Source organism: Halorientalis pallida (genome assembly GCF_049605515.1).
Lineage (GTDB): Archaea > Halobacteriota > Halobacteria > Halobacteriales > Haloarculaceae > Halorientalis > Halorientalis pallida_A.
Genome location: NZ_CP187158.1, coordinates 1,529,703 through 1,583,774, shown reverse-complemented (window position 1 = coordinate 1,583,774; position 54,072 = coordinate 1,529,703). Strand labels below are relative to the sequence as shown.

Genomic DNA, 54,072 nt, shown 5'->3' with positions numbered 1-54,072 from the left:
CCACTCCGTCGGCCTGCGCGACGTGCTCGACGACGTGATCCGCGACGTGCGAGCGAGCCACCCCGACGCCGAGGTCGACCTCGACGTTCGCGAGTCCCTGACACTCCATACCGATCCCGAGGTCCTGACGCTCGTGTTCACGAGCGTGCTGGAGAACGCCATCGAACACAACGACGGCGAACCGCAGGTCAGCGTCACCGCGGACGACAGCGACCCCGACTCGCTCCGGATCCGGGTCCGCGACGACGGCCCCGGCATCCCCGAACACGAGCGCCGCGTGATCGAGGACGGCGGCGAGACCGCACTCGACCACGGCAGCGGCGTCGGCCTGTGGCTCATCCACTGGGGCGTGACGCTGCTGGGCGGCGACGTGGCCTTCGACGTTGGCCAGTCCGGGACGACGGTCTCGATCCGACTGCCGACGACCGGTAGCACCGGGCTCGACTGAGATCGTTCACCGCGGGCCCGTCCGACCCGAAGCCGTCGCTCCCGGCCGGCGAAAACGAGGAGAACGGGCGGTCAACTGTGGATGCCCATCGCTTCGATCTGTTCCTGGTAGCGGTTCCTGATGGTGACCTCGGTGACCTGGGCCACGTCCGCGACCTCGCGCTGGGTCTTCTTCTCGTTACAGAGCAGGGAAGCGGCGTAGATGGCGGCGGCCGCGTAACCGGTCGGCGACTTCCCGGAAAGCAGTCCCTTCTCGGCGGTGGTCTCGATGATCTCGTTGGCCTTGGACTGGACTTCCTCGCTGAGATCGAGTTCGGAGCAAAAGCGCGGGACGTACTTTTTCGGGTCGACCGGTTCCATCTCCAGACCGAGTTCCTGGCTGATGTATCGGTAGGTTCGGCCGATCTCCTTTCGCTCGACCCGGGAGACCTCCGAAATTTCCTCCAGACTTCGCGGGATGCCTTCCTTCCGACAGGCCGCGTACAGCGCCGACGTGGCGACGCCCTCGATGGAGCGGCCACGGATGAGGTCTTCGCTCAGCGCTCGCCGATAGATGACCGAGGCGACCTCCCGGACCGACCGGGGCACGCCGAGTGCGGAGGCCATGCGGTCGATCTCGGACAGTGCGAACTGGAGGTTGCGCTCGCCGGCGTCTTTGGTTCGGATGCGTTCCTGCCACTTCCGCAGGCGGTGCATCTGGCTCCGCTTTTTCGAGGAGATCGAGCGCCCGTAGGCGTCCTTGTCCTTCCAGTCGATGGTGGTCGTCAGCCCCTTGTCGTGCATCGTCTTGGTCGTCGGGGCACCGACCCGGGATTTCTCCTGTCGCTCCTGGTGGTTGAACGCCCGCCACTCCGGCCCGGGGTCGATGTTCTCCTCCTCGACGACCAGCCCACAGTCGTCGCATATCAGTTCGCCACGGTCGGCGTCTTTGACCAGGTTGTCCGAGTTACACTCCGGACAGGCACGTACCCCCTCCTGATCTGTTGATTCGGTCTCGGCCTCGCGCTCGCGCTCCCGCTGACGGGTGGACCGTGTCATCGCACTTTTATAGTAGTAACACGGGGCGACTTAAACTCTTGGACAAATACTTTATGGTTCGTGCTGCGTGCGTCAGACACTCTCTCCGGGCCGCTACCGATTGATTTCGCCCATCTCTGCATCGGATGGATGCTTGCCGCCGCTCGGTGGCGACCACAAACGGTAAGCCCGGGCACTGGTGAGTGGACTTCAATGCCGGTCATCGAGTGTGACGTGGCCGAGGCCCGCGAGCGGCTGGCCGACGCCGGTGTCGACGTCGACGAGGGGAACACGGAACACGAACGCTGGCGGGCCACTCACGGGGGTGCCACGGCCGTCGCCTACGACGACAAGGTCGTCGTGCAGGGCGAGTCACCCGAGACCATCGAGTCGCTGCTCCGGGAGGGGAGTGGGCGCGCACACGTCTACTTCGACGGGGCCTGCCGCGGCAATCCCGGCCCGGCGGCGGTCGGCTGGGTGATCGTCACGGACGACGGCATCGTCACCGAGGGCGGCGAGCGGATCGGGCGGGCCACCAACAACCAGGCCGAGTACGAGGCGCTGACGAAGGCGCTGGAAGTCGCCCGGGACTTCGGGTTCGACACCGTCGAGGTGCGGGGCGATTCCGAGCTGATCGTCAAGCAGGTCCGCGGGGAGTACGACGCCAACGACCCGGAACTGCGCGAACATCGGGTGACGGTCCGGGAACTGCTGGCGGGGTTCGACGACTGGACGCTGACCCACGTACCGCGGGAGATAAACGAACGCGCCGACGAACTTGCAAACGACGCACTCGACGATGACTGACGAGACACCCGACCCCGAGGACGCGCCGGTCGCGCGACTGGACGAGGAGACTGCCGAGGCCGCCGAGGCGTCCACCGAGGTCCCACAGGACGTACTCGACGAAGTCGAACGGCTGACGCGGCTCGCACGGGAGGCCGTCGACGAGGGGGAAGCGGCGGCCTACCGGGAGCGACGGGCCGACCTGCTCGCCGAGTACGGGTTCACCGCCCGTGTCCGCGAGGACGACGCCCACGACACGCTGGTGCTTCACCCCGAGGAGTGGCTCGACGACGGCGTGGTCCAGATGGACGCCGTCGAGGACGTGGACCGGGGTATCGAACGACCGCTGGGCGGACCCGGTGACGGCGAGGACTGGGACGCCGTCGCGGAACGCAATCGCGCCATCGCCGACGCCGTCGCCGAGGAACACGGCGCGGTCCACGGCGAGAACGCCGCGGCGCTGGCCGAGTTCATGCACAACCACTACGCCAAGCCCATCGACTCAGCGACCGACGACGAAATAGAGGAGTTCGTGACCGAATACTTCCCGCGCAACGCGTGGCCAAGCGAGAAACAGCGTGACCGGATCGACCGCTCGGTCGCGCTTACGCTCGACGTCGCCGAATCCTTCTAGCGCTGTTCGTCGATGAGCGCTTCCAGTTCGTCGGCCCGACTGTCGTCCGTGACGAACCGGCCGAACATCCAGGAGAGCTGGTCGAGGAGTACGTCGTGCCCGGCCTCGGTCAGCGAGTACTGGTTGGTCCGCTTGTCGAGTTCGCTCTTCTCGACGAGCCCCATCTCGACGAGGTCGTCGAGGTTGGGGTAGAGCCGCCCGTGGTTGACCTCCGAGTCGTAGTAGGCCTCGAGTTCTCGCTTGATAGCGAGACCGTACCGGGGTTCCTCACTCAGAATGACCAGAATGTTCCGCTGAAACGCCGTGAGTTCGCGCGCGACCTCCAGGTCTGCCTCCACAGTTTGTGACTCTGACATGCTTAGCTAAATGTCACCAAGGCATTTAACGCTTGTTAACTCGAACGACGTTCCTTCGGATTTGAGGCCAGTGTAGTGTGATTTCTCCTTGCAGATTCGTGTCGGAATGAATATTGTTGTACGCTGGTGGGGTGTTTCAGACGTTCTTATGTCTGATTTCTTATTCGTACACGATACAAGCCAGTGATGACGGGGCGGCCCGGTCCACGCGGATTCGCTCGCGCGCGGCGGAGCGGTCGGTCGCCGACGGAGAACCGGCGCTCGTCTACCGTTCGACACGGATTACGAAAGTACTTTTTGGCCCGCTGTCGCACGGGCAGGTGATGACGAACCTCTGGGAAGACCTCGAAACCGGGCCGAACCCGCCCGAAGAGATCTACGCGGTCGTCGAGTGCCTGAAAGGCGAGCGCAACAAGTACGAGTACGACAAGGACGTTCCCGGCGTGGTGCTGGACCGGGTGCTCCACAGCAACGTCCACTACCCCTCCGACTACGGGTTCATCCCGCAGTCCTACTACGACGACGAGGACCCCTTCGACGTGCTCGTCCTCGTCGAGGATCAGACGTTCCCCGGCTGTATCATCGAAGCCCGGCCGGTCGCCCTGATGAAGATGGACGACGACGGCGAACAGGACGACAAGGTCATCGCCGTCCCCACCGAGGACCCGCGCTTCGATCACATCCAGAACCTCTCGGACATCCCCCAGCAGCAACTCGACGAGATCGACGAGTTCTTCGCGACCTACAAGAACCTCGAGGAAGGCAAAGAAGTCGAGACGCAGGGCTGGGAGGACAAGCAGGCCGCCAAGGACGCCATCGAACACGCGATGGACCTCTACGAGGAGAACTTCTAACCCGGTTCTCCCGCGTTCTTTCGTCCGTCACGGGCCGCCGAGCCACGCGTCCGGCGCTCGTCAGCCGCCTCGTCCGTGTCGACGGCCCCCGATCCCGCGCTCAGGAGTGTGCCCGGGACCTGCCCCAACGTCCACAGCGTCGGCAGCGGGTCCCGGAGCGAGACGAACGTGTGATCGGCACGCACGATGTCCGCGAGGAACGGGCCCAGCGCCCGGTAGTTGCGCTCGGCGAGCTGGTGGCCGAGCCACTCTAGATCCTGGCGCGTCCGCCGCTGGATCACGTCGGTCCGGTAGTCGCCGTCGTGGCGGACGGACTCGCCACGGAGCTGTCGGTAGTGGAGCCACGGGAAGTCGACGCCACAGTTGATCGCGAAGGGGAGCGACCCCCAGTAGCGACCGTTGACCTCGATGAGGACGTACTCGCCGTCGGGCCGTTCCATGAACTCGACCTGTGCGGGCCCGGTCCAGTCGAACGCCCCGATCACGCGCTCGGCGTACCGGTACATTCGTCGGTCGTCGACGACGCCCAACAGCGCGGAACTCCCGCCCGACGGCGGGACGGTCCGGAGTCGCCGTTCCTGAAAGTGTGCCCGCACCTCGCCGTCGTCGGCCAGCACGACCGTCGTCGTCGTCTCGCCGGGGACGTACTCCTGGACGATCGGGGGCCACTCCCGGAGCTTCGGCTCGGCGGCCAACAGCGACCGGTAGGTGTCGCGCAGTTCCGCCGGCGACCCCGCGTAGTTCCGGTCGTCGACGAGATACGTGGCGTACCGACCCTCGTCGTCCCAGTAGGTCTTGCTCCGCGGTTTGACCACCACGGGATAGGACAGGTCGGGCGCGATGGACGCCACGTCGTCGACGCTTTCGGGAGTGTGGGTCTCCGGACACGGCACGTCCACGTCGGCCAGGTGATCGAACAGCCGCCCCTTGTCGAACACCCGCTCGAAGGTCTCCCAGTCTTCGACCGCCGGACGGGTTCCGGTCGCCTCGACCTCCGCGCGGTGTTTGGCGAGCAGCGAGGTCATCCAGTCGGTCGGCCCGAACACGTAGTCGTGGTCCGCGTCGTCGAGATACGCGAGCAGGTCGTCGAGAAAGCGCTGTGCGCCCGCTTCCGGATCGGGGTGGACGTATCGGCCGTCGCTGAACCGGGAGAGCATCCCCAGCGTGGGTGCCGACGGGCCACCGGCGACGACCGGGACACCCCGACGGCCCAGCGACCGGACGATAGCGAGTCCGCTCTGTTTCTGGGTGGTCAACACCAGCGCGCTGCCTGTGGCCATACCCTCCCCCCGACAGCGACCCGGATTAGTATTGCTCCGTTTTGTCCGAGGTGTGGCCAGCCGCTCCGCCCGCTCCGGCGACAGGACGGTATTACGACCGTTCTACGGCTGAGTTGTCGGTCGAGCGACCACGACAGGGAACGGTGGCGTCGGGCCACTCCGGGACGACTGGCCGAAAGCCTGCGGTATCGGCCTCCACCGTGCAACCTACCCGAGCTTCCGGCAAGGGAAACCGGAAACAGACGCCAGCACCGGACAGCCACCTCGCCGCCGGACCGGTCGTCGGGCGCGGCCCGATCCGACGGACCCTCACCCACCACCGACTACTGGTTCCCACCATACCTCACAGTTATCCACGACCCGCCACCGGATGTATTATGATTATGGGTAATTATTTGGGTACAGCGGTCGTACGTCCGGGTGTGATGGCGACCGAACGACAGTCCGTCGGTATGTTTCACGTGACGGTGGTCCCCGAGAACTTCGAGTCCGGTGCGGAGCCGTCGGGCGACGACATCGAGCGGGAGTAAGGACAGGTTTTGCCGGTGTCCCGGACGGCCGCCGATATTCCACCGCGAAAAGAAGCTTCTTGTGCCCGCTCCCGGTAACGAGCGGTATGGGTCTGTTCGACCGGCTTCGTGGCGACGACGGTCCCCGTGTCGCCTTCTTCGGCATCGACGGGGTTCCGTACAGCATGCTCGCGGAGCATTTCGACGAGTTCGAGAACCTCGCCGCACTCGCGGAGGAGGGTAGCGCGGGGGCCATCGACAGTATCGTGCCCCCCGAATCGAGCGCCTGTTGGCCGTCGCTGACGACCGGCGTCAACCCCGGCGAAACCGGCGTCTACGGCTTCCAGGACCGGGAAGTGGGGTCCTACGACACGTACGTCCCGATGGGTCGGGACGTACAGGCCACCCGGATCTGGGACCGCGTCCACGACGCCGACCGGCAGGCGACGGTGATGAACGTCCCCGTCACGTTCCCGCCCCAGCGTGACGTGCAGCGGATGGTCTCGGGCTTTCTCTCGCCCGGCATCGACAAGGCGGCGTACCCCGACGACCTCCGGGACTACCTCGACGACATCGACTACCGCATCGACGTCAACGCGAAGCTCGGACACGACGACGACAAGTCCGACTTCATCGAGGACGCCCACGAGACCATCGACCGCAACCACGAGGCGTTCAAAAACTACATCGAGCAGGACGACTGGGACCTGTTTTTCGGCGTCTACATGACGACCGACCGTGTCAACCACTTCCTGTTCGAGGACTACGAGCAAGACGGCGAGTACAAAGAGGAGTTCCTCGAATTCTACCGGAAAGTCGACCGGTACCTCGGTGAGATGCGGGAACTCCTCCCCGACGACGTGACGATGGTCGTCGCCTCCGACCACGGCTTCACCACGCTGAACTACGAGGTCCACTGCAACGAGTGGCTCGCCCAGAACGGCTGGCTCAGCTACGAGGACGACGATCACGACGAGCTGGGCGACATCGCCGAGGACAGCAAGGCCTACTCGCTGATCCCCGGTCGCTTCTACATCAACCTCGAAGACCGCGAGCCTCGCGGGAGCGTCCCCGAGGACGAGTACGAGGCAGTCCGAGACGAACTCAAGGCCGAACTCGAGGCGCTGGAAGGCCCGGACGGCCGGAAGGTCGCCGACCGCGTGGTCACCCGGGAAGACGCCTTCCGGGGCGATCACGACGACATCGCGCCGGACCTCGTGGTCGTTCCGAACCACGGCTTCGACCTGAAGTCCGGGTTCAAGGGCGACGACGACGTGTTCGGGAAGGGACCGCGCAACGGCATGCACAGCTTCGACAACGCCTGCCTGTTCGTCGACGACCCCGACGCGCGCATCGAGGACGCCGACCTGCTGGACATCGCGCCGACGCTGATGGACCTGCTCGACATCGAGTACGACCGGACGGCCTTCGACGGCTCGACGCTGTTGTCCTGACGCGTCCGGGCTCCGTCGCCGTTCTCACCGGACGACCGTCACCGGCACCGACGCCCGGCGGAACACCGTCTCCGCGACGTTGCCGACCATCAGCCGGTCGGCCACCGATCCCCCGTGACTCCCGAGGACGATGGCGTCGAAGTCGGCGTCGGCGTCGAGGATCGCCCGTGCCGGATGGCCGGTCCGGATCGTCACGTCCACCTCGGTGTCGTGGTCGGCCGCGATTTCGCCAGCCCGGTCCGCGACCGCCTGACCGTGTTCCTCGGCCGCCGCCTCCATGTCGTCGGCCAGGGCTATCGACGCGGCCTCGCCCCACATGAACGAGGGTTCGCCGACGACGGTCAGGACGGTGATCTCGGCGTCGTCGTACACGTCGAGTGCGTATTCGAGCGCCCGTTCGGCCATCTCGGAGTCGTCCATGGGAACGAGAACGTGCATACTCGCCATACGACGGACGCCGACAAACGTGTTGGGTCACAGAACGAGCGCGAACAGGAGGTAGGAGCCGACGACCGACAGCACGGGCGAGAGGATCCACAGCGTGACGATTCTGGCCGTAGCCGCCGGATCGAACAGGCTCTCGGCGGTGACTTCCTCGGGTTCTTCTTTCCCGATCCCGGGAACCTCGACCTCCTCCGGGGGTTCCGTCGGCGCTTCGGCCTCACCGGTCGCGAGTTCCCCGACCGTCGGCCCGGCACCTTCCTCGGCGGCCGGTGACGCGGTCAGCGAGCCGGTCGCCAGTTCGGTCTCCCCTTCGCCCGGGGGCTTCGGGGTCGCCAGTTCCGCGAGCGTCGCGGTTCGGCTGGCCCGGCCCCAGCCCAGCCCGATGATACAGCAGGTGGTACTCACCGCGAGGCTCGCCGGGATGCCGAGTTGCGAGAGGACGGTGATGATCGTCGCGCCGACGAGCGAGACGATCAGCGCCGCCAGAATGGGCAGGTCGGTGATGTCGTCGCCGACGGTGGCCAGCGTGCGCCGGGCGATGGTGAACCCGCCGAGACCGATGGTTCCCACCGCCAGCAAGATCCCCTGCTCGATGGTGATCGAGCCGTTCCCCACGAGCGGCGCGACGGCGTTCGCGGCGTTCGAGGCCCCCGCGGAAAAGCCCATGTAGCAGGCGATCAGGAGGACGAGGACCGAGCCCACGAGGTCCCGCCGCGAGGCGTTGTCGTTGAGTCCGAGTCGCGGGACCGTCCCCGACCGGTCGAGCTGGATCAGCGGGTCGCGCATCCGCCCGAAGGAGAGTCTGGCGTCCAGGTGGGGATAGAGGTACCGGCCGATGACGCCGCCGATGGCGAACCCGATCAGGGGGGCGACGATCCACGCCGAGACGATGGTGAACATCAGCGCCGCGTTGAGCGTGTCCGTCGCCAGCCCCAGCCCGACGATGGCCCCGACGGCCGTCATCGACGTGGACGCGGGGACGCCGTAGATGTTCGAGATGAGCAGGGCGAGGCCGGCGAAAAAGAGGACGCCGACGCTGGCGGTGGCCGTGAACTGCGAGGCGGGGACGATCCCGTTGCTCATCGTGTCGATGACGTTGCGCCCGACGGTCCACGCGCCGGCGAAGGCAAACCCCGTGAACAGCGCCGCCGCCGTCGTCTTCCTGACGATCCGACTGCCGACCGCCGGGCCGAACGCCACCCCGGTCGACGAGCCGCCGATGTTGTAGCCGACGAACGCTGCGACGAGCAGGCCGACGACGAGAAGTGTCGAGACCATGCTGAAATTCGTCCTCAGTGACGTGGGGTTCCATCCCCCGGGCCTTCGGTCTGTCGACGGCCAGCGCTGGATCGAAAGCGGAGCAATAGACGGCCGTTCGCCGCGCGAACCGAGCAGATACCGAGTAACAGCCTTTTAGTCGCCGGATACGCCACCTTGGCCCGTGCGCTGGAACCTCAAGGAAGGGCTGGCATACGTCGGCGGACTACTGGTGCTCGCACTCGGCGCGCTCTCGCTGATCGGCGCACCGCCGGTCGGCGTCGGCATCCTGTTGCTGGGGCTGTACGTCTTCCCGCCGACGCGACGGCGACTGCGGATCGACGTTTCGGCGCGGCGGCTTGTGATCTGGATCGTGAGCGTCTTCTTGCTCCTGTTCGGCCTCGTCACCGCGCTCAAGTTACCGCTACCCGGCGCGCTCGCCGTCGGTGCGGGTCTGCTCGCGCTCCCGCCGCTTCGGGCGCAACTACGACGGCGCGGGGGCGTCGAACTCCGCGAGCCAGTCGTTGCAGTCGTCGTCCTCGTCGCGGCGGCGTCCTCGATGTGGCTGGTCGCCGCGGAGCTGGACGAGCCTGCCGAACGCGGGAACGTCACCCACGAGATGAACGAGTCGTTCGTCGTGAACGCACACGAAGACGGGAAGATCCGGGCCAACGTCACCGGCGCGCGGGCGCTTCTGGGTGCCGACCCCGTCGGCGACTCGACGCCCGTGACGCCCACCGACCAGGTGTTTCTCCTCGTGTCCGTGACCTTCGAGAACGTCGGCAACGATTCGGTCATGGTCGAGGGGCGGAGCGGGGGCGTCGTCGCACTCGTCACCGCAGACCACAACGACGTGTACTCTCCGAGCTTCCGGGCGGATATCGTCGGGTACGACCCGGGCGTCGACAACGACGTGTTTCACATCTACGAGAACGACATCCGTCTCGAACCCGGTGAAGAAGCCAGCGGCACGCTGGTGTACTCGGTCGATGCGGACCATCAATACCACCTCAGAGTCTCACCGGACGGCCCGAAGATAGAGGGCGACAACCACTACGTCCCGATCAAAGTCGAGACGCTCCGGGGATACTGACCGGGCCGTCTGCCGCGTGTCTGACGGGTTGTTTTGTGGACTGGTCACGTACCGCCCCGCATGGCAAACCTGACGGACGTCTACGACGGCGGTGTCGGCGGTGTCGCGGGCCGACGCCGGCGATTCCTCGGGCTGTCGCTGTTCGGTCTCGGGGCAGTGATGGTCGTCGCCGCCATCGTCGTCGCGACGACCGGGCTGGCCGACCAGTTCGGCCTCACGACCTTCGGCGCGCGGGAACTGGCCGGCGTCCTCGCGGGGCTGGGGTTGCCGGCGGCCTTCCTCGGGAGCTTCGCCGTCCTCCCCGCCTCACGGCGCGCCCGCGCGGCGGCCGTCATCGGCGCGAGCCTCTCGGTGTTCGGCGTCGTCCTCTTCCGGGAGGCCTACCCCTACCAGTGGGTCGGCTCCGGGAGCGGCCCGGGCCTCACCCTGCCCGTGGTCGTCGTCTACTTCCTCGGGACGATCACGCTGTTCTGGTGTCTGTTCGTCGCCGTCGCCAACTTCAAGACCCGCACCGACCCCGGCGGCACGGTCCGCATGGAAGTGACCGACGAAGGGACGACCCGCATCCTCGAAGTCTCCGGGTCCGTCCCCGGGCTGGGCGGGATCGGCCTGTTCGGTCAGAACCCCGACGGTGAGGTCCAGACCCAGACCAACCGGGACGAGGACGGTGACGTACTCTACGCCCGCGAGGAGACACACACTCCCACAGGCGGCCAGACCGCCGCGAGCGACGGCGGCGCGGCCGCTCAGCAGGGCGGGATGGACGACGCCGAACCGGTGCCCGACGAGGTGGTCGAGGCCGCCGAGACCCGCGGTCAACCCGACGCCTACTGTGGCAACTGCGAGCACTTCCAGTACGTCCGGGTCGACGGCGAGATCCGGCCCGCCTGCACCCTCCACACCGAGGTCATGAACGACATGGAAGCCTGCGACGACTGGCAGGCCAACAACTGACCGCCGACGCCCGCGGTCACGCCGTCTCTTTGGTCCACTTTTTCTCCACGTCACGGTTGGCCACCACGAGCCGGTCACCGCCGTCGAGTTCGAACCGACTCTTGCGGAGCCCGATCTCGACGACGACGCCGGACCCCGCGCTCATCGTCACGGTGTCGCCGGGGTTGAAGTCGGGGTCCCGGAGCAGGTAGACGCCGGCGACGGTATCCTCGATCATGTCCGAGAGGGCGTAGGAGACGCCGAGTGCGAGGAATCCGACGGCGGTCCCGAGACTCGCCGCGAGGTCGCCGAGCCCGACGATCTTCAGCAATGCGAGGCCGGCCCCGAACCACAGGAAGATGCCGACGACGAGGACGACCAGATCGACGACGAGTCCCTGTTCCGTCGGCGTCGTTCTCGTCAGGAGCGACCGGAGGACGGCCGTCACGATCCTGATGCCGACGTACGCGAGGCCGAAGAAGACGAGCCCCCCGAGCAACTGGGGGATCGCACCGACGAGACCGGCGACGAACTCCTCGAACGACCCGAGTACCAGTTCCGAGAGTTGGGCGCTCTGGCTCACGCCCCTGTCGAGCGACGGCACGGTGATAGTGGTTGTCCCGATGGCGCTCGACGCAGCGGGGTCAGTCCTGCGGGACCGCCTCGGCCGACCCACCGGCGTCCGGGAGCGTCTCCTCGACCTGTGTGTAGACCAGCCCCAGCGCCACCAGGCCGAGTGCGCCGCCGAACGCGAAGGGGACGACGAAGCCAAAGCGGACGAGGTAGCCCGACACGAGTGGCCCGAGCGCCGTCCCGAGACCGAACGCCATGGTCAGCAGGGAGAGCTGGGTCCCGGACTGGCCCTCGCCGGTGAGGTCGCCGGCCAGCGCCAGCCCCGGCGCGTACACCATCCCGACCGCGACGCCGTGGAGCGTCCGGGCGGCGAGCATGCCCACTGGCGTGGTCACGAGCCCCTGCGCGAGAACCGCGGGCGCGAGCAGGGCCGACCCGACCAGCAGGAAGGGGCGACGACCGTACCGGTCGCTGGCCCGGCCGATGGGGATCTGGAAGACGACGTTGGCGATGACGACCGCGGCGAACTGGAGGCCAAAGAGGACCGGTGCCTGCCCGAGCCGGGCGTTGATCCGGCCCTGGAGGGTGGCAAAGAGCGCGATCCCCACCGAGAGACACAGCGTCGCGACCGCGATGGCGAAGACCGGATCGAGCAGGTGTCGGCCGTTCGGGTCCCTGACGGCGAGGCCGAGTTCCTCGCCAGCGGTCGCGTTCGTCTCCTCGGGGTCCGAGACCAGGAGACTCACCAGCCCGAAACTCACCAGCGCACCGACGACGGCGACGAGGAAGGCCGCGTCGAACCCCGAGAGCCCGCCGACGACCGGGAACCGGTAGGGACCCGCCTCGACGACCGTCCCGGCGACGACCGGGCCGAACCCGAACCCGAGCAGGCGGAAGGTGTTGAACACGCCGAAGTTCCCGCCGCGGCTGGTCTCGGTCGCGAGTTCGTTCACCAGCGCGATGGTACAGGGGATCGTGAAGGCCGCACCGACGCCCTGCAACATCCGGAGGCCGACGATGACGGTGTAGTCGTCGGTGTAGAGGTACCCGAGCGACGCGACCGCCAGCAACGCCAGCCCCAGCAGGACGTACAGTTTCCGCTTGCCGGTCCGGTCGGAGAGCCGGCCGGTGAACGGTTGCCCGAAGCTGTTGAGCAGGCCAAAGAGCGAGAGGACGACGCCGATCAGGAGTTCCTCGGTGACGAGGAGGCCGACGACCGGCACCGTCGAGCCGACCAGTCCCGTGATGTCGACGCCGCCGCTGGCGATGAACAGCGGCAGGACGACGATCAGAAAGGAGTTGGCCACCGCGTCGGCCATCCGCGCCAGCGCGAGCACCAGCACCCGACGATCCGTCCCGAACATCTGTCCACACACGAGGGCGCTCCTCGTATGATCGTTGTGATCCGGGTTCGCGGTCCCGCACCCGTCCGGACACCTGTGTGATCCGAGGGGGTTTTAGGGGGGCATCCTGTAACTGGTAGCTAACATGGAGTTCTGTGACGAGTGCGGCTCGATGATGAAAACCGACGACGGAATGTGGATCTGCGGGAGCTGTGGGTACGAGACGCCTCGCGACGCCGAGAAGGAAGCGGCGATGACCTCCACTCAGTCCCAGGAGGAGAGCGAGGTCATCGACACCTCGGAGGTCGACGCCGAGGACATGGGTCCGACCACCGGCGCGCAGTGCCCCGAGTGTGGCAACGACCGCGCGTTCTGGGAGATGAAGCAGATCCGCGCCGCCGACGAGAGCGAGACGCGATTCTTCACATGTACCGAGTGTGAACACAAGTGGCGTGAGGACGATCACTGACGCATGAGCGGTGACGGGACCCCGCGGGTACCCGACGACGAACTCGACGGCTGGGCCGTCACCGACAGGTCGAGCGAGACCGTCTTCGAACTCCCGGTCGCCCGCGTCGTCGGCCACACCGCCGTCTACGACGACCAGGACCTCCGGTCCACGGTCAGCACTCTCACCGGTGGTTCCGTCGACCGCATGTGGCGCTTCTTCTTCGCGACCAGACTGGAGTTTACCCCGGCGCTTCCCCCAGCCGTCGGCCCGGCGGCCGTCTTCACGACCGTCCGCACGCAGGCAAACAGCGTGTTCAAGAACCGACTGCGTGACCGCGGCTTCGGCGAAATATCGAAAGCGGGCCACGACCGCATCCGCGTCGAGACCGGCGACCGCGCCTCGTTGCAGGCCTACGAGGCGTCCATCGAGACCAGCGTCGTCGACGTGCCCGTCGAGGGGTACCTCGCCGTCTGGTCCAACGGCGGCGAATTCCGGCTGGCGGGCGGCGCGTACCCCGCGGCGTCGCTGTCGGACCTGCTGGGCATCTCGATCCCCGGCATCGATATCGACCCGAACTCCTTCCGGCAGGAACTGCTCACCCTGGTGAAATCCGTCCGCTAGCGGTGTCGAACGGCCGCCGTAGCGACCCCGCGGGCCAGCAACTCGGTCCGCCCGTCACCGAGCCAGCGGCTCACGCGTCCCGGATCGGCACCGACACCGAGCAACGCTACCCGGGTCTCTCCGACGTACACCTCCGCGGTGTACCCGCCGGTCCGTAGCGTCGCGTCGAGTCGCTCCAGCGTCTCCCCCTCGGTCCGGACGATCCGGACGGCCTCCCGGAACCGCTCGATCTCGATGTGGACTGGCCCGCCGACGGAGGGGAGCCGCAGGCGCGCGCCGTCGAGGTCCACGAGTAGATTGGCGGCGGTCTCCACCGCGGGCGCGGTCGCCATCGTGAGCGCGCCGTCGACCACCCCGAGCAGGCCCCGCCGATCCGGATCGCGTCGGTCGGGCATGGCTCACTCCCGGCGGGCGAAGGTCAGGAAGCCGGTGTGACCGACCCCCGCCGTCGAGGGCCGCGACCCCCGGTCGTCGAAGTCCATCTCCCGCTGGATCGTCTCCAGCGTCTCGACCCCCTCCAGCCCGACGCCGCGCGCCGTCCGGGCGACCTCGCGAGCCTGCTCGACGAACGGCGAGTACACCGCGAGACACCCGCCCGGCGTCAGCAGATCCGCGGCGTGATCGACCACCGTCGCCGCGTCCTCCGTGTCCAGCGTCAGCACGTCCACCGGCCCCACGTCGAGGTTCTCGGTCACGTCGCCCGTGCGAACGTCGACCCGCTCGTCGACGCCGGCCAGTGCCATGTTCTCTCGTGCCACGTCGGCGAACTCGGCGTCCTGCTCGTAGGTGATCACGTCGGCCCCTGCACGGCCCATGTACGCCGCGAGGACGCCGGTCCCCGTCCCCGCGTCCAGCACCGTGTCGCCCTCGGAGACGCCGGTGTGGCCCATGATCAGCCCCACGTCGCGTGGCATCATCGGTGCGCCGGTGCGCTCGAAGTGGTTGAAACAGTCCGGGCCCCGCAGCTCACGGACCGTGAACGCCTCGTCGAGGTGCGTCGTGACGACCTCCCCCGCCGTGGCGTCTTCCGGCACTTCCAGGATTCCCAGATCCGTCTCCAGACGCTCGCCCCGTTCCAGGAGGTACTCGCGGTCGTCCCGGACCAGCAACAGCGCCACGTTACTCCAGGCGCTCGACGGCCGCCGCGAGGTTCCCGTCCTCCGCTTCGAGGGCCTCGCGGGCGTCGTCTTCGCTCACGCCGGCGCGGTTGGCGACGATCTCGATGTCGGCGTCGGGGATGCCGCCGCTCCCGCCCGCGTCGCCGTCACCGCTCTCGACCGCCGACGCCTCGCCGGCCTCGCGGGTCTCGGGCGTCCCGATGACCTGGTAGGTCTCCTGGCCCTGGGCGTCCATCCGCTGAACCTCGGCGTCGGTGAACACGAGTTCCTCGTCGGCCGTGCGGATGATCACCTCCTCGGCGTCGAGTTCGTCGATGTCGATGCCGAACTGGTCCATCATCTGTTGCATCTTCTGCGGATCGAAGCCGCCTCCTCCGAACATACCCGGAGGGTTGCGGCGCTGGCGGAAAACCCCTTCGGGACCCACTTTTTCCGCCGAGGGTGCGCGTGGCGCACCCCCGACGCAAAAACTTGGGAAAAAGGCGGACGCGGGCCGGCGGCCCGCGTCCGGTACGACGCGGTGTGGCCCTCCGCAACCGCACCCGCCCCGCTCAGTTCGCTCCTTCTCCGTCCGATTCGTCCGCCTCACCATCCTCGTCCTCGGCCGGCCCGACCCCGTGGCGCACGAACACGGCCATCCCGGTCCCGAAGTCGAGCATGTCCTCGCCGGCGAGTTCGGCCCGGCCGACGCCGAGCAGGGTGTCGTCGTCGCGGACGACCGCTACCTCGTCGCCCGGTCGGACACCCGGATCGGCCCGCTTCACGAACTTCGCGAAGGTGTTGCGACCCTCCCGGACGAACGGGTCGCTGTCCTCGCCGACCACGACGCGGTGTGTGGGGTCGTCGAGCGCGTCGAGCAGTCGCCGCGCGCCGGCCGGACTGAGCGTGAACCGACCGTCCACGGCGTAGGTCACCAGCCGACCGGCGTCGGCGACCACCTGCTGTGGCCGGCCGGAGGTCGTCCGGTAGACCTCCAGGTCTTCGTCCGGCGGAAAGAGCGCCGCACCTGCTCCGGCACCGAACTGGTAATCCGCGACCCGGCGGAGCATCCGCCCGTCCTCGTCGTTCATCGCCTCCCCGTTCCCGAGCCAGCGACTAAACACCTTCCACCCGCGACGCCGACTGTGGTCCGCGTTACCAATCGACTTGGTGACCGTACCTTGTCACGTGTTATCATCGGCTCTGCAGGTGGTTTTGGATGGATTTATAGGCGAGAATTACATACTCTCAGCTATCATGCCAACGAGTTCGATGAAAGTCGTGGTCGGTGCGGTCTTGCTGCTGATCGGTTCGGCGCTGATCCTCGGGACGGGGCTCCAGCAGATCCCGCTGCCGGCCATCGCCGGGAGCGTCGCGGCGCTGTTGCTCGCGGCTGGATCGGTGCTGCTGGGGACCTCCGAAGGCGGCCAGCCGGTCTAGAGCAAGAACGTCTCCTGTTCTTCGCTGAGATCGCGGAACGTATCCGCCGCCTCGATCAGTTCCTCGGCAGTCGACTCGCGGAAGGCCATGATCTCGACCTTGCAGCCCTCGTGTTTGAGGTGGCGACAGAGCCGCGAGAAGTCGCCGTCGCCGGTACAGAGGACGACGGTATCGACGTGATCGGCCAGCGTGACCGCGTCCAGGCTCATCCCCACGTCCCAGTCGGCCTTCTTCGACCCGTCGCCGAAGGTCTTGATGTCCTTGATCTTCGTCTCGAATCCGATGTCGACCAGCGCCTCGAAGAAACTCTCCTCGTCCTCGGCCTCGGCGCGGATCACGTAGGCGATCGCACGCGTCAGTTCCCGGCCGTTGACGCCTTCTTCCAGCAGTGACGCGTAGTCGATGTTGCGCGTATAGAGACTCCGGGCGGTGTGATAGAGGTTCTGCGCGTCGGCGAGCATCGCCACGCGCTGCCCGGGATGCACGTCAGTCATACGCGGTGTTTGGAGACCCCGTCGGATAAACCCTGCCGGACGGGTGACGGTCCCGAACCGGCGGGGAAGTGTCGCAACGCCTAAGTCGTCTCGTCACAGTCGCTCGTGTATGCAACGGGCCACGCTGGAACTCGCTGGGTCGCCGACCAGCCACCGGTGTGGCGCGGTCCGTTTTCGGGGGACGGCGAAACCGAAACGCGCGCGGTAGGCTCGGGGCGGGCGTAGCGCCCCCGTCGCGGGCCGTGTTCGTTGTCTCGCGCGCACCGATTTCCGACCGATCCCCACCCACGTACACAACACAGCAATGACACACGAGACGTTCACCGGCGTGTTCCCCGCGATGACCACGCCGTTCCACGAGGACGAGAGCATCGACTTCGAGACACTTCGCGAGCACGCCCAGTGGCTCGAACGGCGCGGCGTCGACGGCGTCGTGCCCATGGGCACCACCGGCGAGAGCGCGACGCTCTCGCACGACCAGCACGTCGAGGTCATCGAAGCCGTCACCGACGCCGTCGACGACGTGCCCGTGATCGCCGGCTCCGGCTCCAACAACACCCGCGAGGCGCTGGACCTCTCCGAACGCGCCGCCGACGCCGGTGCCGACGGCCTGCTGCTCATCTCGCCGTACTACAACAAGCCCGAACCAGCCGGCATGGAACACCACTTCCGGCAGGTCGCCGACGCCGTCGACCTCCCGCAGATCATCTACAACGTCCCCTCACGCACGGGTCGCAACATCGCCGTCGAGTCCGCCGTGACGCTGGCCCAACACGAGAACATCGTCGGCTACAAGGCCGCTTCCGGCGACATGAACCGTATCACCGAGGTCATCGAGCGCACGCGCGAGGAGAACTTCGAGGTCCTCTCGGGCGACGACGCGATGACTCTCCCGATCATCGCCACCGGCGGCAGTGGCTGTATCAGCGTCTCCGCCAACGTCGAGCCCGCCCGGACCTGCGCGCTGGTCGGTGCCGCCCTCTCGGGTGACTACGAGCGCGCCCGCGAGTACCACCACGAACTCGGCGAACTGTTCCGCGTCCTGTTCACCGAGAGCAACCCCATTCCGATCAAGGAGGCCATGGAGATCCGCGGCCACTACGACTCGGGCCGGATGCGCTCGCCGCTCTCGCGGGCCACCGACGAGACGCTCGACGCGCTCCGTGCGGTCCTCGACGACCTCGACGACGGAACCGCCCCCGAACCGGCGGAGGCACAGCGATGACGAAGGTCGCAGTCAACGGCGCGGCCGGCCGGATGGGCCGGACCGTGATCGAGACCGCCGCCGACCGCGACGACGTGGACGTGGTCGTCGGCTTCGACGTGGAAGGGCCCGACGAGGTGCAGGGCGTCCCCGTCGTCGACGCCGACGAGGCCGCCGACGCCCTCGCCGAGTACGACGCCGACGTGGCCGTCGACTTCACCGTCCCCGAAGCCACCCTGTCGCTGGCCGAGGCCTGCCGCGAGGCGGGCGTCGGGATGGTCGTCGGCACCACCGGGTTCGACGAAGACGGCTTCGCTGCGCTGGACGACACCGCCGAGGACGTGCCGCTCCTGAAGGCCACCAACTTCGCCCGCGGCGTCCACGCGCTCCTCCGGGCGATCAAGGAAGCACTCCCTGCGGTACCGGACTACGACCTCGAACTGATGGAGACCCATCACAACGGCAAGATCGACGCGCCCTCTGGCACTGCGAAGACCATGCTCGAAACCGTCCAGGCGGAACGCGACGTGGAACCGGTCTACGGCCGGGAGGGTCACGCCCCGCGTGACGAGGACGAGATCGGCGTCTTCGCGCGCCGGGCCGGCGACATCCGCGGCGAACACGAGTTGATCGCGGCGGGCAACGACGAGGTGCTCTCCCTCTCACACCACGCCGAGGACCGGAGCGTCTTCGCGGCCGGCGCGCTGGACGCCGCGGTCTGGACCGAAAACCAGGACCCCGGGCGGTACGACTTCGGGAACGTCATCGACCAATGAGCCTGCAAACCGAGATCGAAGACCTGTGGAACCGCTACGACGACGGCCTCACGGCCGACGACGCCACCGCCGAGGACGCCGACACCCTCGACGCGTTCCTCGAAGCCCTCGAAGCCGGCGAGGTGCGCGCCGCCGAACCCGCCGGCGGGGACTGGCAGGTCAACGAGTGGGTCAAGCAGGGCATCCTGCTCAACTTCGGCCTCCGCGAGATCGAGTCCCGCGAGTACGGCGACGTGGCCTACCACGACGTGCTCCCCCTGCGTGACACCGCCGACATCGGCGAGCGTGGCTCTCGGAACACACCCGACGGAACCGTCATCCGTCGCGGTGCCTACGTGGGCAGTGACGCGATCATGATGAGCCCCTCCTTCGTCAACATCGGGGCACACGTCGGGGACGGTACCCTCGTGGACTCCTGTGACACGGTCGGTTCGTGTGCCCAGATCGGCGAGAACGTCAAGCTGGGCGCGAACACGCTGATCGGCGGCGTCCTCGAACCGGTCGAGGACGATCCGGTCATCGTCGAGGACGGCGTCTCGCTGGGCGCGGGCTGTCGCGTCACCTCCGGGTTCCGCGTCGGCGAGAACTCCATCGTCGGCGAGAACACGCTGCTGACGCCCCGGATTCCGGTGTACGACCTGGTCGACGACGAGGTGCTGTACGGCGAACTGCCCCCGGAGCGCCGGGCGTTCGCCCGCTACGTCGAGTCGTCGGTCAGCGACGAGGACCTGATCCCCGGCGCGGCCTACAAGCCGGCGGTCGTCGCGACCGACATCGAGACCGAAACCCTCGAAGGTACCGAGCGCGAAGACGCACTCCGAGAATGACGACCGGGTCCGCGGTCCGCCGGCTGTCCGCCTGGGACGCCGAGCGACTGCGCGGCCTCGGTACCGAATACGACACGCCGCTGTACGTCCTCGATCTGGACCGGGTGCGAGAGAACGCCGCCCGACTCCAGGAAGCGTTCGACGCCGAGGAGATCAGTTACGCCGTCAAGGCGAACACGACGGAGCCGGTCCTGGAGACCATCGAGTCGACGGGGATTGGCGCGGAGTGTGCCTCGGCGGGCGAGGTCGAGCGCGCCCTCGCCGCCGGATTCGACGGTGCGGAGGTGCGCTACACGGCGGTCAACCCGCCCGCCCGGGACCTCGATTACGTGGTCGACGCCGCGGCCGACGCGGACCTGATCGTGACCGTCGGGGCGGCCGACACCCTCGACCAACTCGCCGAGCGCGGCTTCTCCGGCCGGCTCTGCATCCGGGCGAACCCGGGTGTCGGTGCCGGACACCACGAGAAAGTCTCGACCGGCGCGGCCCCGAAGTTCGGCGTCCCGCTGGATCGGGTCCCCGACCTCGCGGCCGAGGCCGTCGACCGCGGGTTCGACCTCGTCGGCCTCCACGCCCACGCCGGAAGCGGCATCTCCGGCGAGGACCTGCAGGCCCACCGCGAACTCGTCGCGCGGATGGGTGAGCTGGCACGCGAAGTAATTGCCGACGTGGGCAGTATCGAGTTCGTCAACGTCGGCGGTGGGCTCGGCGTCCCCTACCGCGAGGACGAGGCCCCCCTCGACCTCGACGCGGTGGCGGCGGCGACCCGCGACGCGTTCGGTGACGTGGACGCCAGGCTGGGGATCGAACCCGGTCGGTACTTCGTCGCGGACGCCGGCGTCTTGCTGACCCGCGTCAACACGGTCAAGCCGACGCCGGAGACGACGGTCGTCGGCGTCGACGCCGGGATGACGACGCTTGTCCGCCCGGCGATGTACGATTCCTACCACGCGATCCGGTCGCTGGCTCCCGACGCGGGCGACCGCGAGCCGGTGTCGGCGACCGTCGCCGGCCCGATCTGCGAGACGGCGGACGTACTCGGCGAGGACCGGTCCCTGCCCGACCCCGAGCGTGGCGACCTGCTCGCGGTCGGCAACGCGGGGGCTTACGGATACGAGATGAGCAGTAACTACAACTCCCGGCCGCGGCCGGCCGTGGTTGCCCTCGACGGCAACGACGCGCGGCTGGCGGTGCGTCGGGAGGCGGTCGCGGACATCACAGGACTGGAAACATGGTCGGAGTAGAGAAATACCACGGCACGGGCAACGACTTCGTCATCGTCGACGCGGCCGAGAACGTTCCGGACCGCCGGGCGTTCGCGGCCGAACTCTGCGACCGGGAGACCGGTCTCGATCACCCCAACGCGCGCAAACGCGGGGCCGACGGCGTCCTCTTTCTGGCGCTGGAAGCCGACTACTCTCCGCCCCGGGTCGTGATGACGCTGGTCCAGCCCGACGGGAGCGTCGCGGCCATGTGTGGCAACGGCGCGCGCTGTGCGGCCAAGTGGGTCGCCGAGCGCACCGGCTCCAGCGAGGTCATGATCGACACGCAGGCCGGCACGCGCCGCGCCGAGATCGGCGAGCAGGGCGTCACCATCGAGATGGGCGCGCCCGTGTTCGATCCCGCCGGCGTGCCAGTCGTCGGGGACGAACCACTCGTCGAGCGCGAGGTCGAGGGCCTGACCGTCACGGCGGTCAACACGGGCGTCCCCCACGCGGTCGCGTTCGTCGACGACGTGACGGCCGTCGACGTGGAAGCGGTCGCGCCCGCCGTCCGGGACGCCGACGTGTTCCCCGAGGGCGCGAACGTCAACTTCGCGGCGCCGCGGGACGGCGAGGCCACGGACGGGACCGTTCGCGGGTTCGATCAGCGGACCTTCGAGCGGGGCGTCGAGGCCGAGACCGACTCCTGTGGGACGGGCGCGGTGGCCATCGTCGCCGCCGCCGAGCGTCTGGGCAAGGTCGAGCGGGGCCAGCGGGTCCCGGTCCACCCGCCGGGCGGTCGCCTCGTCGTCCAGTTGACCGAGCGCGACGCGCTCTTGCAGGGGCCGGTCGAGCGCGAGTACACCGGCACCGTCACCGTCGTCGACCCGACGACCTTCGACGTGGAACTCGACGGCGTCACGGGTGACGACTGATGGCGTTCGACCCACTCCAGTTCCACGAGTCCGCCGTCGCCATTCCGTCCCACGAGGACGTGACCGAGATGCGCGAGTTCCTGGTCGAGACCCTCGAAGACGAGGGCGTCGACCCGCGAGTCGACGACGCCGGCAACACGCTGGCGACGCGTGCGGGTGATTCGGACGGCCCCCACATCGTCTGCAACACGCACATCGACACGGTGCCACCGCACGTCCCGCTCGAAATCGACGGCGAGATCGTCCGCGGCCGCGGGTCCTGCGACGCGAAGGGCCCGCTCGCGGCACTGGTGTCGGCGTTTCTGGACGCCGAGATCGAATCGGGACGGCTGACGCTGGCGGTCACGCCCGACGAGGAGGTGTACTCGACGGGTGCGGCGGCCCTGGACCTGGACGCGGACGGCTACATCGTCGGCGAACCCACTGGGCTTGACATCTGCAACGCCGCGAAGGGTCGGTTCGAGGGCACAGTCACTATCGAGGGCGTCGCGGCCCACGCCGCCGAACCCGAGAGCGGCGCGAGTGCGATCCGTGCGGTCGCGCCCGTCCTGCAGGCGCTGGAGTCGTACGACGAGACGGTCGGCCCGCCGGAACACGACTCGCTCGGGCGGCCGACGCTCGAACCGACCGTGATCGAGGGTGGCGAGGCCACGAACCAGATCCCCGCCGAGTGCGCGATTACGGTCGACCGGCGGAGCGTCCCGCCCGAGACCCAGCAGGGCTTTCGCGAGCAACTGGAGGCGCACCTCCAGTCCTGGATTCCCGACTCGATGACGCTCTCCTTCGAGTACACCGAGCGGGAGACGCCGTTCCTCGAAGCGTTCGCCACGCCCGAAGACAGCGACGTGGTGACCGCGCTCCAGGGGGCCGGCGCTGGCGAGATCCGTCCGTTCGGGGCCGCGACCGAGGCCTCCTACTTCGCGGCCGACGCGCCGACGGTCGTGTTCGGTCCGGGCGTTCTGGCCGACGAGGACGGCGCGGTCGCACACGCCGAGCGCGAGTACGTCCGCCGTCCCGAGGTCGAACGGGCCGGCGAGATCGCGACGGCGGCCGTCGAGTCCCTGCTCGACTGAGCGGGAGGCGTCTTTTTGAGGTGCGCGGTCGATCCACCGGCGTGGCCTACGACGTGACGACGCTGGCGCTCGTGTTCGCCGCCGTCTTCGCCGGTGGGTTGGTCACCGGCGTCACCGGCTTCGGGTACGCCATCGTCGCGACGGCGACGCTGGCCTCGCTGCTGGAGCCCCGGACCGCCATCGTCGTGGTCATCCTGCCGATCCTGGCCGCGAACCTCTCGCTCGTGACCGAACTCGACCGCGCGGGACTCCGCTCCTGCGTCCGGCGGTTCTGGGCGTTCGTCGCCGCGGGGGCGGTCGGGACCGTCGCCGGAATGGTCGCGCTGACGCGGATCCCCGCCGCACCGCTGTCGGCGGGCCTGGGGCTGTTCACGCTGGGCTACGTCGCCGTCAGTCAGCCCTGGATCGGCCTCCCCGGCCAGCGGCGGTTCGAGTCGTTCTGCCTCGTCGAGACCCACGCCCGCAAGGGACTGCTCGGCGTCGCCGCCGGCCTCGTGTTCGGTGCCTCGAACGTCGGTGTCCAGGTGGTCGCGTACCTGCGGTCGCTGGATCTCGACCACGAGACGTTCGTCGGCGTCGTCGCGATGATCTTCCTCGGCGTCGGCACGGTTCGCGTCGCGACCGCCTGGCTGCTGGGTCTGTACGGGTCGTCGTCGCTACTCGCGGTTTCGGCGGCCGCAGCGGTCCCCGGTCTCGTCGGCGTCACCGCGGGCAAGCGACTCCGTCCGATGATAACGTCCCGACGCAGAGACGCCGCCGTCTACACCATGCTGGTCGTCATCGGCGTCCGCCTCGCCGGTGCCGGTCTGGCCGGGCTGTGAGGGCACGCCTGCGAGACGAATTGTCGCTCCAGCGACCGGAGTTTCCATCCCTGATAGCGCCCGGCAGTCACGCGGCAGACGCCCGTCAGACGCCGCGTAAACGCTTTTGTCGGCGGCTCGGAGAGCAATAGATATGGCAATGGCACAGCGGCGACGGTTCGACGCGGAATCGATCGGGCGTGCGGGGGCGCTGATCGCGACCTGCACGCTCGTCCTGACGGCGACGTTCCTGGGGCTGGTGGCCCTGGTGTCGGGCGAGGCGGTCGGACTGAGCGACCGCCTCCCGGCGTACGTGCTGGGGATGGCGACGGCGTTCGTCGGCGCGGTCCTGATCGCGGAGACGCAGGGCCTCGACGGCCGGACGGTCATCGGCGGTGCGGGCGTGGTGGCGCTCGTCACCCTCGTCGTCCTGACGCTGGGCGGTGAAGGCCTCTTGCACGCGGTCCGGAATCCGGGTGCGCTGGTCACGTCGCACCTGCTCTTTTACTTCCTCGCGGCGGGGATGATCGCCACCGGCGTCGGCTACTGGGCGATCAACCACTGGCAGGAACTCTCCGTTCGACCGAAGACGGGCTTCGGGCGCTGACTACCCGAGAAGCGCGTTCAACAGCCGGGACTCGACTTTTCTGAGGATCTCGCCGACGGTACCGGGCGCGACGTCCACTTCCTCGGCGATGTCGTCGTAGGTGACCTGGCGCGGCGTGTCGTAGTAGCCCATATCGACGGCGATCTCGGCGACTTCGCGCTGGCGGTCGGTGAGCCGCGAGAGCAGGCGTTCGTTCTCGGGGGCGTAGTCGCCGAGCTTCTGGAGTTCGACCGAGATGCCGTCGGGCACGGCGTCCATCGCCTGGCGGATCTGATCCTCGTCGCCGACGACGGTCAGCCTGATCCCGCCGTTGCTGGCGAACTCGATGGGGAAGTCCGGCACGATCTGGTACGTGTGGGGGAGTTCCAGCAGCCCGGTGAGCATCTCGTTGGATTCGAGATGGGCGTAGGTGATGATCCGATCCTGCATCGGCGAGACCTGATACGTGATGAGTTCGGGGACGTACTCGGCGGCGAACTCGATGACCTCCCGGTCGCCGCTGAGTTCGTACATCGTCGTCACCGTCCCGTCGTCGAGCAGTTCCATCTGGAGGATCCGTTCGTTCTTGATCCCCGGTGCCTGCTGGATGCGCCGTTCGATCGGGTGAATCCACCCCCGATCCGGCGTCAACAGGCCCTCGACGTATCGCATTTGCTCAGTGATTGCGCCCGACCAGCATATGCGTTTGGTACCGACAGCTCACTGTCAGCCGTCCAACTCGTCGACCAGTTCGTCGCCCACACCGACGTAGCCGGCCGGTGTCAGGGCCGTCAGTTCCTCCCGTACGTCCTCGCTCACGTCCAGTTCGGCGAACAGGTCCCGGAAGTCCTCGATGGTGACCCGCCGGCCCCGCGTGAGTTCCTTCACCCGCTCGTAGGCGTCGGTGTGGCCCTCCCGGCGGAGGATGGTCTGGACTGCTTCGCCGACGATCTCCGGCGTCGACTCCAGGTCCTCGCGCATGACCTGCTCGTTGGGGACGACCTTCTCTAGCCCGCGCTCGCACTTCCGGTAGCCGACGAGACAGTGGGCGAGTGCGGCCCCGACGTTCCGCTTGACCGTCGAGTCCGAGAGGTCCCGCTGGAGCCGCGAGGTGGTGACGTAATCACCGAGGAAGACCAGATCGGAGTTGGCCTTCGAGAGGTTGCCCTCGCTGTTCTCGAAGTCGATCGGATTGACCTTGTGGGGCATCGTCGACGAGCCGGTCTCGCCGGCGGTGGCCTCCTGCCCGAGGTAGCGGTCGGAGACGTAGAGCCACACGTCCAGGTCCAGATCGAGGAGAACGTTGTTCGCGCCACGGAGCGCGTCGAACAGCGCTTCCAGGTCGTCACAGGGGTTGACCTGCGTGGCCAGTTCGGTGTGGTCGAGTCCGAGGCCGGTGACGAACGACTCCGAGAAGGCGGGCCAGTCCACGTCGGGATAGGCGGCGTCGTGGGCGGCGTAGGTCCCCGACGCGCCGGCGAGTTTGCCCGAGAGGCCGTCGGCGGCGCGTTCGATGCGGCCCAGCGCCTTGCCCAGGCGGGCGGCGTAGACGGCCATCTCCTTGCCGAACGTGGTCGGCGTCGCGGGCTGGCCGTGCGTGCGGGCGAGCATCGGCACGTCGCGGTGGTCGCGGGCCATCTCGGCCAGTGCGTCCCGCACGTCCCGGAGGGCGGGCACCAGCACGTCCTCGACGGCGGGTTTGACCAGCAGGCGGTGCGCGAGGTTGTTCACGTCTTCGCTGGTGAGGCCGAAGTGGATCCACTGCGCGGCGTCGAGTCCGTCGGGCAGGTGTTCGCGGACGAAGTACTCGACGGCCTTCACGTCGTGGTTGGTCGCCGAGTAGTCCTCCCAGCCCTGCGTTTCGAGGGCTTTGACGATCTCGGCGTCGCCTTCGTCGAACTCCTCGTAGAGCGCCCGGAGGTGGTCGCGCTGGTCGGGGTCGATCTCCAGCGGCGTGGCGTCCAGATCGGCGAGTGCGATCAGGTACTCGACTTCGACCTGGACGCGGGCGCGGATCAGCGCCTGCTCGCTGGCGTAGGGAACGAGCGGTTCGGTGTAGCGGGCGTACCGCCCGTCCAGCGGCGAGACGGCGGAGAGTGGACTGCGGTCTGTCATACCCGTCGATGGGCGAGGCCGGCCCAAAGGGGTATCGAAGCCCGCCGATCAGGCGAGCTTCCGGTACACCCGCAACAGCACCGAAACGGCGACGCCGAGCCCGGGGATCCGAGTCGACAGCGCCGCAGCCCCCAGCAACAGCGCGCCGGCTTTCGGTCGGCCGCGGGCGAACGCCACCAGCGCGTCGACCAGCGTCGAGACGATACCGAGGTCGCGGACGGAACGGTCGGAGAGAGCTGTCATCACTCGAACGAGGGGCGACGGAGAGAAGCCGCTGGTGCCTGCACTCGCAAGCCAGCGTCGAGATCAGATAGGGTTGATGGAGTGTTTCTTGGGGGGCCAGTCGTCCTCCCTGGTGTCCTCTGCGCGGTCGATGGCGCGGACGATTCGCTCGCGGGTGTCGCCGGGGTCGACCACGGCGTCGATGCCGAGCCGCGAGGCCGCACGGACCGCGTCGGTGCGGTCCTTGAACTTCTCGACGAGTTCGGCCCGCTTTTCGTCGGGGTCCTCGGCGGCCTCGATCTCCCGGCGGTATGCCACGTCGACGGCCCCCTCGATGCCCATGGCGGCGATCTCGGCGGTCGGCCACGCGATGCTCAGGTCGGTGTCGGCCGAGCGCCCGCCGCCCATCGCCACGTAGCCGTAGCCGTAGCCCCGGCGAAGACAGACCGTGACGGTGGGGACCGTCGCGCGGTTCAACTCGAAGGGGAGTTTCGCGGCGTGGCGGGCGACGCCCTCGGATTCGGAGTCGGGGCCGGGGAGGATGCCCGGCACGTCGATGAGCGTCAGGACCGGGAGGTCGAAGGCGTCACAGACCGAGACGAAGTGACTCGACTTGTCGGCGGCGGCGGTGTCGATGGTGCCGGCCTTGTGTCGGGGGTTGTTCGCCACGACGCCGACGGGCCGCCCCTCCAGTCGGGCAAAGCCCGTGACGATGTTGCGGGCGTACCCGGGCTTCATCTCGAAGAAGGAGTCGCGGTCGACGATGCCCTCGACGATGGCGTAGATGTCGTAGCCCTTCTTCTCGTTGGCCGGAATCACGTCGGTCAGGGCGTCGACCGTCGCGTCGGCCGGGGCCGCCCAGTCGTCGGTCGTCGGCGGGTCGTGCGTGGCGTTCCGGGGGAGATACGAGAGGTAGGTCCGGACGGCGTCGAGACAGGCCTCGTCGTCCTCGCACGAGAGGTCGGCCATCCCGTTGCGGGTCGCCTGCACCGTCGGCCCGCCGAGTTCCGCCTTCGAGAGGTCGGTCCCGAGCGCCGCCTCCACGAGCGAGGGGCCGGCGACGCCCAGCGTGGAGGTGCCCTCGACCATCGGGACGAAATCACACAGCGCCGCGAAGTTGGTGGGCGCGGCGAAGCCGGGCCCCAGCATCGCGGAGACGGTCGGGACCCACCCCGAGAGGGTCTCCTGCAGGTTGGCGAAGCCGTTGTCCCCGCGGGCGGTCGGCGCGGCGTCGAGGCCCTCCTGGATGCGGTGGCCGCCACCGTCCTGCAGCATGACGAACGGGTACCCCCGGTCGCGCGCGAGCGTGGCGACCCGCTGGAGTTTCCGGCCGCCGGCGTGGCCGATGGAGCCACCCTTGACAGTGTAGTCGGTGGCCATGATGGCGACCGGCCGGCCGTCGACCTCGCCGATGCCACAGACGACGCCGTCGGCGGGGGCGTCCTCGCGCTCCCAGTCGGCCACCTCGGGCGTGGTCGGCATCGGGGCCGCGAGTTTGCCGATCTCGTCGAAGCTCCCCTCGTCACAGAGGTAGTCGACCCGTTCGCGAGCGGTCAGTTTGCCCGCCTCGTGCTGGCGCTCGACCGCCTCGGGGCGGCCTGCGTCCTCGACGGCTTCCTTCTCCGTGCGGACGGCCGTTATCAGGTCCGCGACGTCTCCTTCGTCACTCATGGCGCACTCACCGTGGTTCGCCGCGTCTCGCGAGTCATGCCCGAACCAATATATTACAGGACCAAAAGATTTGGCGCACCTCTGAACGCTGTTAGCTATACAGTGGAGAAAGCGGAACAATGATAAGTAACGAACGGAGACGTGCCACTGGGGAAACTGATCACCCCAAGTGTGGTTCACTCCACTCTCACTCTCCCTTGTCCCCCACCCCCAACATCTCTCCCCCCACACCCCTTTCGGGACACACCGCGGAGTCACGGCTGAGCGATTCGCAACGCCTTTGCGCCCGGACCGCCCCCCTCCGCACATGAAGCTAGCGGGCATGGCCAGCAACCGCGGCCGCAATTTACTGAACGTCCACGACCTGGCACCCGGCGGGGCCGAACTCGCCGTCGTCCTCACCAACTCCGAGGACGCGCCGGTCGTCGAGAAAGCCCGGAAACGGGGGATTCCGACCGAGACCGTCGTCCAGCGCGACGACGAGAGCCGACGGGAACACGAGGCACGCGTCGTCGACGCCCTCGACGACTACGAGTTCGACCTCGTCTGTCTGGACGGCTACATGCGCGTCCTCTCGGACACCTTCCTGGACCCGATGCCGACCACGCTGAACGTCCACCCCTCCCTGCTGCCCGCCTTCCCGGGCATGGACGCGTGGGGCGACGCGCTGGAGTACGGCGTCGACGTGGTGGGCTGTACCGTCCACGCCGTCACCAACGCCGTCGCCGAGGACGGCTCGCTCATCGAGGACGAGGTGGACGGCGGCCCCGTCGTCACGCAGGAACCGATCCCCGTCTACGACGGCGACGACGAAGCGGACCTCAAAGAGCGCGTCCTCTACCAGGGCGAGATGAAGGCGTACCCGCGGGCCGTCAAGTGGTTCGCCCAGGACCGCGTCGAGATCGACTGGGCGGCTAATCAGGTCCACGTCGAGGGCGACACGGGCGGCGACTTCCCCGAGCGCCGGGTCACCAGCGAGGACCGCCACGCCGACCTCCGCTACGGGGAGAATCCCCACCAGGACGCGGCGCTGTACGCCGACCCGACCTGCGAGGAGGCCAGCGTCGTCTCGGCCGACCAGTTGAACGAGGGCGCGAAGGGGATGTCCTACAACAACTACAACGACACCGACGCCGCCCTCAACATCGTCAAGGAGTTCGACGAGCCAGCGGCCGCGGTCATCAAACACACCAACCCCGCGGGCTGTGCGACCGCCGACACGCTCGCCGAGGCCTACGCCGACGCGCTCGCCACCGACCCCAAGAGCGCCTTCGGCGGCATCGTCGCGCTCAATCGGGAGTGCGACCAGGAGACGGCCGCACAGATTATCGACTCGTTCAAGGAAGTCGTCGTCGCGCCGGGCTACACCGACGACGCCCTCGACACGCTGTTCGAGAAGGAGAACCTCCGCGTCCTGGACGTGAGCGACAACTACGACGTGACCGAACCGGTCACCGAGAAAGACCTCGTGGGCGGACGGCTCGTGCAGGAACGGGACACCCAGGCCCCCACTCGCGCGGACCTGGAAGTGGTCACCGAGCGCGAACCGACCGACGAGCAGATCGACGCGATGCTCTTTGCCTGGCAGACGATCAAACACGTCAAATCCAACGCTATCCTGTTCGCGAGCGGTACCGAGACGGTCGGGGTCGGTGCCGGGCAGGTCTCCCGCGTCGACGCCGTCGAGATCGCGAAGATGAAAGCCGAAAAGGACGCCGAGGGCAAGTCGGCCGCGGGTGCCGTGATGGCGAGCGACGCCTTCTTCCCGTTCCCGGACGGGATCGAGGCCGCCGCCGAGGCCGGCATCGAGGCGGTCATCCAGCCCGGCGGCTCGGTCAACGACGACGACGTGATCGAGGCCGCCGACGAACACGACATGGCGATGGTCTTCACCGGCTCGCGGGCGTTCCGGCACGACTGATCGGCCGACTGCCCTGCCGCTCCTCGGGACAGAATCGAAGCCCCGGGCAGAATCCGGGGCAGAACACCGGCCGGGACGGCGGCCCTGACTCGACGGGCAGTCCCGGGCAGCGCTAGCAACTCGAAGTCGAAACCGGCTTTTCGATCAGGCGTAGGCCGACATGTCGGTCATCTCGTAGCCGACGATGAGCTTCATGATCTCCTCGGTACCGTCGGGGATCGTCATCGTCTGGGCGTCGCGGTAGTACCGCTCCAGCGGGTAGTCGGTCGAGAGGCCGTTGCCACCGTACAGTTCGACGGCGTGGCGGGCGGTCTCGACGGACTTGTCACAGGCGTAGCCCTTCGCGAGCGAGGAGTACATCCGAGACTCGTCGTCGGCGTTGGACAGCTTCTCGACGGCCTCGTGGGTCAGCAGGCGCGAGGTCTCGACGTTGGCCTTCATCTTGTAGAGGCGGTTCTGGACGAGCTGGTGCTGGGCGATGGGCTTGCCGAAGGTCTCCCGGTCGGTCGCGTAGTCGAGCGCGTCCTCGTAGGCCGCCTGCTGGATGCCGACCGCCATCGCGGCCATCCCGGTCCGCATGAACGAGAAGATGGCGTTCAGCGGCTTGTGGCTCAGGAACAGGTCGACCATCTCGTTGGGGAAGGGCAGCGCCTCCGCGAGGTCGCCGTGTTCGAGGATCAGGTTGCGGATGGCGTTGCTGAGCTTGTTGTCCTCGGGCACGCGCACGTCGTCGAAGAACATCTGGCCGGTCGGCGAGCCCTTCCAGCCGAGCTTGTCCAGCTTGCGCGTGTCGAACGGGGAGTTCTCCTGGTCGACGATGAACATGTCCTGGGCGTCGTTCTCCTCGTCCCAGGCGACGATCATCGTCAGGTCACAGATCTGGGCGTTGCTGACCCAGGTCTTCTCGCCGTTGATGACGTACTCGTCGCCGTCCTTCCGGGCGACGGTGTTGGGCTTGCTGGAGTGACTGCCCGAGCCGGGCTCGGTGACGCCCAGCGCGCCGATGGCCTCGCCGTTCTCCAGTTTGTCGCCCAGCGCGTCCTGGGTCTCCTCGCTGGCCCAGTTGGCGAACATGGCCGGGAACGACATGTTGAGCATGACGTTCAGGCTCGGCCAGACCCGGGAGATCTCCTCGGAGCCGATGACGTAGTACTTGAGGTCGCCGAAGTAGTCCTGTGCGGTCTCCTGGTCGAAGCCGATGCCCAGCTTCCGGAGGTCGCGCAGGTAACCGACGGCCTCCTCTTTGGTCATCTCCTGTTTGTCCAGTTCCTGCACGTCCGGTTCGATCTCGCTCTCGAGGTAGTCCCGGAGCGAGTCACGGAACATCTCGTGTGTCTTGTCGAATTGCATGTTGTCGTCTCCCCCATGGCGGCACCGACGCCCCGCACGTCGGCGGCCAGGTTAGCAGAGCGTTATCGTGGAACGGCGTAATGCCTGCCCCGTCACATACGAGGTAGGTTTATGTCCGAGCTGGCTGGCACAAACGTAATGGGCTGGCCGTCGTAGCAGGCCCCACATGGATCGACCGAACCTCCAGGGGCGCGTCCCCGATACGCTCACCTCGCGGCTCCCGGGTGGGGAGTCCGATGTCCCCGGGGACGCCACGGGTGGATCGAGCGTCGACGATTCGGCCCCCGACGCCGACGAGTCCGCCTCCCGGCGATTGACCACACTGCTCACCCTCTCAGGGCTGGGGCTGGCGGCGCTGGGCGTCGTCCTCCGCTACGCCCTCGACGGCCGCGGCGCGGGCGAGGCCGACGACGAGGGCGACCGCGACGACCCGAATCTCGACCGGGACTTCGAGGGGAACGTCCAGGTCGTCGGCGACACCGGGGCCGTCGACGTCGCCGACGAAGCACCGAGCGACGCGACGAGCGAGGAGAGCGAGACGGCCTCCGGGGAGGGCGACGACGCGGCCGACACCGAGACAGAGCCGGAGACCGACGTGTCCGTCGAGACGTTCGGGGCGGATCGAACCGCCGACGAGGAGGACGGTAACGGCGCGGAGGTCGACGACGGCGACGCGGCGGCCGAACGCGAGGAGCCGCCGCGGATCGCGCCGCTGGTCGGGATGGTCGCGCTGGTCGGGATGCGACTGTTCGTCGAGCGCGTGCGAGAACGGTACGCCGAGCGCCCGAACGACGCCGCCGCTTAGTTGTAGGCCGAGCGGCCCGTGATCTCCTTGCCGACGATGAGCTTCTGGATCTCCGTCGTCCCGTCGGGGATCGGCATGACGCGGGCGTCACGGAAGTAGCGTTCCAGCCGGTTCTCGGTCTTGAGGCCCTCGCCGCCCATCACCTGGATGGCGTTCGAGGTGGCCTCGTGAGCTTTCTCCGCGGTGTAGCCTTTCGCCATCGAGGTGAGCAGGCGCGCGTCGCTGGACCCCTGCTCCAGGGACTCCAGGGCCCGCCGGGAGAGCTGGCGCGAGGTCTCCAGATCGACCCGGATGTCGTAGAGCAGTTCCTGGACGAGCTGGTGTTCGGCGATGGGTTTGCCGAAGGTTTCGCGTTCCTCGACGTAGTCGACGACCTCGTCGTACGCCGCCTGCATGATGCCGACGGACATGAACGACATCCCGGTCCGCATGAACGAGAACGTCGCGTTCAGCGCTTTCTGGTCGAAGAACAGCTCGGCGACCGAGTCCGGGAACGGCACCACGTCGGTCAGCTGGTTGCCGTCGCGGATCGCGTTGCCGATGATCGCCGACAGCTTGTTGTCCTCGGGCACGCGGACGCCGTCGAGGTACATCCGCCCGTTGTTGACGGCTTTCCAGCCGATCTTGTCGAGCGTCTCGGCCTCGTAGTCCGAGTACTCGCGGTCGACCAGGAACATGTCCTGGGCGTCGGCCTCCTCGTCGTGGGCGACGATCAGCGACACGTCCGCGATGGGCGCGTTGCCGACCCAGGTCTTCCCGCCTTCGAGGACGTACTCGTCGCCCTCCTTTCGGGCGACCGTCCGGGGCTGTGCGGTGTCCGAGCCTCCCTCAGGTTCCGTGACCGCGAGCGACCCGATGCACTCGCCGGTCTCCAGTTTCGAGAGCTGGTTTGCCCGCGTCTCCTCGCTGGCGAAGCGGACGAACTGGGCGGGAAAGCCCATCAGGAGTCCCACGTTGAGACTCGGCCAGTAGTAGCTGATCTCCTCGGAGACGATGGCGAAGCGACGCAGGTCCCCGAAGAACTCCTCGACGGTGTCGGGACTGAACCCGATCCCCAGTTCTTCGAGATCCTTCATGTACTTCACCATCTCGTCGCGGGTGAACGGTTCCTGGTCGGCCTCGTCGACGACTGGCTCGACTTCTCGCTGCAGGTACGCACGCAGTTCCTCGCGGAACGCTTCCTGTTCTTCGGTCAAATGCATGATTAATCGTGTATGTTTGGTGGTTCTGCCCGGCGTCCTGTCCGGTCGTCTGTGACAGAATCCGGGACGCCGCCGGATCGAATCGCGTCGGTGTCCCACGTGCCCGGGACGGCGTCCACGTGCCGCGGACCTCGTGTCAGTGTCGTGGCGGAATTAGTTCGGGACGTTGTCCGTGATCTCGCCCATGACGGAGGCGAGCTGGGTGCCCTTCTGGACGGAGCCGTCCAGTTCGTACTGCTGCTGCATGAAGCCCTGCACCGGGTCGATGCCGCCGGTGATGAGGCCGGTCAGCGTGTCGGCGGGGCCGGTCAGCGTGAGGTCGGCGTCCGAGACGGTGCCGGAGCCGCCGGTGATGGTCTCCTCGCTGGCGTTGACGTCGAGGTGGCCCTGCATCGGGCAGTCGTCGGCCTCGAAGTTCGCCGTGATGTCGGCGGCGATCTGGTCTTTGATCTCCGGGTTCTCCTCGACGAGCATGTTGACGCCCGTCCAGAGCAGGTCCTGGAACTGGTCGCCGGCCTCGGGCTCTTCCTCGTAGAAGCTCGCGATGTCGATGTCGTCCATCCGGCCGATGACCTGCGCGAACAGTTCGGGGTTCTCGCCGATGAGTTCTTCTTCCTGACCCTGAATGTCTTCGAGCAGACCCGGCAGGTCCTCCTTGAGCTGTTCCTCGTCCTTGTCGAGCGTTTCTTCGACGCGTGTGATGAGTTCGTCTGACATAGTTTCGCCCATTCCCCACCGGCACCCTGTGGCCGATGGCTACTGCTACGTATAGCTCCTATCCCCCTGAGGGTACCCCGTCGTATGTGAGGGAGTTTTATATACTGACTCCGGACCCGTCCGATTTGTTGAACAACACGAGGGAAATTTACACACTGATCGCTCTGAAACCGGCCAGTGAGTGCGACAAAAATATTGGGTTTCGGACAGTTAGAACAGGAAGCGCTTGTCCAGGTCGCTGGCCACGTCGGTCATCGTCAGCGCGGCGTCGGAGTACTGGAGGATCTTCTGCATGTCACCGTCCAGCTCCAGCTTGCCGGACATGATGGCCTCGACCACGTCGAGGTCGCCGTTGACCAGGTCGACCCACTGGTCGAAGTCGCCGGTCAGGACGAACCCGTGGTCGCGCTCGTCGAGCGTGTCCATGGTCGTCGTGTCGTAGCAGCCACCGTCTTCCAGGCCGATCCAGGCGTAGACCGTCCCGTCGTCGGTGACGTTCTCCTCCAGTTCCGTGAGGAGGTCGTCCATGATGTCCGGCATGACGCGGCGGAGGCCGGGCCAGACCTTCTCGGGCGCTTCGGAGATCTTCGTCTCCAGCAGTTCCTGGGCGGCGCGTTCGGGGAGGGGCCCGTCGCGAGCCTCGATCCCCTCGGCGACGTCTTCGGGCGCGTCTTCGAGGACGGTCTCCAGCGTGTCCTCGGGCAGTTGGGTGATCCCCTGTTCGAGGGCCTCCCAGACCTCCTCGGGGAGGTCGTCGACCGTTCGCTCCTCGATCGGGAGGTTCTGCATCTCGAAGACGAAGTCACCGTTCCAGCCGACGCCCCAGCCCTCGCCGGTGTCTTCGAGTTCCTGACTGTCGTCGAGCGCGTGCTGGTACCTGGTAAGCCATGCCGTGGTCGGGAAGTAATCGTCGAGTTCGAACTGTTGTTCCTGTGTACTCATGGGTATCACCCCGTTGTGCGGGTCGGTCCCCCAACTGCGCGCCCGCCAACGGATCCACCCATACCGACACTGGAGATCCCAAAAATAGTTCTCCCGTCGATGTGAGGTTGTTTAAATACCGTACAGCGGCGAAAGCTAGGCTTATTAAGTCACTCGGGGAGAAACAGCCGGAAATTGCCGAAAAAGCGACCACACAGCGGTCTCGACCCACCTAGAGGATGTCCATGTCGCCGCCGAACAGGTCGCTCTGGGTGTCGGTCTCGATGGTGCAGTCGGATTTCGGGTAGGTGATACAGAGGAGCGCGAACCCGTCGTCTTCCTGCATCGGGTCCAGTGCCGCGCCCTCGCTCTGGTCGATCTCACCCTCCTGGACCGTCCCGACACAGGAGGTACACTGTCCCTTCCGGCAGGAGTAGGGCAGATCCAGGCCGGCGTCCTCGGCCGCGTCGAGGATGTACTCGTCCTCGTCGACGGTGAGATCGATCTCCTCGCCCTCGTGTTCGAGGGTAACCTCGTACTCGCCGCCGTCGGTGACGGCTTCGCTGGTCGCGTCCTCGCTCGTATCTGCCCGTCCGCTCATAGCTCCTGGCGAAGCTTGTACATCTCCAGCGCTTCGAGTCGCGGGTCGTTGTTGGTGTCCTCGTTGTCGCTGGCGGCCGCGCCGGCCACGCCCTCGTTGTTGGCCCGGCCGGTCCCCGAGTCGAGGATGTAGGCGACTTCTTCTTCGACCTTCTCGGGGGCCATCCCGAGGTCGTCCGCCGCTTCCTCGATGGCCTCGTCGATCTCGTCGTCCGATGCAGTGAACTCCGCGCCTTCGATGTCTTTGAGTTCCGTCATGATCAGTCACCCGCCATCTTGGCCGAGTAGATGTGGTCGTACTTCTCGATGACCGCCTCGTAGTCGCTGCCCTGTGCGTCCTCCATGGCGTCGGCGGCGGCCTGCATGAACTCCGTGGCGCTCCCGGCGTCCAGGTCGAGCGTGTCGAACATCATGTCTCCGGCCAGCCGCGCACCGCGGTTCACGAGTTCGTCGAAGTCCACGTTCAGCGGGTCACCGACGGACTCGGTGATGAAGTAGGCCGTGTCGGTGATGTACCCGATGTCCTCGACGGCCTGCTCCCAGATGGCGTTCTCGACGCCCTGGTACTCCGGAACGCCCGCGCGTTCCTTCTCGATGAGTTCGTTCAGCACTTCGAGTCCGAAGGTAATGTGTCGCCCCTCGTCGGTGCTGATGAACTGGAAGCCCTTGTTGAGCAGCTTGAGCGGCGCTTCCTGCATCATCCGGTTCTTGGCGAAGTACCCACCGCGGGCGAGGATGCCCTCGACGCCGATGTGGTAGTTCGTCGCCGCGCGGGCGATGTCCGTCGGGTCACCGCCGTCGGCCGCCTGGGCCTGGAGCGTACCCTGACGCTCGAACATCTCGCCCGCCCCGCAGGCCTCGGTCCGGGGGATCTGGATGCCCCCGCGCCGCGTGTCGAGTTCGTACTGCGGGAACTTGTCGACCATCACGTTCGTCAGGTACAGGTCGAAAAACTGCGTGTGCTTTGCCTCCTCCAGCGCCAGCGCGGAGGCGAACATCTCCTTCTCGATGGATCGGTCGAACCACGGCGAGGACACCGTCTTCATGATGCGACGGGCGTCCTGTGCGACCGCGTGTTCGCCGTCGATGAAGTACGAAATGAGCCGCGCCCACTGCTCTTTCTCGTTGTCGTCGAGCGAATCCCAGACCTCCCGGTCCTCCTCGAAGCCGACCTTGTGCATCAGCTTCTCCGCGTCCCACGTCCCCAACTCGACCGACTTCTGGTACAGCTCGTAGTACGTATTGTCGGTGTCGATCCGCCCCGCTTTGATCTGATCAGTGCTGGCGTCCATACCCACGACACCGTACAACAGACTAGTGGATACAAATACCCCCGATGATATGAGGAGCTTTTTAACAAGGGGTTCGCCACCGGAATCAGCCGTCGAGCCACCGATATGACCGGGTGTGTGATAATACCACGGGAACCGTGCGGCGCTCTCGACCCGCTTCTATCATCATCGAACAGGACGTTAAGCGCCTGTGACTCCCGTTACCGGGCCCCTCACCTCACATCACTGCCGAACTCCTTTTGTTCCCCTGGTTAGAACTGGAGGACATGCGGGAGTTCAACATCGTCCTCCGGACGGAGGACGGCACGTACAATCCGCTCGACGAGGCCATCGTCGAGCACCCCGAGCTGACCCGCGAGGCCGCGCTTCACTTCGATCTGATGTCCGACGGGACGAGCGTCCTGCTCTATCACCTCACCGGTGACGCCGACGAACTGGAGGCCATTCTGGAAGACGAGGAGAGCGCGCTCTCCTACGACGTGTTCGACGTGGAGGACGACGGCGTGCGCGCACACGTCCGCTTCGCGGCGAACACGGTCCTCTCGGCGATGATCCAGCTCATGGACGAGTACGACCTCATCATCGACCCGCCGGTCGACATCGACGAGGACGGCGGGCTGCACATGAACGTCGCCGGCGACTTCAAGAAGATCCGCGAGGCCGCCCGGATGCGCCCCGGGGATCTGGATATCGAACTCCAGGAGGACGACTCGGGGACGGTCGACCGCGTCGACGTGACGACGCTGCTGACCGAGCGCCAGCTCGAAGTCCTGGAGGTCGCCCTCGCGAAGGGCTACTACGAGATCCCGCGGCAGGCGACCAACGAGGACATCGCCGGTGAACTGGACTGTTCGACCAGCACCGTCGGCGAACACCTCCGGAAGATCGAGTCCCGGATCATCTCCCAGGTCGGGCCCGACTGACCGGAGACGGCCGAGTCCGACAGTCTAAAGCGCGCCGCTGTGTTCGGTCGGCGTATGGAGTTCCACGACGCGGCGAACTTTCTGTTCGACCTGCGCCGGTACCCGCCGCGGCCGGGCACGACGGCGACGCGGGACTTCCTCGCACATCTCGACGACCCACAGGACTCCGTTCGAGCCATCCAGATCGCCGGCTCGAACGGGAAGGGCAGCACGGCGCGGATGACCGAGCGCGTCCTCCGCGAAGCGGGCCTCGACGTGGGTTGTTACACCTCTCCCCACCTCGACGACGTGCGCGAACGCGTCCGGATCAACGGCCACAAACTCACGGAACAGGCACTCGTCGAGTTCGTCGACGAAGCCAGGCCCTACGTCACCGACCGCGCGGCCGACGGGGACGCCCCTACCTTCTTCGAGACGCTCACGGTGCTTGCGCTGTGGGCCTTCCGCCGCGCCGACGTGGACGTGGCCGTCCTGGAAGTCGGCATCGGCGGCCGTCACGACGCCACCAGCGTCGTCGACCCCGTCGCCAGCGCCGTGACGACCGTCACCCTCGAACACACGGACCTGCTCGGCGACACCGTCGCCGAGATCGCCCACGACAAGGCTCACGTCGCACCCGACGACGCACCGCTCGTCACGGGTGCGACCGGTGACGCCCGCGAAGCGGCCCGTGATGTGGCCGGTGACATCTACACGGTGGGCACCGACGCCGACGAGGACTGCACCGTCTCCTACGATGGCCGCGACGGACTGGAGGCGGCGATCTCGCTCGACGGCGGCGACTGGGCGGTCGACACGAAACTGCCCCTGCTGGGGGAACACCAGGCCCGCAACGCCGGGGTCGCGGCGGCGCTGACTCGACAGGTCGCCGACGTGGACGGTGCGGACCTCGCCCGCGGCCTTCGCAACGCCCACTGGCCCGGCCGGTTCGAGGTGATGGGCCGGGACCCGCTGGTCGTCCTCGACGGCGCGCACAACCCCGGCGGCTGTGACGCACTCGCCGACACGCTCGGTTCGTTCGACTACGACGACCTCCACGTCGTGATCGGCGCGATGAGCGACAAGGATCACCGGGGTATCGCGGCGGCCCTGCCCGACCCCGATCACGTCGTGGCCTGCGAACCCGACCTCGGCCGCGCCGAGGCCGACGACGTACTCGCACGCGCGTTCGAGGCCGAAACCGACGCCACGGTCGAGACTCGGAGCGACGTGGCCGGCGCGTTCGAGATGGCCCGCGACGCCGCCGGTCCCGACGACTGCGTGCTGGTGACCGGCTCGCTGTACTGCGTCGCGGAAGCGCGGACGGACTGGACCCGTCCCACGGTCCCCAAGCGCGTCGACTCGGTGGGCGAAGCCCGCGAGACGCTCTCGGACGCCCACGTCACCGACGCCGGCGTCTGGCGGATGGGCGGGAAGGGCGTCCATCGCGTCCTGCGAACCCGCGTCCAGCCCCGGCAGGCCCAGTACCTCAAAGAGGAGATGCTCTCGCTGGGCGGGGAGTGTGCCGTCTCCGGGCTGGTCGATCAGGACCGCGAGAACGTCGACGCCGTGTTGATGGGGACGCTGGCGCAGTTCAAGCGCCTCTGCGGGAAACTCGACGGCCAGCCCTACGGACTCTCGCCGCTGGCCGACGATCTCCGGGCCGCGCTCGAAATCGAAGGGCACGGTCCCGACGAGCGCGGCTACCCCTGGGAGGACGGCACCGCGGTCATGGGCATCCTCAACGTCACGCCGGACAGTTTCCACGACGGTGGGGAGTACGAGGCCGTCGAGGCCGCCGTTTCCCGCGCAGAGGAGATGGTCGATCACGGCGTCGACATCGTGGACGTGGGCGGGGAGTCGACACGGCCCGGTGCCGAACCCGTCCCCGCCGACGACGAGATCGACCGCGTGGTCCCGGTGATCGAACGGATCAGCGATCTCGATGTGTCCATCGCGGTCGACACGCGCAAGGCCGCGGTCGCCCGCGCGGCCCTGGACGCAGGCGCGGACATCCTCAACGACGTGTCCGGCCTCGAAGACCCGGAGATGCGCCTGGTCGCGGCCGATCACGACGTGCCCGTCGTCGTGATGCACAGCGAGGAGACGCCGGTCGATCCCGACACCGACCGCGAGTACGACGACGTGGTCACCGACGTACTCGACGAGGTGACCGAGCGCGTCCTGCTCGCCGAGAAGGCGGGCCTGGACCGCGAGCAGATCGTCGTCGACCCGGGTCTGGGTTTCGCCAAGTCCCCGGCCGAGGACTTCGAACTCCTCGGCCGGATCGACGAGTTCCGGGCGCTCGGCTGTCCCGTCCTCGTGGGTCACTCCCACAAGTCGATGTTCGAGCGGATCGACCGCGGCCCCGACGAGCGACTGGCGGCGACCGTCGCGGGGACGACGCTGGCCGCCGAGCGCGGGGCCGACATCGTCCGCGTCCACGACGTGAAGGAGAACGTCGCCGCAGTCCGGGCGGTCGAGGCCGCAGACGACACGCCCGACGCCGGTGACGAGTGACTGCGGTTCGAGTCCTCGCTCACTCCCCGTGCATGTCGAACGCCGTCGGCAGGTCGTGGGGCATGTGTCCGCCGCCCTCGGCGGCGCGCTCGCCGTAGCGCCGAAGATCGGGCCGGAAGTCCGGATGGGCACACTCGCCGACGAGTGCCTCGAACCGCTCGTCCGGCGTCAGGCCTCGCAGGTCGGCCACACCGTGTTCGGTCACCACCACGTCCACGTCGTGATCGGGGTGATCGACGTGGGACGCCATCGGAACGATCCGAGAGACCTCGCCGTCTTTTGCCGTCGAAGGCAACACCATCATCGAGAGCAGTCCGTTGCGGGCGAAGTCGCCGGAGCCGCCGATCCCCTGCAGGAGCTGTGATCCGCGGACGTGTGAGGAGTTGGTGTGGCCGTACACGTCGACCTCGACGGCGGTGTTGATGGCGACGACGCCGAACGCCCGGATCAGCCCGGGGTCGTTCGAGACGCTCATCGACCGCGTAACGACGTTCTCGGCCACGAGTTCGGGCCGGTCGAGCAATCGGCTGATGCCGTCCTCGCCGAGGACGAGTGCGGTCGCGCTCGCGGCCGAGAGCGTCCCCGCCTCCAGCAGGTCGAGCAGCCCGTCCTGTGCGACCTCGCCGAAGTAGCTCACCTGCCGGTCGCCGAAGTCGAGGTCGCCGATCCGTTCGGTGATCTCGTTGCCCAGCGACCCGATCCCAACCTCGAAGGCGAATCGCTCGCGGAAGGCCGGGTTCTCGGCGAGTTCGTCCGCCAGGAACTCGATGGCGTTGTCCGCGATGGCCCTCTCGGCGTCCGAGGGGTCCCGGAATGGGTAGGGGATCGGATCGTTCTCGGTGCGGACGACGGCCGCCAGTTTGTCGGAGTCGAACCGGACGAACTGGTCGCCCAGGCGCTCGCCCGGGTCGGACAGCGAGAGTGGGTCGCGGGGTGGCGTCGCGGGCGACCAGGTGTCGTGCAGGTGCTGGAGTTCGAGGGGCAGAGCCTCGTTGACTTCGACGATCACCTCGTCGGCGGCGGCGACGAACCCCGGAACGCCGCCGACGGCGGTCGTGGGAACCAGCCAGTCCTCACCCACCGCGAGGGCTTCCACCACCGCCACGTCGGGGTCGCCGAACTGGCCCTGTGCGACCGACTGCTCGACGACCGAGAGGTGATCGTCGACGAAGCCCACACGCCCGTCGTTGATCGCCCGCTTGAGGTTGGGCCACGCCGAGAACGGATAGCGGAGGTCGAGCGCGTCCGCGTTGGGCAACTCGGTGTCGGCGACGAAGCCGGCGTCGGCGCTCGCGGGGACCGTCAGCGAGAGACCCCGGTTCGAGGCGGCGAGTTCGTGTGCGATATCTTTCGGGCCGGCGCTGAGGCCGCTCATCGGGACGGTACCGTCGTCGGGAATCAGATCGGCGGCCGCGGTGGCGTCGGTCGTTTCGACGCCGTCGGCGACACGCTGGGTCGTCTCCTGCATACCGGTGCTTCCAGTCGCCGACGGAAAGCCGGGACGCCATAGAAGTGAGCCCCCTCAAAACAGGCCGTGTTCCTCGCGCAGGTCTCGATAGCAGTCGAGGTACTGATCGAGGACTTCCTCGTGGTCGTACCGGTCCATGTCGGGGTCCCGATCCAGCCGCTCCATGCCGGCGGCGTCGCGGATTGCCTCGGTCAGTTCCTCGTCGTCGGTGACCCGGAAGCTCCGGCGGTAGGTCTCGATGAGTTCGTGCGCGCTGGATTCGGCCTGATACTCGACGATGCCGATACAGCCACAGGCCAGCGCCCAGAGCAACTCCGTGGCGAAGTTCTCCCGGAAGGCCGTGTGGACGAAGGTGTGTGCGCCCCGGTAGATCGAGAGCCGCTCCTCGCGGTCGAGGTCGCCGGCGAAGGTGATCCGGTCGTCGATCCGGAGGTCCGCGGCCTGCTGTTCGATCTCCTCGCGTCGGGGGCCGTCGCCGATGATGGTCGCCGACCAGTCGCGCCGGCGCAACTCCGCCAGCGCGAGCAACAGCGTCTGGACGTTCGCGTCGGCGTCCAGGTCGCGGGCGTAGACGATGTCGGCGTCCTCGGCCGGTTCGACCTCGTCGATCAGCGACGTGTCGATGCTCTCGGGGATGACCCGCGTGTTGTCGCCGGTCGCCCCGTGTTCGCGGACCGTCGTCCGGACGAGTTCCGACGGCGTGACCACCGTGTCGGGCAACTTCGCGGCGTAGTTCCGCGCCCGCGAGTCGGGCAGGTTCTCGTCGCCGAACCACTCGACCACCAGCGGTGCGCGGGCAGGGACGGCCGCGAGTTTCGCGGCGGTGACGACGGCCGGCGGTTCGGGCGTCGCGTGGATCACGTCCGGGCGGTCCAGCGCGACGACCCACGGGATTCTGGCGAGAAAGGCCGCCTTCGAGTCCGAGACCGTGATCCCGCGGTAGGTGATTCCCTCGTGTTCGATGGTCTCGGGGTAATCCGGCCACCACTGGGCACAGTAAACTGTCACGTCGTGGCCGCGAGCGTCGAGGTTCGTCGCGATGCGGTGGAGGCGTTCCCGCCCCTCGGTGGACTCGTGAAACACCGTCCGCTCCGACACGAAGGCGACCCGCATACCCGGGGGGACACGGCGACCGCTCAAAAATCCCTGTCCTTTGTCCGACACGGAGGCGCGGCGGGGATCGGCCGGCGACTCTCCCGCTGGTCGAGTCGCCCGGCTCACGGCTCCCTGCGGTCGCCGTTCGCGCATTCGGAGTCGCTCCCTACAGTCGCGACTCCCGCCGCGCAAAACGTATACGCCGTCCGTCCGACCGACAGCCATGCACGACCTGGAGCGATACCTCAACGTCCGCAGCGCCTACGGCGCGTCCATCGGTCCGGAGGGCACCCTCGCCTTCCTCATGGACACGACCGGCACCCCGCAGGTCTGGACGCTCGACGAACCCGCCGGCTGGCCCGAACAACGCACGTTCTACGACGAACGCGTCACCTTCTGCTCGTTCTCGCCCGAGCGCCGCGAACTCGCCTTCGGCATGGACGAGGGCGGCGACGAGTTCACGCAACTGTTCCGCCTCGACCTGGACTCGGGCGCGGTCCACCCGCTCACCGACACGCCCGACGCCATCCACTACTGGGGCGGGTGGTCCCACGACGGCGACCGCATCGCCTTCGCCGCCAACCGCCGCGACGAGTCCGTCTTCGACGTGTACGTACAGGGTCGCGACGAGCAGGGCGACGAGGCCGAACTCGTCCACGAGGGCGACGGCTGGCTCGCGCTGGCGGGCTGGAGCCCCGACGACGACCGCCTGCTGGTCACCGAACACACCTCCTCGTTCGACAAGGACCTGTACGTCCTCCATCTGGACTCGGGCGACCTCGAACACGTCACACCGCACGACGGCGACGTGCGGTACAACAGCCCGTCCTGGGGCCCCGACGGCGAGGCGATCTACTGCTGTACCGACCGCGAGAGCGACACGCTCCGGCTGGAACGGCTCGACCTGGACACGGGCGAGTTCGCCATCGTCGAGGATGGGGGTGAATGGAACGTCGACGGTATCGCGCTGGACGACGAGACCGGCCGGCTGGCCTTCTCCCGGAACGTCGACGGCTACACGGAGATCACGGTCGGCGAACTGACGGGCGCGACAGAGTACGACACCCGACCCGCGCCGGACCTGCCCGACGGTACCGCCGGCGGCGTGAGCTTCGGTCCCGACGGCGAGGCGTTCGCACTCTCGGCGTCGAGCCGGACGAACAACACCAACGTCCACCGGGTCGCGTTCGAGTCGGGCGAGACCGAGCAGTGGACGCGAGCCTCGACCGCCGGCATCCCTCCATCTTCGTTCCGCGAGCCCGAACTCGTCCACTACGACAGCTTCGACGGCCGGGAGATTCCCGCCTACTTCACGCTCCCGGCGGAGGCGGCGCGGGACTCCACCGGCGTCCCGGTCATCGTCGATATCCACGGTGGGCCCGAGAGCCAGCGCCGCCCCTCCTTCTCGGGCCTGACCCAGTACTTCCTGTCGCGGGGCTACGCGGTCTTCGAGCCCAACGTCCGTGGCTCGACGGGGTACGGCAAGGCCTACACCCACCTCGACGACGTGGAAAAGCGGATGGACTCGGTGAAAGATATCCGGGCGGCCGTCGAGTGGCTCACCGACCAGTCCGCGGTCGACCCGGATCGGATCGTCGCCAAGGGCGGCTCCTACGGCGGGTTCATGGTGCTGGCGGCGCTGACGGAGTACCCGGACCTCTGGGCGGCCGGCGTCGACTCCGTTGGCATCGCGAACTTCGTCACGTTCCTCGAAAATACGGGGGCCTGGCGGCAGGAACACCGCGAGGCCGAGTACGGCTCGCTCGAAGACGACCGGGAGTTCCTCGAATCCATCAGCCCGCTCAACCACGCCGACCGCATCGAGGCGCCCCTGTTCGTCCTCCACGGTGCGAACGACCCGCGGGTGCCGGTCGGCGAGGCCGAACAGATCGTCGAGGAAGTCCAGTCACAGGGCGTCCCCGTCGAGAAACTGATCTTCGAGGACGAGGGCCACGGCATCTCGAAGCTGGAGAACAGGATCGAGGCCTACACGACGGTCGTCGACTTCCTCGACCGGCACGTCTGAAACTGTAACTGGCGAATCAGAAAACTTGTTGACGGGGCAGTAGAGAGGGAGAGTATGGCAGCGATCGAGACGGACGCCTTGACCAGGCGCTACGGGGAGGTGGTCGCCGTCGATTCGGTCGACCTGACCGTCGAACAGGGGGAGGTCTTCGGCTTTCTGGGACCGAACGGGGCCGGGAAGTCGACGCTCATCAACATGCTACTGGACTACACGCCGCCGACCTCGGGGGAGGCGCGTGTCTTCGGCCACCGGACGCGGGGGGAGGCCGTCGACATCCGCGAGCGGGTCGGCGTCCTGCCCGACGCCTACCAGCTGTACGAACGGCTCTCGGGCCGTCGACACCTGGAGTTCGTCGTGGAGGCCCGCCAGGCCGACGACGATCCCGACGACGTCCTCGACCGGGTCGGGCTGGACCCCGAGGACGCCGAGCGAGAGGCCGGCGGCTACTCCAAGGGGATGGCCCAGCGGCTCGTCCTCGGGATGGCGCTGATCGGCGAACCGGACCTGTTGATCCTCGACGAACCCTCCACCGGGCTGGACCCCAACGGCATCCGACTGATGCGGGACATCATCCGGGAGGAGGTCGACCGGGGCGCGACCGTCTTCTTCTCCAGTCACATCCTTGGGCAGGTGGAGGCGGTCTGTGACCGGGTCGGCATCATGAACGAGGGGCGACTCATCGAGGTGGCGAGCCTCGACGAGATCCGCGACACCATCGGGGTCGGGACGACGCTGCACGTCACCGTCGACCAGCAACCGGACCTCACGCTGTCGGACCTGGAAGCCATGGACGACGTGAGCAACGTCCGGGCAGACGGGCCGGAGTTGACGATGAACCTGTCGGACTCGACGGCGAAGGCGAAGGTCATCAACCGGCTCGAAGATGGCGGCGCGACGGTCGTTGACTTCGAGACTGCCGAGTCCTCGCTCGAGGAGCTGTTCGCCGAACTGATCGACGAGGACGAGACCGAAGCGGAGGTGTCGGCATGAGGGACCACCAGCTCGCGGTCATGGCCCGCAAGGACTTCGACGACGCCGTCAGATCGAAGGCAGTCTGGGTCGTCAGCGCCCTCTTTGCCCTGATCGCGATCCTCGCCACCTACCGGATCTCACAGCTCAACTTCCCGGACGGCGTCCCGGCGGGTGTCGTCCCGAAGCTCGTTCTGGTCACGCTCACGAACCCGATCACCTGGATCGTCCCGATCATCGCGCTGGTCGTCGGATACATGTCGGTCGTCGGCGAGCGCCGGTCGGGGAGCCTCAAACTCCTGCTGGGACTCCCCTTCGAGCGCGCGGAGATCTTCGTCGGGAAGATACTCGGCCGGACGGCGGTCATCGGTGTGAGCATCGCCGTCGGCTTCCTCGCGATGATCGTTACGATTCCCGTCCTCGTCGGTCTCGGTGCGCCAGGGGAGTTCTTCGTCGCCATCCTGGGGCTGTTCGTGGTGACGCTCCTGCTCGGGGCCGTGTTCACGACGCTCGCGGTCAGCGTCTCGGCGCTGGCCAACACGCGACGTCAGGCGATCACGACGGTGTTCGCACTGTTTTTCGTGACGCACGTCGCCTGGACCGGCGTGATCCAGTTCCTCGCGTTACCCTTCGGTGGTGTCCCGAGGGGTGGGTCCGGTGGCTGGTACCTGCTTCTCAGCTACCTCAGCCCGACCGCCGCGTACACCCGCGTGGCATCGCTCGTGTTTACGAACTTCCCGGTCCCGTATCCCGGCATCGCGATGGACGGCATCGGACAGCGGGCCCGTATCGTCGAGAGTCTCCAGCCGACGCCGTTCTACCTCACCGAGTGGTTCGCCATCCTGACGCTGCTGGCCTGGGCGGTCGGCGCTGGACTGCTGGCCCACGCCGTCTTCCGGAACGCCGACCTCGGCTGACGGCGTTTTCGCTCGACTCATCGCTCGATACCACCCCGTTCCCGTCCGGCGTCAATCGGGGGTTGTGTGCCTTCCGAGAGGTCGAAAAGATGTGACGGGTTTATCGTCCGATGGCACGTGTCTGATTGCATGACGCTTGCCGGTCGGTCACGGGACCAGGTCGAGGACATGCTGGCCGAACTCGAAGCGGGGTACGGGTCGTTTCCAGTGTCCCAGACGACGGTGTCGGTCCCGTCTGGGTGTTACGAGGAGACCGTCCGGGAGTGGCGGCGGGCGGTCGCGCGGGCGGACGTTCACGTTCGCAACGAGGCGGGTGAGGTCCTCGTCCTCGCCGACGGCGACGAGGTACGTCCGCCGGGGTCGGCCGTCAGCCCCGACCAGTCCATCGAGGAACGGGCCCGGCGTGCGGTCTCCCGGTCCGTCGGCGTCGAGTGCCGGATCGACGGGCTACAGGCCGTCACCATCGCCGGCGTCCAGAACGAACACGACGCGGACGACGACCCAGTGTATCGACTGGTCGCGCTGTTCGCCGGCACGCACGTCGGCGGCACGCCCGCGGCCGGCTGTCAGTGGCACGCCGACCCGCCGGAGAGTCAGCTCCTCATATGACGCCGGTCGCGCGGGCCGCCTCGCGGGCCGCCGGTTCGCTCACGCCGTCGCCGAGGATCGTGTAACGGTCCCGGATGCGGTGGGCCGTCGTCAGCGCCTCGATCACCGTCTCGTCGTCGATCCCCAGTTCCTCGGCGGTCGTCGGCGCACCGATCCCGGCCAGCGCGTCCCTGATCTTGCGCCACTCGGTCTCGCCGCTGTGGAGGTACTCCGTGATGATCGAGCCGACGCCGACCTGGTGACCGTGGAGCGCGGCCCCGGGGACGAGCCGGTCGAGTTGATGTGAAAAGAGGTGTTCCGCGCCGCTGGCCGGCCGGGACGAGCCCGCGATCGACATCGCCACGCCCGAGGACACCAGCGCCTTGACGACGACCCACGCCGACTCCTCGAGCCCCTTTTTGACCGAGTCGGCGTTCTCGACGAGCATCTCCGCGGTCATCTGGCTGAGCGCGCCCGCGTACTCCGAGTACTCGACGTTTTTCAGCCGGTGGGCGAGTTGCCAGTCCTTGACGGCGGTGTAGTTGCTGATGATGTCGGCACAGCCGGCGGTGGTCAGCCGCCAGGGGGCCTCCGCGAGGATTTCGGTGTCGGCGACCACGGCGAGGGGCGGTTCCGCGGCCACGCTGTGGCGCGTGTCCCCCTCGGGCACCGAACCGCGACCGCTGACGATGCCGTCGTGGCTGGCCGCCGTCGGGACCGAGACGAACCCCTTCCCGAGTTCGTCGGCCGCCATCTTCGTGATGTCGATGACTTTCCCGCCGCCGACGCCGATCAGGAAGCCGATCTCCTCGGACCGGGCGGTCTCGATGACGCGTTCGACTTCGGCGAAACTGGCCTCCTGGACCGTCGTCAGTGCCGGTTCGGTCCCCTCGGCCCCGAACGCCTCGACGACGCGGTCGCCGGCCACCTCCCGGGGCGTCGGACTCGTCACCACGAGCGGTCGGCCCGTCAGGTGTAACTCGGCGACGGCGTCGACCGTCTCGTCGAGGACGCCGTGCCCCACCACGACGTTCCGGGGCAGGCGTATCCACGTCGACTTGTCGAACATGTGTTCCCGTCTCGGCCGACGCGTGAAACCATTTTCTCTCGATACGGGATCGGCCGTCCGACGGAACGGCCGTGCATCGCCTCACGCCAGCGTGTCCAGCACGCCAAGCACGCGCGCCTCGGCCTCGCGGTCTGGCCCGTATTCGCTCCCGTCGCGGTCGCTCTCGACGTAGTCCTCGACCGTCGTCGCGAGTGCGTCCTCGGGCGGCGTCGACTCCCAGCCCAGTCCCGACAGTTTCGCCGTCGACAGCAGGTGGGGATAGTCCCGGTAGAGCGGGAACTCCTCGGCGTCGATGTCGCCGGCCGCGAGTTCCCGCGGTCCGGCGTGGACGATCTCGACCGATTCGCTGAGTACTGAAGCGATGCCCTCGACGAGTTCGTCCAGTGTCGTCGCCCGACGGTCGCCGACGTTGTAGGCCTCGCCCGGCGTCCCGTCCTCGGCGACGATCCGGAGCGCCGCGGCCACGTCCGCGACGTAGGCCCGGTGCCAGACGTTCGTGCCGTCGCCGGGGACGAGGACGCGGTCGTGGTTCGCCACGCGGTCGATCCAGTAGTCCACCCGGCCGGTGTAGTCGTGGGGGCCGTAGACGTTGCAGGGCCGGACGCTCGTCGCGTTCACGCCGTCCTCGGCCGCGGCGAACACCGCCCGGTCACCCTCCGCTTTCCGCGGGCCGTAACTCGCCGTCGAGTCGTCGCTCGCCTGTTCGTCGGAGCAGTCGTGGAGGGCGGTCTCGCCCTCGCGTTTCGGGATCGCTTCCTCGCCGTAGGCCGCGCCGCTGGAGACGAAGACGTAGGCCTCGGCGTCGTCGAAGATCCGGGTCGCGGCCCGCACGTCGCGGGGGTGGTAGGCCACGCAGTCGATCACCACGTCCGGGGCGACGGCGTGGGCGGCGTCGGCCAAGTCGCCGTCGTCGGTGCGGTCGCCCCGGACGTGCTCGACGGCCGTGTCGGCGAAGGGGTCGTCGTGCTCGCCGCGGTTGAAGATCGCTACGTCGTAGCCGTGGTCGCGCAACTCCGCGACGGTGTGGCGGCCGATGAACCGCGTCCCGCCGATGACGAGCGCCTGGGTCATGCGTCACTCCACGACGCCCCGAGTGAAAAGGTTCGGTCCGGAGCCGGCGGGACCGCCAGGTACTGCCGCCACTCGCACGGTATCGGCTGTCAATACACGGCCAACCTTTTATCGGCGACCTAGCGTTGGTTTCGGAGGCTACGTCTCCAGGGCTCCGGGCCCGAATCTGTGATGAGGGTACAGTACACGCCGTACACGGTCCCACTAATCGCGAGTGCGTTGCTCGCTCTCCTCAGTGCGTATTACGTCCAGCGCCAGAGCGACCGGCTCTCGGCGACCATGTACGCGTGGGCGATGGTCTCGATGTCCCTCTGGGCCGCCAGTTCGGCGGCCGCGCTGACCGCCGTCGACCCGCTCACGACCCGGGTGCTGGTGGGGGCCGTCCTGGGCTTTGCCGCACTGACGACGGCGACCTGGTGTCTGTTCTGTCTCAGCTACAGTGGCTACGAGCGGTGGCTCTCCTGGCCGCTGTTCACCGTCTTCGGCGTCGCGGTCGCGGCCATCACCGCACTCACCGTCTCGAACCCGCTCCACGACCTCGTGTTCGTCGACCGGACGGTCGACACCACCGGCGGCTGGGTCACTGTCGGCCACGAGTGGGCACCGGGTCTCTGGCTCTCCGTGCTGGTCGTCTACGTCATCCACGGGATCACCCACGCCGTCCTGTTCAAGAAGTTCCGGCGCTCGCGGAACCTCTATCGGACCTTCACGTTCCTCCTCTTGCTGGCCAGTCTCACCATCTGGCTCGCCAACATCCTCTCGGTGGCGGGCTACAGCCCGCTTCCACACATGATGTTCGTCCCGCTGGTCTTCCTGTTCTGGGGCGTCCTGGGCCTCCTGGTGCTGGCCAGCAGGCGGTTCGTCCGGTCGCTACCGGTCGACCGGTTCCTCGGACTGATCAGCCCCCGATCCGACGACGTCGTCCCGCTGGCCCGGGATTTCGTCGTCGAGGAGATGGACAGCGGCGTCGTCATCCTCGACGCGACCGACTACGTCGTCGACGTGAACCAGCGCGCGAAAGCGATGCTGGACTCCCAGAGCCGTCTCATCGGCAAGCCGATCCACGAAGTCCTCGACCTCGACGAGTACTTCGAGGACGGACTGGCACGCACGGAGAGCCGCCAGCAGATCTGGGTGCGGTCCGCGAACGGCGACCGGAACTGCTACGACGTGAGCGTCTCCGCGATCACCGGCGACGACGGGTCCGCCGTCGGCCGCGCCATCGTGATGAACGACATCACGAACCAGAAGGAACGCGAACAGCGCCTGCGCAACCGCGAACAGGAACTCCAGACGCTCAAGCAGGTCCTCTCGCGGATCATCCGGCACAACATCCGTAACGACATCAACGTGGTCCAGGGCAACGCCGAGTGGATCGCCGCCAACGCGGCCAGCGACGACGTGGCGACCAAGGCCGAACAGATCGTCGCCACGGCCGAGGACCTCGCGACCACCAGCCGCAAGACCCGCATCGTCGACCGCGTCGTCGGCACCGAGTACGACCTGATCGACATCGACCTCGAATCACTGCTCGCCGACACGCTGGCGGACATCCGCGCCGACCATCCCGAGGCGACCATCCGAACCGCCGTGCCCTCGGGCGTCTCCGTCCGCGGGAACGCCTATCTCTCGGCGGCCATCGAGAACGCCATCGAGAACGCCATCGTCCACGATCACAGCCCGAACCCGACGGTCGAGATCGAGGTCCAAACCGACGACGATACCGTCTCCCTGACGATCCGCGACGAGGGCCCCGGCATCCCCGAACAGGAGATGGCGGCCCTCGAGAGCGGCGAGGAGACCGAGCTGATCCACGCCAGCGGGATCGGCCTCTGGCTGATCGACTGGATCGTCCGCAACTCCGGCGGGTCGGTCACCTGGTCGAACACCGACTCCGGGGCGGTGACGCGCCTGGAACTGCCCCGGGCCGCGTGAGCGGGCCGAGCCGAGCGGCAAAATATTGATACGGATATAGGTTCCACGGATACACGTATGCCCCCTGAAGATCCCTCCGACCGCGGCTGTCCGAAGTGCGGCCACACCGACGCGGAAGTCGACAAGATCACGACCACCGGTGGCGGTCTCTCGAAGATGTTCGACATCCAGAACCGCGGGTTCCAGACCGTCTCCTGTACCAACTGCGGCTACACCGAACTGTACAAGTCCGACGCCGGATCGAGCAATATCGTCGACGTGTTTCTGGGCTGATGGTCGTCAGCGGGTTCTTCGTGGTGTTCTTGCTGGTGGCCATCGGTGCGCCCGTCCTGTTGTGGCTCCTGATCGAGTCCGAGACCGACGATCCGGACGTGATGGACCGCCGGAGTGCCGAGGCGTCGGCCCGCGCAGACTCGCGGACAGCGGCCGATCGTCGGGTTGACGACCGACGGGAGTCAATCGGTCGAGCGAACGGCGACCGCAGTGAGCCGTGAGCGACGCGCGCCAGGACACCGACGAGGGCCGCAACGGATTCCGGGCCGTGTCTGCGTGGTCCTCGTGAACGGTTCTGCCACAGATTTTACCACTCGCGAGTGACACGTTCTCGATGCTATGTCCGATCAGACCGACGACGCACTCAAACGCGTTCGGGAGACCTTTGCCACTGCCGCAGAGGAAGCCGAACAGTTGAGCGAGTCGGCCAAACAGGACGTGGAGGACGCCATCGACGACCTCGAAGCGCGGATCGAGGACCTCCGGAACAGTAGCTGACGCCGTCGGTCGATTTTTTTGCGGTGCAGTCGGTGTGCGGTGCGGTAGAACGAGCACGAACAGCGGCAAGCACAGCACCCGCGAGCGCGCCGACGGCGCGCGAGCGGCTTTTTCGCCCACGTTTTTGCCGGGAGTGGTTCGCGCGGAGCGCGAACCCGACCGGGAAAAAGGTGGTCAGTCGTCAGCCTGGCCCGCCGCGGGCTCGCTGGCCTCCGCGCTGGGGGTCGCGGGCTCGGGCGGTTCGGTCCGCACGTCGGCCTCGTCGTCGTCCGCGATGATCTCCGCGTAGGCGTCGGGCAGGACCTTCACGAAGTTGTCCAGTTCCTCCTCCCAGTTGTCGAGGACGTACTGGCCGCGATCCGAGTCGGTGTAGGCGACGTGGTTCTCCAGCAGGCGGCGGAGCATCGAGCGGTCCCGTTCGTCGAGCGTGTCGAACGTCGAGACCATGCCCCGGTTGACCTTTCGCTCGAAGTCGCCCTCGCGGTCGAGGACGTAGGCGACGCCGCCGGACATGCCGGCCGCGAAGTTCTTGCCCGTGTCGCCCAGGACCGCGACCGCGCCGCCGGTCATGTACTCACAGCCGTGGTCGCCGACCGACTCGACGACGGCCTTCACGCCGGAGTTGCGGACGGCGAAGCGCTCGCCGGCCTGGCCGTTGACGTAGAGTTCGCCCTGGGTCGCGCCGTAGAGGGCGACGTTGCCGATCAGGGTGTTCTCCTCGGGCTCGTAGGGCGCTTCGGCGGGCGTGTTGACGATCATCTTCCCGCCCGAGAGCCCCTTGCCGACGTAGTCGTTGGCGGTGCCGGTGAGCTCGAAGGTCACACCGTCCTGCAGGAAGGCCCCGAAGCTCTGGCCGGCGACGCCCTCGAAGTCGACGCGGATGGTGTCGCTCGGGAGGCCGGGCGTCCCGTGTTCCTGCGAGATACGGTTCGAGAGGGTCGCGCCGACCGTTCGGTGGACGTTGTCGATGTCCATCGACAGGCTGACCGGCTCGCCGGTCTCGATGGTGTCACCGATCTCGTCCAGAATCGCCCAGTCGAGCTGTTCGTCGACCTCGTGGGTCTGCTCGCGGGTCTTGTAGCGGTCGTCGTCGCCCGCGGGTTCCGCGAGGATCGACGAGAGGTCGAGCTTCTTGGCCTTGGGGTGCTCCACGTCGTCGCGCTGCTGGAGCACGTCCACGCGGCCGATCATCTCGTCGACGGTCTCGAAGCCGAGTTCGGCCATGATCTCGCGCAGTTCCTGCGCGACGAAGGTCATGTAGTTGATGACGTTCTCGGGCGTGCCGGGGAAGCGAGCGCGCAGTTTCTCGTTCTGGGTGGCGACGCCGACCGGACAGGTGTTCTCGTGACACTGCCGGGCCATCACACAGCCGGAGGTGACCATCGAGGCAGTCCCGAAGGCGTACCCCTCGGCACCGAACAGGGCGGCGACGGCCACGT

At 67.5% G+C, this 54,072-nt stretch carries 58 protein-coding genes (2 of these 58 running past the window's edge); 30 read left to right on the top strand and 28 right to left on the bottom strand.

All coding sequences use genetic code 11. From position 1 onward, the window contains the following. Window positions 1-448, top strand: the final stretch of a protein-coding gene (locus ACOZ4N_RS09830; protein ID WP_424019748.1) for a histidine kinase N-terminal 7TM domain-containing protein. It extends 1,241 nt beyond the left edge of the window; the window shows 448 of its 1,689 coding nt (coding positions 1,242-1,689); its start codon lies beyond the left edge, outside the window; it ends in the stop codon at window positions 446-448. Between the two features lie 71 nt (window positions 449-519). Here the strand turns inward: ACOZ4N_RS09830 and ACOZ4N_RS09825 are convergent, their stop codons facing one another. Further along, on the bottom strand, window positions 520-1,485 hold the full coding sequence (locus ACOZ4N_RS09825) for a transcription initiation factor IIB (protein ID WP_424019747.1): 966 nt from the start codon (window positions 1,483-1,485) through the stop codon (window positions 520-522). Window positions 1,486-1,677: 192 nt separating this feature from the next. On the opposite strand from ACOZ4N_RS09825, the gene rnhA reads away from it, so the two are divergent. Next, complete coding sequence (rnhA, locus tag ACOZ4N_RS09820; RefSeq protein ID WP_424019746.1) at window positions 1,678-2,271, top strand: ribonuclease HI; 594 nt, start codon at window positions 1,678-1,680, stop codon at window positions 2,269-2,271. After that, a complete protein-coding gene (locus tag ACOZ4N_RS09815; RefSeq protein ID WP_424019745.1) occupies window positions 2,264-2,884 on the top strand; it encodes a DUF7108 family protein in 621 nt (206 codons plus the stop codon). Before rnhA ends, ACOZ4N_RS09815 begins: the two co-directional genes overlap by 8 nt. On the opposite strand, the gene ACOZ4N_RS09810 is transcribed toward ACOZ4N_RS09815, so the two are convergent. Next, complete coding sequence (locus tag ACOZ4N_RS09810) at window positions 2,881-3,240, bottom strand: PadR family transcriptional regulator (protein WP_424019744.1); 360 nt, start codon at window positions 3,238-3,240, stop codon at window positions 2,881-2,883. The two genes, ACOZ4N_RS09815 and ACOZ4N_RS09810, sit on opposite strands and share 4 nt — an antisense overlap. Before the next feature lie 323 nt (window positions 3,241-3,563). On the opposite strand from ACOZ4N_RS09810, the gene ACOZ4N_RS09805 reads away from it, so the two are divergent. After that, window positions 3,564-4,094, top strand: a complete 531-nt coding sequence (locus ACOZ4N_RS09805; RefSeq protein ID WP_424019743.1) for an inorganic diphosphatase — start codon at window positions 3,564-3,566, stop codon at window positions 4,092-4,094. Here the strand turns inward: ACOZ4N_RS09805 and ACOZ4N_RS09800 are convergent. After that, on the bottom strand, window positions 4,091-5,374 hold the full coding sequence (locus tag ACOZ4N_RS09800) for an ATP-grasp domain-containing protein (RefSeq protein WP_424019742.1): 1,284 nt from the start codon (window positions 5,372-5,374) through the stop codon (window positions 4,091-4,093). The genes ACOZ4N_RS09805 and ACOZ4N_RS09800 overlap by 4 nt on opposite strands. A gap of 616 nt (window positions 5,375-5,990) precedes the next feature. Between ACOZ4N_RS09800 and ACOZ4N_RS09795 the strand changes: the two genes are divergently transcribed. Beyond that, complete coding sequence (locus tag ACOZ4N_RS09795; RefSeq protein ID WP_424019741.1) at window positions 5,991-7,337, top strand: alkaline phosphatase family protein; 1,347 nt, start codon at window positions 5,991-5,993, stop codon at window positions 7,335-7,337. Between the two features lie 24 nt (window positions 7,338-7,361). On the opposite strand, the gene ACOZ4N_RS09790 is transcribed toward ACOZ4N_RS09795, so the two are convergent. Next, window positions 7,362-7,775, bottom strand: coding sequence for a universal stress protein (locus ACOZ4N_RS09790; RefSeq protein ID WP_424019740.1), 414 nt, complete (start codon window positions 7,773-7,775; stop codon window positions 7,362-7,364). 36 nt (window positions 7,776-7,811) lie between these two features. Further along, entirely contained in the window at window positions 7,812-9,059 is a 1,248-nt protein-coding gene (locus ACOZ4N_RS09785; RefSeq protein ID WP_424019739.1) for an anion permease, read from the bottom strand. Window positions 9,060-9,222: 163 nt separating this feature from the next. Between ACOZ4N_RS09785 and ACOZ4N_RS09780 the strand changes: the two genes are divergently transcribed. After that, window positions 9,223-10,131, top strand: a complete 909-nt coding sequence (locus ACOZ4N_RS09780; protein WP_424019738.1) for a DUF4352 domain-containing protein — start codon at window positions 9,223-9,225, stop codon at window positions 10,129-10,131. Window positions 10,132-10,191: 60 nt separating this feature from the next. Beyond that, on the top strand, window positions 10,192-11,085 hold the full coding sequence (locus ACOZ4N_RS09775) for a DUF7139 domain-containing protein (RefSeq protein ID WP_424019737.1): 894 nt from the start codon (window positions 10,192-10,194) through the stop codon (window positions 11,083-11,085). Window positions 11,086-11,101: 16 nt separating this feature from the next. On the opposite strand, the gene ACOZ4N_RS09770 is transcribed toward ACOZ4N_RS09775, so the two are convergent. Together ACOZ4N_RS09770 and ACOZ4N_RS09765 are read right to left on the bottom strand one after the other, a co-directional pair. Continuing rightward, window positions 11,102-11,647: a mechanosensitive ion channel domain-containing protein gene (locus ACOZ4N_RS09770; protein WP_424019736.1), complete on the bottom strand. Its 546-nt coding sequence runs from the start codon at window positions 11,645-11,647 to the stop codon at window positions 11,102-11,104. A 61-nt stretch (window positions 11,648-11,708) separates the two neighbouring features. Further along, window positions 11,709-13,001, bottom strand: a complete 1,293-nt coding sequence (locus ACOZ4N_RS09765) for an MFS transporter (RefSeq protein WP_424019735.1) — start codon at window positions 12,999-13,001, stop codon at window positions 11,709-11,711. Between the two features lie 124 nt (window positions 13,002-13,125). Between ACOZ4N_RS09765 and ACOZ4N_RS09760 the strand changes: the two genes are divergently transcribed. Beyond that, window positions 13,126-13,449: a transcription factor S gene (locus ACOZ4N_RS09760; protein ID WP_424019734.1), complete on the top strand. Its 324-nt coding sequence runs from the start codon at window positions 13,126-13,128 to the stop codon at window positions 13,447-13,449. Window positions 13,450-13,452: 3 nt separating this feature from the next. Beyond that, entirely contained in the window at window positions 13,453-14,052 is a 600-nt protein-coding gene (locus ACOZ4N_RS09755) for a hypothetical protein (protein ID WP_424019733.1), read from the top strand. On the opposite strand, the gene ACOZ4N_RS09750 is transcribed toward ACOZ4N_RS09755, so the two are convergent. From ACOZ4N_RS09750 to ACOZ4N_RS09735, 4 genes are all read right to left on the bottom strand, one after another. Further along, complete coding sequence (locus ACOZ4N_RS09750) at window positions 14,049-14,447, bottom strand: hypothetical protein (protein WP_424019732.1); 399 nt, start codon at window positions 14,445-14,447, stop codon at window positions 14,049-14,051. The genes ACOZ4N_RS09755 and ACOZ4N_RS09750 overlap by 4 nt on opposite strands. A gap of 3 nt (window positions 14,448-14,450) precedes the next feature. Next, window positions 14,451-15,170: a methyltransferase domain-containing protein gene (locus ACOZ4N_RS09745; RefSeq protein ID WP_424019731.1), complete on the bottom strand. Its 720-nt coding sequence runs from the start codon at window positions 15,168-15,170 to the stop codon at window positions 14,451-14,453. A 1-nt stretch (window position 15,171) separates the two neighbouring features. Further along, complete coding sequence (locus ACOZ4N_RS09740; protein WP_424019730.1) at window positions 15,172-15,552, bottom strand: nascent polypeptide-associated complex protein; 381 nt, start codon at window positions 15,550-15,552, stop codon at window positions 15,172-15,174. 169 nt (window positions 15,553-15,721) lie between these two features. Further along, window positions 15,722-16,240 carry a PUA domain-containing protein gene (locus tag ACOZ4N_RS09735; RefSeq protein ID WP_424019729.1) on the bottom strand — a complete coding sequence of 173 codons (519 nt, stop codon included), beginning with the start codon at window positions 16,238-16,240 and terminating at the stop codon, window positions 15,722-15,724. A gap of 166 nt (window positions 16,241-16,406) precedes the next feature. Here ACOZ4N_RS09735 and ACOZ4N_RS09730 point away from each other — a divergent pair, with 166 nt between their 5' ends. Then, window positions 16,407-16,589, top strand: a complete 183-nt coding sequence (locus ACOZ4N_RS09730; RefSeq protein WP_424019728.1) for a hypothetical protein — start codon at window positions 16,407-16,409, stop codon at window positions 16,587-16,589. Here the strand turns inward: ACOZ4N_RS09730 and ACOZ4N_RS09725 are convergent. After that, window positions 16,586-17,083, bottom strand: a complete 498-nt coding sequence (locus ACOZ4N_RS09725) for an NYN domain-containing protein (RefSeq protein WP_092657361.1) — start codon at window positions 17,081-17,083, stop codon at window positions 16,586-16,588. The genes ACOZ4N_RS09730 and ACOZ4N_RS09725 overlap by 4 nt on opposite strands. 304 nt (window positions 17,084-17,387) lie before the next feature. Here ACOZ4N_RS09725 and dapA point away from each other — a divergent pair, with 304 nt between their 5' ends. From dapA to ACOZ4N_RS09685, 8 genes are all read left to right on the top strand, one after another. Continuing rightward, the gene (dapA, locus tag ACOZ4N_RS09720; RefSeq protein ID WP_424019727.1) at window positions 17,388-18,308 is read left to right on the top strand and encodes a 4-hydroxy-tetrahydrodipicolinate synthase; all 921 of its coding nucleotides are present in this window, start codon (window positions 17,388-17,390) and stop codon (window positions 18,306-18,308) included. Continuing rightward, on the top strand, window positions 18,305-19,063 hold the full coding sequence (dapB, locus tag ACOZ4N_RS09715) for a 4-hydroxy-tetrahydrodipicolinate reductase (RefSeq protein ID WP_424019726.1): 759 nt from the start codon (window positions 18,305-18,307) through the stop codon (window positions 19,061-19,063). The genes dapA and dapB overlap by 4 nt, the downstream gene beginning before the upstream one ends. Beyond that, window positions 19,060-19,890 carry a 2,3,4,5-tetrahydropyridine-2,6-dicarboxylate N-succinyltransferase gene (locus tag ACOZ4N_RS09710; protein WP_424019725.1) on the top strand — a complete coding sequence of 277 codons (831 nt, stop codon included), beginning with the start codon at window positions 19,060-19,062 and terminating at the stop codon, window positions 19,888-19,890. The genes dapB and ACOZ4N_RS09710 overlap by 4 nt, the downstream gene beginning before the upstream one ends. Next, window positions 19,887-21,134, top strand: a complete 1,248-nt coding sequence (lysA, locus tag ACOZ4N_RS09705; RefSeq protein WP_424019724.1) for a diaminopimelate decarboxylase — start codon at window positions 19,887-19,889, stop codon at window positions 21,132-21,134. Before ACOZ4N_RS09710 ends, lysA begins: the two co-directional genes overlap by 4 nt. Then, window positions 21,122-22,027, top strand: coding sequence for a diaminopimelate epimerase (dapF, locus tag ACOZ4N_RS09700; RefSeq protein ID WP_424019723.1), 906 nt, complete (start codon window positions 21,122-21,124; stop codon window positions 22,025-22,027). The genes lysA and dapF overlap by 13 nt, the downstream gene beginning before the upstream one ends. Then, window positions 22,027-23,100, top strand: coding sequence for a M20 family metallopeptidase (locus tag ACOZ4N_RS09695; protein ID WP_424019722.1), 1,074 nt, complete (start codon window positions 22,027-22,029; stop codon window positions 23,098-23,100). Before dapF ends, ACOZ4N_RS09695 begins: the two co-directional genes overlap by 1 nt. 20 nt (window positions 23,101-23,120) lie before the next feature. Next, window positions 23,121-23,921, top strand: coding sequence for a TSUP family transporter (locus tag ACOZ4N_RS09690; protein ID WP_424019721.1), 801 nt, complete (start codon window positions 23,121-23,123; stop codon window positions 23,919-23,921). A gap of 133 nt (window positions 23,922-24,054) precedes the next feature. Then, the gene (locus tag ACOZ4N_RS09685) at window positions 24,055-24,507 is read left to right on the top strand and encodes a hypothetical protein (protein ID WP_424019720.1); all 453 of its coding nucleotides are present in this window, start codon (window positions 24,055-24,057) and stop codon (window positions 24,505-24,507) included. Here ACOZ4N_RS09685 and ACOZ4N_RS09680 read toward each other — a convergent pair whose 3' ends face one another. From ACOZ4N_RS09680 to ACOZ4N_RS09665, 4 genes are all read right to left on the bottom strand, one after another. Then, window positions 24,508-25,158, bottom strand: a complete 651-nt coding sequence (locus ACOZ4N_RS09680) for a helix-turn-helix domain-containing protein (RefSeq protein WP_424019719.1) — start codon at window positions 25,156-25,158, stop codon at window positions 24,508-24,510. Between the two features lie 54 nt (window positions 25,159-25,212). After that, window positions 25,213-26,601 carry an adenylosuccinate lyase gene (gene purB, locus ACOZ4N_RS09675; protein ID WP_424019718.1) on the bottom strand — a complete coding sequence of 463 codons (1,389 nt, stop codon included), beginning with the start codon at window positions 26,599-26,601 and terminating at the stop codon, window positions 25,213-25,215. 48 nt (window positions 26,602-26,649) lie between these two features. Beyond that, a complete protein-coding gene (locus tag ACOZ4N_RS09670; protein WP_424019717.1) occupies window positions 26,650-26,844 on the bottom strand; it encodes a hypothetical protein in 195 nt (64 codons plus the stop codon). Window positions 26,845-26,907: 63 nt separating this feature from the next. Continuing rightward, the gene (locus ACOZ4N_RS09665; RefSeq protein WP_424019716.1) at window positions 26,908-28,494 is read right to left on the bottom strand and encodes an acyl-CoA carboxylase subunit beta; all 1,587 of its coding nucleotides are present in this window, start codon (window positions 28,492-28,494) and stop codon (window positions 26,908-26,910) included. A 307-nt stretch (window positions 28,495-28,801) separates the two neighbouring features. Between ACOZ4N_RS09665 and purH the strand changes: the two genes are divergently transcribed. Further along, on the top strand, window positions 28,802-30,415 hold the full coding sequence (purH, locus tag ACOZ4N_RS09660; protein ID WP_424019715.1) for a bifunctional phosphoribosylaminoimidazolecarboxamide formyltransferase/IMP cyclohydrolase: 1,614 nt from the start codon (window positions 28,802-28,804) through the stop codon (window positions 30,413-30,415). Window positions 30,416-30,559: 144 nt separating this feature from the next. Here the strand turns inward: purH and ACOZ4N_RS09655 are convergent, their stop codons facing one another. Further along, a complete protein-coding gene (locus ACOZ4N_RS09655; protein WP_424019714.1) occupies window positions 30,560-31,765 on the bottom strand; it encodes an acyl-CoA dehydrogenase family protein in 1,206 nt (401 codons plus the stop codon). Window positions 31,766-31,931: 166 nt separating this feature from the next. On the opposite strand from ACOZ4N_RS09655, the gene ACOZ4N_RS09650 reads away from it, so the two are divergent. Then, window positions 31,932-32,570: a hypothetical protein gene (locus tag ACOZ4N_RS09650; protein ID WP_424019713.1), complete on the top strand. Its 639-nt coding sequence runs from the start codon at window positions 31,932-31,934 to the stop codon at window positions 32,568-32,570. Here the strand turns inward: ACOZ4N_RS09650 and ACOZ4N_RS09645 are convergent. The 6 genes from ACOZ4N_RS09645 to ACOZ4N_RS09620 form a co-directional block, all read right to left on the bottom strand. Continuing rightward, window positions 32,567-33,772, bottom strand: coding sequence for an acyl-CoA dehydrogenase family protein (locus ACOZ4N_RS09645; protein ID WP_424019712.1), 1,206 nt, complete (start codon window positions 33,770-33,772; stop codon window positions 32,567-32,569). The two genes, ACOZ4N_RS09650 and ACOZ4N_RS09645, sit on opposite strands and share 4 nt — an antisense overlap. Window positions 33,773-33,925: 153 nt before the next feature. After that, window positions 33,926-34,489, bottom strand: a complete 564-nt coding sequence (locus tag ACOZ4N_RS09640; protein WP_424019711.1) for an SCP2 sterol-binding domain-containing protein — start codon at window positions 34,487-34,489, stop codon at window positions 33,926-33,928. 210 nt (window positions 34,490-34,699) lie between these two features. Next, on the bottom strand, window positions 34,700-35,431 hold the full coding sequence (locus tag ACOZ4N_RS09635; protein ID WP_424019710.1) for an SCP2 sterol-binding domain-containing protein: 732 nt from the start codon (window positions 35,429-35,431) through the stop codon (window positions 34,700-34,702). A 211-nt stretch (window positions 35,432-35,642) separates the two neighbouring features. Beyond that, window positions 35,643-36,011 (bottom strand): 2Fe-2S iron-sulfur cluster-binding protein, encoded by a 369-nt coding sequence (locus ACOZ4N_RS09630; protein WP_424019709.1) that lies wholly within the window; start codon window positions 36,009-36,011, stop codon window positions 35,643-35,645. After that, window positions 36,008-36,268 carry a hypothetical protein gene (locus ACOZ4N_RS09625; RefSeq protein ID WP_424019708.1) on the bottom strand — a complete coding sequence of 87 codons (261 nt, stop codon included), beginning with the start codon at window positions 36,266-36,268 and terminating at the stop codon, window positions 36,008-36,010. Before ACOZ4N_RS09625 ends, ACOZ4N_RS09630 begins: the two co-directional genes overlap by 4 nt. Window positions 36,269-36,270: 2 nt before the next feature. Further along, entirely contained in the window at window positions 36,271-37,302 is a 1,032-nt protein-coding gene (locus tag ACOZ4N_RS09620; protein ID WP_424019707.1) for a ribonucleotide-diphosphate reductase subunit beta, read from the bottom strand. 266 nt (window positions 37,303-37,568) lie between these two features. On the opposite strand from ACOZ4N_RS09620, the gene ACOZ4N_RS09615 reads away from it, so the two are divergent. Beyond that, window positions 37,569-38,225 carry a helix-turn-helix domain-containing protein gene (locus ACOZ4N_RS09615; RefSeq protein ID WP_424019706.1) on the top strand — a complete coding sequence of 219 codons (657 nt, stop codon included), beginning with the start codon at window positions 37,569-37,571 and terminating at the stop codon, window positions 38,223-38,225. Between the two features lie 54 nt (window positions 38,226-38,279). Continuing rightward, complete coding sequence (gene folP, locus ACOZ4N_RS09610; RefSeq protein WP_424019705.1) at window positions 38,280-40,724, top strand: dihydropteroate synthase; 2,445 nt, start codon at window positions 38,280-38,282, stop codon at window positions 40,722-40,724. 19 nt (window positions 40,725-40,743) lie between these two features. On the opposite strand, the gene ACOZ4N_RS09605 is transcribed toward folP, so the two are convergent. Further along, window positions 40,744-42,192 (bottom strand): acetyl-CoA hydrolase/transferase C-terminal domain-containing protein, encoded by a 1,449-nt coding sequence (locus ACOZ4N_RS09605; RefSeq protein ID WP_424019704.1) that lies wholly within the window; start codon window positions 42,190-42,192, stop codon window positions 40,744-40,746. Window positions 42,193-42,246: 54 nt separating this feature from the next. Further along, window positions 42,247-43,305: a glycosyltransferase family 4 protein gene (locus ACOZ4N_RS09600; protein ID WP_424019703.1), complete on the bottom strand. Its 1,059-nt coding sequence runs from the start codon at window positions 43,303-43,305 to the stop codon at window positions 42,247-42,249. A 205-nt stretch (window positions 43,306-43,510) separates the two neighbouring features. Between ACOZ4N_RS09600 and ACOZ4N_RS09595 the strand changes: the two genes are divergently transcribed. From ACOZ4N_RS09595 to ACOZ4N_RS09580, 4 genes are all read left to right on the top strand, one after another. Then, window positions 43,511-45,313, top strand: a complete 1,803-nt coding sequence (locus ACOZ4N_RS09595) for a S9 family peptidase (protein WP_424019702.1) — start codon at window positions 43,511-43,513, stop codon at window positions 45,311-45,313. A gap of 54 nt (window positions 45,314-45,367) precedes the next feature. Then, the gene (locus ACOZ4N_RS09590) at window positions 45,368-46,303 is read left to right on the top strand and encodes an ATP-binding cassette domain-containing protein (protein ID WP_424019701.1); all 936 of its coding nucleotides are present in this window, start codon (window positions 45,368-45,370) and stop codon (window positions 46,301-46,303) included. Continuing rightward, window positions 46,300-47,199 (top strand): ABC transporter permease subunit, encoded by a 900-nt coding sequence (locus tag ACOZ4N_RS09585; protein ID WP_424019700.1) that lies wholly within the window; start codon window positions 46,300-46,302, stop codon window positions 47,197-47,199. The genes ACOZ4N_RS09590 and ACOZ4N_RS09585 overlap by 4 nt, the downstream gene beginning before the upstream one ends. A 129-nt stretch (window positions 47,200-47,328) precedes the next feature. Further along, entirely contained in the window at window positions 47,329-47,808 is a 480-nt protein-coding gene (locus ACOZ4N_RS09580) for a hypothetical protein (protein WP_424019699.1), read from the top strand. Here the strand turns inward: ACOZ4N_RS09580 and ACOZ4N_RS09575 are convergent. Further along, window positions 47,801-48,856 carry an NAD(P)-dependent glycerol-1-phosphate dehydrogenase gene (locus ACOZ4N_RS09575; protein ID WP_424019698.1) on the bottom strand — a complete coding sequence of 352 codons (1,056 nt, stop codon included), beginning with the start codon at window positions 48,854-48,856 and terminating at the stop codon, window positions 47,801-47,803. The genes ACOZ4N_RS09580 and ACOZ4N_RS09575 overlap by 8 nt on opposite strands. Before the next feature lie 81 nt (window positions 48,857-48,937). After that, a complete protein-coding gene (locus ACOZ4N_RS09570) occupies window positions 48,938-49,927 on the bottom strand; it encodes an NAD-dependent epimerase/dehydratase family protein (protein WP_424019697.1) in 990 nt (329 codons plus the stop codon). A 171-nt stretch (window positions 49,928-50,098) separates the two neighbouring features. Between ACOZ4N_RS09570 and ACOZ4N_RS09565 the strand changes: the two genes are divergently transcribed. The 4 genes from ACOZ4N_RS09565 (at window position 50,099) to ACOZ4N_RS09550 (ending at window position 52,633) form a co-directional block, all read left to right on the top strand. Beyond that, a complete protein-coding gene (locus ACOZ4N_RS09565) occupies window positions 50,099-51,862 on the top strand; it encodes a histidine kinase N-terminal 7TM domain-containing protein (protein ID WP_424019696.1) in 1,764 nt (587 codons plus the stop codon). Window positions 51,863-51,919: 57 nt separating this feature from the next. Further along, on the top strand, window positions 51,920-52,135 hold the full coding sequence (locus tag ACOZ4N_RS09560; RefSeq protein WP_424019695.1) for a zinc ribbon domain-containing protein: 216 nt from the start codon (window positions 51,920-51,922) through the stop codon (window positions 52,133-52,135). Then, window positions 52,135-52,356 carry a hypothetical protein gene (locus tag ACOZ4N_RS09555; RefSeq protein ID WP_424019694.1) on the top strand — a complete coding sequence of 74 codons (222 nt, stop codon included), beginning with the start codon at window positions 52,135-52,137 and terminating at the stop codon, window positions 52,354-52,356. Before ACOZ4N_RS09560 ends, ACOZ4N_RS09555 begins: the two co-directional genes overlap by 1 nt. Window positions 52,357-52,474: 118 nt before the next feature. Continuing rightward, entirely contained in the window at window positions 52,475-52,633 is a 159-nt protein-coding gene (locus tag ACOZ4N_RS09550) for a hypothetical protein (RefSeq protein ID WP_424019693.1), read from the top strand. Between the two features lie 174 nt (window positions 52,634-52,807). Here the strand turns inward: ACOZ4N_RS09550 and gltB are convergent, their stop codons facing one another. Further along, on the bottom strand, window positions 52,808-54,072 hold the final stretch of the coding sequence (gltB, locus tag ACOZ4N_RS09545) for a glutamate synthase large subunit (RefSeq protein ID WP_424019692.1). The gene runs 3,298 nt beyond the window's last position; 1,265 of the gene's 4,563 nt are visible here — the last part of the coding sequence; the start codon falls outside the window, past its right edge; its stop codon occupies window positions 52,808-52,810.

Coding starts and splice junctions, on each gene's coding strand:
- ACOZ4N_RS09825 (WP_424019747.1), bottom strand. CDS start 1,485: ATGACACGGTCCACCCGTCAGCGGGAGCGCGAGCGCGAGGCCGAGACC.
- rnhA (WP_424019746.1), top strand. CDS start 1,678: ATGCCGGTCATCGAGTGTGACGTGGCCGAGGCCCGCGAGCGGCTGGCC.
- ACOZ4N_RS09815 (WP_424019745.1), top strand. CDS start 2,264: ATGACTGACGAGACACCCGACCCCGAGGACGCGCCGGTCGCGCGACTG.
- ACOZ4N_RS09810 (WP_424019744.1), bottom strand. CDS start 3,240: ATGTCAGAGTCACAAACTGTGGAGGCAGACCTGGAGGTCGCGCGCGAA.
- ACOZ4N_RS09805 (WP_424019743.1), top strand. CDS start 3,564: ATGACGAACCTCTGGGAAGACCTCGAAACCGGGCCGAACCCGCCCGAA.
- ACOZ4N_RS09800 (WP_424019742.1), bottom strand. CDS start 5,374: ATGGCCACAGGCAGCGCGCTGGTGTTGACCACCCAGAAACAGAGCGGA.
- ACOZ4N_RS09795 (WP_424019741.1), top strand. CDS start 5,991: ATGGGTCTGTTCGACCGGCTTCGTGGCGACGACGGTCCCCGTGTCGCC.
- ACOZ4N_RS09790 (WP_424019740.1), bottom strand. CDS start 7,775: ATGCACGTTCTCGTTCCCATGGACGACTCCGAGATGGCCGAACGGGCG.
- ACOZ4N_RS09785 (WP_424019739.1), bottom strand. CDS start 9,059: ATGGTCTCGACACTTCTCGTCGTCGGCCTGCTCGTCGCAGCGTTCGTC.
- ACOZ4N_RS09775 (WP_424019737.1), top strand. CDS start 10,192: ATGGCAAACCTGACGGACGTCTACGACGGCGGTGTCGGCGGTGTCGCG.
- ACOZ4N_RS09765 (WP_424019735.1), bottom strand. CDS start 13,001: ATGTTCGGGACGGATCGTCGGGTGCTGGTGCTCGCGCTGGCGCGGATG.
- ACOZ4N_RS09760 (WP_424019734.1), top strand. CDS start 13,126: ATGGAGTTCTGTGACGAGTGCGGCTCGATGATGAAAACCGACGACGGA.
- ACOZ4N_RS09755 (WP_424019733.1), top strand. CDS start 13,453: ATGAGCGGTGACGGGACCCCGCGGGTACCCGACGACGAACTCGACGGC.
- ACOZ4N_RS09750 (WP_424019732.1), bottom strand. CDS start 14,447: ATGCCCGACCGACGCGATCCGGATCGGCGGGGCCTGCTCGGGGTGGTC.
- ACOZ4N_RS09740 (WP_424019730.1), bottom strand. CDS start 15,552: ATGTTCGGAGGAGGCGGCTTCGATCCGCAGAAGATGCAACAGATGATG.
- ACOZ4N_RS09735 (WP_424019729.1), bottom strand. CDS start 16,240: ATGAACGACGAGGACGGGCGGATGCTCCGCCGGGTCGCGGATTACCAG.
- ACOZ4N_RS09730 (WP_424019728.1), top strand. CDS start 16,407: ATGCCAACGAGTTCGATGAAAGTCGTGGTCGGTGCGGTCTTGCTGCTG.
- ACOZ4N_RS09725 (WP_092657361.1), bottom strand. CDS start 17,083: ATGACTGACGTGCATCCCGGGCAGCGCGTGGCGATGCTCGCCGACGCG.
- dapA (WP_424019727.1), top strand. CDS start 17,388: ATGACACACGAGACGTTCACCGGCGTGTTCCCCGCGATGACCACGCCG.
- dapB (WP_424019726.1), top strand. CDS start 18,305: ATGACGAAGGTCGCAGTCAACGGCGCGGCCGGCCGGATGGGCCGGACC.
- ACOZ4N_RS09710 (WP_424019725.1), top strand. CDS start 19,060: ATGAGCCTGCAAACCGAGATCGAAGACCTGTGGAACCGCTACGACGAC.
- lysA (WP_424019724.1), top strand. CDS start 19,887: ATGACGACCGGGTCCGCGGTCCGCCGGCTGTCCGCCTGGGACGCCGAG.
- dapF (WP_424019723.1), top strand. CDS start 21,122: ATGGTCGGAGTAGAGAAATACCACGGCACGGGCAACGACTTCGTCATC.
- ACOZ4N_RS09695 (WP_424019722.1), top strand. CDS start 22,027: ATGGCGTTCGACCCACTCCAGTTCCACGAGTCCGCCGTCGCCATTCCG.
- ACOZ4N_RS09685 (WP_424019720.1), top strand. CDS start 24,055: ATGGCAATGGCACAGCGGCGACGGTTCGACGCGGAATCGATCGGGCGT.
- ACOZ4N_RS09680 (WP_424019719.1), bottom strand. CDS start 25,158: ATGCGATACGTCGAGGGCCTGTTGACGCCGGATCGGGGGTGGATTCAC.
- purB (WP_424019718.1), bottom strand. CDS start 26,601: ATGACAGACCGCAGTCCACTCTCCGCCGTCTCGCCGCTGGACGGGCGG.
- ACOZ4N_RS09670 (WP_424019717.1), bottom strand. CDS start 26,844: ATGACAGCTCTCTCCGACCGTTCCGTCCGCGACCTCGGTATCGTCTCG.
- ACOZ4N_RS09665 (WP_424019716.1), bottom strand. CDS start 28,494: ATGAGTGACGAAGGAGACGTCGCGGACCTGATAACGGCCGTCCGCACG.
- purH (WP_424019715.1), top strand. CDS start 28,802: ATGAAGCTAGCGGGCATGGCCAGCAACCGCGGCCGCAATTTACTGAAC.
- ACOZ4N_RS09655 (WP_424019714.1), bottom strand. CDS start 31,765: ATGCAATTCGACAAGACACACGAGATGTTCCGTGACTCGCTCCGGGAC.
- ACOZ4N_RS09650 (WP_424019713.1), top strand. CDS start 31,932: ATGGATCGACCGAACCTCCAGGGGCGCGTCCCCGATACGCTCACCTCG.
- ACOZ4N_RS09645 (WP_424019712.1), bottom strand. CDS start 33,772: ATGCATTTGACCGAAGAACAGGAAGCGTTCCGCGAGGAACTGCGTGCG.
- ACOZ4N_RS09640 (WP_424019711.1), bottom strand. CDS start 34,489: ATGTCAGACGAACTCATCACACGCGTCGAAGAAACGCTCGACAAGGAC.
- ACOZ4N_RS09635 (WP_424019710.1), bottom strand. CDS start 35,431: ATGAGTACACAGGAACAACAGTTCGAACTCGACGATTACTTCCCGACC.
- ACOZ4N_RS09630 (WP_424019709.1), bottom strand. CDS start 36,011: ATGAGCGGACGGGCAGATACGAGCGAGGACGCGACCAGCGAAGCCGTC.
- ACOZ4N_RS09625 (WP_424019708.1), bottom strand. CDS start 36,268: ATGACGGAACTCAAAGACATCGAAGGCGCGGAGTTCACTGCATCGGAC.
- ACOZ4N_RS09620 (WP_424019707.1), bottom strand. CDS start 37,302: ATGGACGCCAGCACTGATCAGATCAAAGCGGGGCGGATCGACACCGAC.
- ACOZ4N_RS09615 (WP_424019706.1), top strand. CDS start 37,569: ATGCGGGAGTTCAACATCGTCCTCCGGACGGAGGACGGCACGTACAAT.
- folP (WP_424019705.1), top strand. CDS start 38,280: ATGGAGTTCCACGACGCGGCGAACTTTCTGTTCGACCTGCGCCGGTAC.
- ACOZ4N_RS09605 (WP_424019704.1), bottom strand. CDS start 42,192: ATGCAGGAGACGACCCAGCGTGTCGCCGACGGCGTCGAAACGACCGAC.
- ACOZ4N_RS09600 (WP_424019703.1), bottom strand. CDS start 43,305: ATGCGGGTCGCCTTCGTGTCGGAGCGGACGGTGTTTCACGAGTCCACC.
- ACOZ4N_RS09595 (WP_424019702.1), top strand. CDS start 43,511: ATGCACGACCTGGAGCGATACCTCAACGTCCGCAGCGCCTACGGCGCG.
- ACOZ4N_RS09590 (WP_424019701.1), top strand. CDS start 45,368: ATGGCAGCGATCGAGACGGACGCCTTGACCAGGCGCTACGGGGAGGTG.
- ACOZ4N_RS09585 (WP_424019700.1), top strand. CDS start 46,300: ATGAGGGACCACCAGCTCGCGGTCATGGCCCGCAAGGACTTCGACGAC.
- ACOZ4N_RS09580 (WP_424019699.1), top strand. CDS start 47,329: ATGACGCTTGCCGGTCGGTCACGGGACCAGGTCGAGGACATGCTGGCC.
- ACOZ4N_RS09575 (WP_424019698.1), bottom strand. CDS start 48,856: ATGTTCGACAAGTCGACGTGGATACGCCTGCCCCGGAACGTCGTGGTG.
- ACOZ4N_RS09570 (WP_424019697.1), bottom strand. CDS start 49,927: ATGACCCAGGCGCTCGTCATCGGCGGGACGCGGTTCATCGGCCGCCAC.
- ACOZ4N_RS09565 (WP_424019696.1), top strand. CDS start 50,099: ATGAGGGTACAGTACACGCCGTACACGGTCCCACTAATCGCGAGTGCG.
- ACOZ4N_RS09560 (WP_424019695.1), top strand. CDS start 51,920: ATGCCCCCTGAAGATCCCTCCGACCGCGGCTGTCCGAAGTGCGGCCAC.
- ACOZ4N_RS09555 (WP_424019694.1), top strand. CDS start 52,135: ATGGTCGTCAGCGGGTTCTTCGTGGTGTTCTTGCTGGTGGCCATCGGT.
- ACOZ4N_RS09550 (WP_424019693.1), top strand. CDS start 52,475: ATGTCCGATCAGACCGACGACGCACTCAAACGCGTTCGGGAGACCTTT.